Source organism: Phytobacter sp. RSE-02 (genome assembly GCF_040578655.1).
GTDB classification, from domain to species: Bacteria; Pseudomonadota; Gammaproteobacteria; order Enterobacterales; family Enterobacteriaceae; genus Phytobacter; species Phytobacter diazotrophicus.
In genome coordinates this window covers 55,815-113,485 of the sequence record NZ_JBEULY010000002.1, presented here as the reverse complement: position 1 = coordinate 113,485, position 57,671 = coordinate 55,815, and the positions used below count along the sequence as shown (strand labels likewise).

The window sequence follows — 57,671 nt, the reverse complement described above, 5'->3', positions numbered from 1 at the left end:
TACCCTACTGTGTTGGATAACAAAATAACCTCCTCAGGCAGGTCTATTTTCAGTACATCAGTGACATAGTTGCGACGCGCCTGCATACGCGCCCAGACCTGCGGGTAATCCTGCGCCAGTTCATCGCGCAGCGCCTCATCGGCCAGGCCAACGGTATCTTCAATGCTACAGCCGCCATAACCCGGCACCGAGGGAATAATATCGATTTGCAGCAGCATGCCGCTTTCCAGGCGGGCCGCTGAACCGGGGTAAATCGGCGAACTTAACCACTCTTCATCGGCAACCAGGTGGCCAGGATTGAGATGCCAGTGCCAGCGATCTTTAGGTAACGCCGACTCCACCAGGCGGTAGACTTCTGCGCCCGTCACGCCTGGGCGGATAAACTCAAGCCACTGGACCACGGTGTGATAATAGGGAATGGCTACCCGGGTCAGGTAATCTGCAACCGGCTCCGCCAGCTCATTTTCACTGGCGACAACCCAGGCTGCACGGCTGGTTAACCCGCCTTTATAACCGACGGTCAGAGAAAATTTATCGCCGCGAGCGATAATCTTGTCCGTTGGGTAGAGACAGGCATTGGTAAAACGGTCGCCGGTGGCGGCAATCATCACCACATTGTTGGGCTGTCCCCAACCTGCCAGAAGGTGCCCTATCTCTTTTTCACGCCGCCCTGGCTCAACGGCATTGAGCGCCGTCAGCACCTGCGTGGAGGCGAGGTTTGCGCCGTACTCATAAAACGCAATTTCGCAGGCGCTGTTCAGCCGCCGTACGCCCCGCTCCGGGGAGATAAACAGCCCGGTGGCATTGCGCACATTGTCCCGCCCGCCTGCCGCGCTGAACACCGCATCGAGAATAAATGCCGGAACATCAAACAGCGCTGAATCACCGGTGAATAATTTCCAGCCCACGACACCCACCCTGGCCGCAGCCGTGATGCCGCACGAGGCGAGCAACCCGGCCAACGGCGCATCCCCGTCCATCGGCTGGTTGGGTAATGAGAACAGCGGCGTGTGCAGGCATTTGCCGCCGTTACGCGCAAAGGGCACCAGTTTGAGGTTTTCATTGCCCATGATGTAGCTCAGCTCGCCATCGGCATTAACGACCAGCAATGCTTCCTCGAAACGGGGAATAAACCCGGCAAGGTACTCAAAATTGGCGCCGTGCTCTTTGTCGGCATAGATAACCAGATGGGTAAAACCACTGGCCTGCATCGCCAGCAGGACATTACGCAAGCGCTGTTTCATGGTGTCGTCAGAAAGGACGGGGTAAGCAATATCCGGGTAGGTTTGCGGCGCAGGTATCGTCTGTACGTGATAGCGCGGAACCGTTGTCATGGCGTCATTCCTTATGCGGCGGGAAAAGATCCTGATTGCTCTACGCCGTTGTGTTGACCAGAGCATTCTGACCATCAATACGTTGCGACAACATATCATGGAACAGACGGGTCGCCATGGATAACGTCCGTTGACGGGGTAAACAGAGATCGACCTTCACTTTTCCCATCAGGGGATCGGCCAGCGGTACCGCCACAAACATTGCCTGCGCGTCCGGCTCCTGATGATGTAGCTGGGGCAAAATAAGTAGCGTCCTGCCCTGCAGCGCCAGGGTCTTTTGCACCTCCATCGAACTGGTAATAAAGCGCATATCGAAGTGGACGGCTTCGCGCCGGGCCGCAGATTCCAGTAACTGGCGCACCGCATAGTTGGCGGGAGGAATGGCAATCGGATGAGCGGCAATCTCTTTGAGGGTCAGACGCGGCTTCGTCGCCAGCGGATGGTGGGCGGCCATCAGAACCTTGTGTTCCAGATGACAGCAGTGCGTCACCTGAATCTCCGCGCTGACCGGGGTATAAAAGGCCAGCGCCACATCCGCATGTCCGCGAATAAGCTGTTCGGCAATGTACGGGGCGCTGCCAGTGTCAATCTCGAACGACACCTCCGGGTTGTGCTGACCAAATGCCTCAATGACGGGCGCGATAAACAGCGCAACCAGGCTCTCGGCGGCGCAGATTTTTACCGTACCGGACACCACGCTGCGCCTTGAGGTGATGCGCGCCTTCACCGACTCCAGCTCACGCAATGTGGCATCCACCGCCTGCGCCAGAAGCTCCCCTTCACGGGTCAGTTTAATCCCCCTCGGGCCTCGTTCAATCAATGCCGCCCCATAATAGTGTTCCAGAATATCGATTTGTCGCGTCACTGCCCCTGGCGCAACAAACAATTTATCAGCAGCCTCACGAAAAGAAGCAGACTTTGCGACCTGACTAAAATATTTCAGCGCCCGTAATTGCATTGTCTCTCCCGTTGGATGAATCCATTGAAGCGACCTTATTACGCTGGCGAAATATTGGCAAACATCGGCATAATTAGCGCCACATTGCACTTTTAGTAAGCACGGAGCGCCATTTTTGTGCATTCACTGAGCTATTCAAATCGTCATTACGCCACAATGGCCTGAATATGCGGCATGACCGCTTATTTTTCGCTGCCCCATTCGCTAATCGGGTTTACGAACCAGGCACATTTTAAGTGCACTCGACGAAGTGAATATTTACCGCAGGAAAATCTCATCTCAAGCGAAAAATAAATTCTGTAATAAAAACAGGCAATTAAATTTAACCATATTATTTTCTTATTCGCTTAGCCTGCCGTGAGTGCATACATTTTTTAAACACTGCCTTCGCCTAATTGTGATAGTGAGCGGATCTGCGCCCTGTTATATGTCTGCTATGTCTTTTCACGTTTCACTTCGCCTGAACACATTGAGGAAGGCCATACGATGACAAACGAAATAAGTCATAGCGCGATAAAACCCAAAGCATCACGCAAAGAAGTGGTGGCTGTTGTGCTTGGCGCTGCGGTTGAATTTTTCGATTTCAGTGCTTATGCCACCTTTGCCGTGATGATCGGCAATATTTTCTTCCCCTCTGACAACCCCTTCACCAGTCTTTTATTGTCGGTCTCTGTGTTTGGTATCGGCTTTATTGTCCGCCCGCTCGGCGCCATATTTATTGGCAGCTATGCCGACCGTGTAGGACGTAAACCGGCGATGCTGCTCACCATGGTTTTTATGACCATCGGCACCGGCGGGCTGGTCTTTCTGCCCGGTTATGAAACGATTGGCATGGCGGCCCCTATCCTGCTGGTGATTGTCCGCATGCTGCAAGGGCTGGCCTGGGGTGGCGAAGCTGGCCCCGCGACGACCTTTATTATGGAGGCGGCGCCAGAAGGCAAACGGGCCTTCTACACCAGTTGGCAAATTGTCGCCCAGGGGCTGGCAGGCATCAGCGCCGGAGTGATTGGTTATACGCTGACGGTCATCCTGACGCCGGAGCAACTGTCTGCCTGGGGCTGGCGCGTGCCTTTTGCTTTTGGGCTGATCATCCTGCCCATTGCCATCTACCTGCGTCGTAACCTTAACGAGACCTTCACTACTGAGAACAGCGCCGCCAGCAAGTCCACCGGCAGTCTGCTCGGTGAGGTGATGCGTAACTACCGTGGCCTGATTCTGGTGGGTATTTTTATTCTTTCAGGCAGTACCATTACGCAATATTTCCTCAATTACATGACCACCTATGCCCTGAAAGAGCTGGCTTTTGCGCCAGGCACGGCCATGGCGTCGACCATTCTTATCGGCGTGTGCGTGGTGGTGTTTTCCCTGGTGGGTGGCTGGATGGCGGACCGCTTCGGGCGCAAGATGACCATTATTGCGCCGCGCCTGATTCTGCTGCTCTTGCTGCTACCGGGCCTTGAGATGATCAATGCCTGGCGCAGTGAAGGTGTTTTCTTTGCCATCATTACCCTCTTTGCCGCGCTGCAATGTATCAGCGGCGCCGGCGTGCTGGTGGTGCTGTGCGAAAACTTCCCGCGCTATATCCGCTCAACTGGTTTTTCCATCGCCTTTGCCTTTGGCATCACCCTGTTTGGCGGGACGGCGCAAATTGTCTTCTCGTGGCTGATTAAATGGACCGGCGACCCGGTTTCCCCAGGCTACTACCTCATCGCCGCCAATATCCTCTGCCTGGTGGCGACACTGCTGCTCAAAGAACGTGCCCCTCATAAGGCTACCCGCCGCCTGAAAGCGCCGCAGGGTAAGATCCAGTTTGCGAAGGAGAAATCACAATGAACACCGTACTGAGCTGGGATGAGTGGGCCGCCTGCGACGCCACGGCGCTGGCAGAACTGGTCGAGCGCGGCGACGTCAGCGCCCGTGAACTGGCGCTACAGGCACAGGCCGCGACGCTGCGGGTTAACCCGCAAATCAGTGCTGTCGTGGAACTGTTTGATGATGCCATCCACCAACCGGAGACCGACGGCACCTGTCTGGAGAGCGCGTTTAAAGGGGTTCCCTTCCTGATGAAAGACTTAGGACCAGGGATAAAGGGGCGTTTGCAGGAGCAAGGTTCCGCGTTTATGCGTGGCAATCGTCCTGATGAAGACGCCTTTTTGACCACGCAAATTCGCCATGCCGGGCTTAATATTATTGGCCGCAGCGCCACGCCGGAGTTTGGCGTCTGCGGATCGGCGGAAAACCCGGCGATTTACGTAACGCGCAGCCCGTGGAATCCGCAATACACCACCTTTGGCTCCTCTGCCGGGGCATGCGCGTCGGTGGCCGCCGGGATTATTCCCCTCGCCCATGCTACCGATGGCGGTGGATCCATTCGCATACCGGCGGGGGCCAATGGGCTTGTTGGCCTGAAAAGTAGTCGGGGCGTCTTTTCAATTGGCCCGGCACTGTCGGATATCACCGGGTATGTCTCAACGCAAGGCTGTGTGAGCCGCAGCGTGCGCGACACGGCCCGCTTTGTCGATAGCTGTCGGGGCGGCGCACCGGGCGAGTTTATGCCTTACTGGCAGCCCCCGCAGCCCTATAGCGAGATGATCACCCGCGATCCCGCGCCGCTGCGTATTGCCGTGTCCCACGAATGGGGTAATTACCGCGCAACGCCGCATTTTGTCGAAGAACTGGAGAAAACGACGCGCCTGCTTGAGGAGCTGGGGCATCAGGTGGAATGGGTGACGCCAGATATCCCCTTCGAAGAGGCCTTTGCCGCACAGACCGCCTGCTATATCAGCAACTTTGCGCAGTTTATTCAGCGATTGCTCGAAAAAAATAATCTCAGCGCCCCGCCGGAGGATCGGGTCGAGCCGATGAATATCCGCATCTGGCAAAAAGGGATAACGATGTCCTACAGCGAGCGCTGGAAAATGCAGGATGCGTTTAACCAGATCTCCCGCAAGCTGGGGGCATTTTTCCAGACATGGGATCTGATCCTGACACCGACGTTCTCGAAACCGACGCCGCTGCTCGGTGAGAAAAAGTACCTGACGCTCAGCGATAACCCGGACGTGATGGACTGGTTCTATTCCCTGTGGGATATCTTTTCCTATACCCCGCTTGCCAGTTTAACCGGCACGCCCGGTATTTCGTTGCCGCTGGCCTGGCAACAATCCGGCTTGCCGCTCGGCATGCATTTCCAGACGCGCCAGGGTAACGACGGGCTGCTGCTGCAACTGGCGGCCCAGCTTGAGCGCGCCTCCGGCGGGCGATTTATCAGCAACACCACGCCGCAGGTGCATGTTACCCGCTAATCTATTACAGGCAAAGAAAAGGCCGGAGCGCATCACTGCCACTCCGGCCTGCATCAATTTAAAAATAAGAAAGTTTAATTATTCAAGTATTAAATTATGTTTTGGTGAGTTATCACTTATCAAAATTAATTAATATTATCGACTCTGAGATCATTTATTTGATTGCTAACTCCTAACAATAACTTCCCTAATAAATACTGTGCGTATTTCTCCGCATCAAACCGAGTAATTGCTGCCTCACTGATATTCTCAAAGTATGGCACCCCCGATTCTTTTGCATACAAATACTCAAGTTTACTCTTGGCAAATGCTGCCGCTTCAACTGCGACAAGTTCATAACGTTCTTTAATTAAGAACGTTTCAATTGATTTATTAGTACGATCGCATAAATTATCAATATTAGTGTTTACAATTAGCCCATCAGGGTCAGTGTACACGTCGTTTTCCAGATTTACTATCCCGCGCACATGGGAAAGACTAAAACTAATGTTTTCATCATCCCACAGGGGATTCAAATGTGGGGTTGTTAAAAAATCCTTCTTTCCTTTCAGATTTGAATTGCATGTGTAGCAACTTGGTATAAGATTATTTAGTGAAAGAGCCAAATGAGGGTAATCATCCTTGCTATAATAATGATCTAATGTTGGTCTAAACCCTCTATTCCCGGTTTGCAAAGTAAATGCATATGATTGGTTACAATAAGGGCATGTCCGGGTTAGTGAGCTTTTACAAAGCTCATAAGCATTCCAATTACCTTTTTTTTGGACAAATTTATTATAGTCAAATATAGATTTTATTTTTTTAATAAATTTCTGGCGACTCACTTCATCCGCGAATGAACTCAAGTAGTTATTGTAAATTGATATAGATAATAAAATATCATCTTTCCCTGAGATAATTAGACAATGCGTAACATCTTCCAGGAATTGTGAAACTTTATTTCCAACAATAGACGCTCTATCAATCACTGCAATCTTAGAGTTAACTAGATCGAACAAAAACTTAGCATGTTTACTTTCTGCCTTGCGCCAATTGTTTATTATTGAAATTATCATTATTTTCTCCCAGAGAATTCACTCTGTAATAAAAGCCTCTCCAACTCCGTGCGGATAATATTGTTATCTATTCTAGATATCAAATTACGATCTTGTTCAGAAACTTTATTATTTGAAATTCTATCGATTACTTCGTTTATTTTTTGAGAAGCAAATTCACCAATTGAATTTGCATTAAATGAAGTGGAAAGCAATGAAAATAAAGGTGCAGCAAATCCTGATAATGTTTGCTGGTTTGTGCGGTCCAATCGGCATATAAAATTGCTTGGCACATCAGTAGCCAGCAGAGGCGAGTGGCTTGCCAAAACAGCTTGTAATTCGTCTATTCCCAATGAGACCTTTAACCTCCCCAGCAATTTATTCAGTGTTGAAATATATTTTTGTTGCCATCTCAAATGTAAAAAAGCATCGCCTTCATCAATTAATAATAGGATTGATTTTTTCTTTTTTCCATGAAGAGATGTTATTGCCTCAGAAATTTTCACTAATTGATATAATAAAGCCAACTCTCCGGAACTCATTCCAGAAAATTCAACATTAATTATATCTTTAAGTTCTGTTTTTTCTACTGCAGCATTGTCATTGTAAGGATCTATTTCAATCAAAAAACTTGCATAAAAGCCATTATTGAAGTCACCAAAGTAAGTTATTTCACCCTCAACTCCTGATTCCTCAAGGAAAGTTAATAATGCCTTTGCTTTATCAAGAATAACTACAGAATCAGATGAAGGTTTAAATGTCCTTTTGGGAGACAAAGAAAAAAACTCGGATAATAATGCAACAACAACGCTTTTAGACGGTTTCTTTTTTATCACACAATACTCTATGAGTGTTAATACTGAAAAAACAACAGTATCGCCATAATTAGAACGAAGAAATTTCGCTAAATGTCCAGCTGATGTACTAATAATATCATCAATACGTTTCTGCATATCAATAATAATGACGCTATTGTTTCCCCCAACAATTTTACCCCGATCGTCTTTTATTCTTTGAACGTCTTTTCTCAATTGCGGTACTTGAAACAATAATTCAGCCCCAGGTAACCCCTGTGGACATTCGATATTTTTCGCAGCAATAAGATCCAATATTACATTCAAAGCTCGGGTGTAATTTGTTCTCCTTGACACTTCTCCATGTGGAGTAATTCCGAATTCATCTAAGATTGATTTATGATCAATGATACTCTGCATGTCATTACGTATGCTTAGCTTGGGAGAGGCATTAATAAAATTCGCCGTTCTAGCGTTAATTTTTGCTCTATGGGGCAATGGAGTAAAATAGACGACCCCCCAGCTTGAAAGATCATAATCCATTAATTCCACTCCATCAACATCATAAGCCCTACAACCATCGTTATAATATCGATCTTTGAATGAAGTAAATTTTTTAATTATCTCACAAAGTATCCGAGTTTTTCCCGATCCATTTTCGCCAATCAGAAGAGATAAGGAATCTATATTATAAATATTAGATAAACCTGATATAGAATCATATAATAAAATTTCATTCTCAGAAATCCGTATTTTACTCAACATTTTCCATCATCCTATGAATAGCAAGTTATTAAATAAAACCTCCTATATTTAGCCATTAATATAAAAAATCACAAGATTTTAGGACTCTTTTTTTCGATTCTCGAAATACAAAACTTAAGTGTAATCGCTTTTTATCTTTATCAACCCGGCAAACCATAGGCTGCCGGGCCGCTTCTCTTACTCGCCGGCCAGACGCTTGTACTGGGCGTAGCGGTCTTTGGCATCCTGCTCGGTCTGCGTAAACAGCGTATCGGCGATCTCCGGCGAGGTACGTCCCAGCGAGGCATAACGCACTTCCCCCATCAGGAAGTCACGGAAACTCTCTTCCGGCTCTTCCGAATCGAGAATAAACGGGTTTTTCCCTTTCGCCAGCAGTTGCGGATTATAGCGCCAGAGGTGCCAGTATCCGGCCTCTACCGCGCGCTTCGCCTCGCTGATACTGCGCCCCATCCCCGCTTTCAGCCCATGGTTAATACAGGCCGCGTAGGCAATCACCAGCGACGGTCCCGGCCAGGCTTCGGCTTCGGCAATGGCGCGTAGCGTCTGGGCTTTATCGGCCCCCATCGCCACCTGGGCGACATACACATTGCCATAGCTGACGGCCATCATTCCCAGATCTTTTTTGCGCGTCCGTTTGCCTTCGGCGGCGAACTTGGCAATGGCAGCCACCGGCGTGGATTTCGATGACTGGCCGCCGGTATTGGAATAGACCTCGGTATCAAACACCAGAATATTCACATCCTCACCGGAGGCCAGCACATGGTCGAGGCCGCCAAAGCCAATGTCATAGGCCCAGCCGTCCCCACCGAAGATCCACTGCGAGCGCTTGGTGAAGTAGTCCTGATTTTGATACAGGCGATTAAGCAGGTCATCGTCGCCCTTTTCAGCCGCCAGCAGCGCGCTCAGTTTTTCCGCCCGCGCGCGGGTACCTTCACCGAGATCTTTGTTCTCCAGCCAGTCGCGCAGCGCCTGCTGCAAATCAGGATGCAGCGGTTTTTCCAGCACGCTGGCCGCATCACTGGCCAGTTGTTCACGGATGGCGCGGCCTCCCAACATCATCCCCAGACCAAACTCGGCGTTATCTTCAAACAGTGAATTTGCCCAGGCCGGCCCCTGGCCTTTGTGGTTTGTGGTCCATGGGATGGACGGTGCGCTGGCCCCCCAGATAGACGAACAGCCCGTGGCGTTGGCAATCATCATCCGGTCGCCGAAAAGCTGAGTAATCAGGCGCGCGTACGGGGTTTCGCCGCACCCTGCGCAGGCGCCGGAGAACTCCAGTAACGGGGTTTCGAACTGACAGCCTTTGACCGTGGCTTTGCTGAATGGGTTCTCTTTGGGCGTCAAGGCCAGCGCGTGATCCCACACCGGGATCATCGGGCGCTGGCTGTCGAGGGGTTGCATCGCCAGGGCTTTGCCTTTCGACGGGCAAATATCCACGCAGTTGCCGCAGCCAGAGCAGTCGAGCGGCGAGATAGCCAGATGATATTCATAGTGTTTGGCCCCCTGCGCGGGCTTGCTCAGTAACGCAGCAGGGGCCACTTCGCGCTCTTCACTGCTCAACAGCGCCGGGCGAATGGCCGCGTGCGGGCAGATAAAGGCGCACTGGTTACACTGGGTACAGCCTTCAGGCTGCCAGACCGGCACCTGCATGGCGATACCGCGCTTCTCCCAGGCGGCGGTGCCGGGCGGGAATGTCCCGTCTTCCATACCCAGAAAAGCGCTGACGGGCAGTCTGTCGCCGTTCTGGCGGTTCATCGGCTCAAGGATATTGCGAATAAAGTCCGGCATCAGTTTGCCGTCCTCTTTCTCCTCCTCTTCTGTATACGCCCAGTGGTCGGGAACGATAATCTCCTGCAGCGCATCCATCCCCAGATCGATAGCGGCATTGTTCATATCCACCACGTTCTGCCCTTTGCTGCCATAGGATTTTGCCACCGCTTTCTTAAGGTGCGCCGAGGCGGTTTTGGCATCAATAATGTCGGTCAGTTTAAAAAAGGCCGCCTGCATCAGCATATTAAAACGCCCGCCGAGGCCGAGTTTACGTGCGATATCGACCGCGTTCAGGGTATAAAACCGCACCCCCTGGCGGGCAATAATGCGCTTCATTTTATTGGGCAGATGGCGCTCCACCTCTTCGCCAAACCAGGTGCAGTTGAGCAGGAAAATCCCGCCCGGATTGATGCCATCAAGAAGATCATATTTATCGACATAAGATTGCTGTGAACAGGCAATAAAATCCGCGTTATGAATCAGATACGGCGAAGTGATCGGGCGCTTACCAAAGCGCAGATGCGACAGGGTTATCCCACCGGATTTTTTCGAATCGTAGGCAAAATAGGCCTGCGCGAACATCGGCGTGTTATCACCGATAATTTTGATGGCGTTCTTATTGGCGCTGACCGTACCATCGGAACCCAGCCCCCAGAATTTACAGGCGGTGATACCTTCACGGGAGACGTGAATGTCATAAACCGGTACCGGCAGCGAGGTGTGGGTAACATCGTCAAAAATCCCCACCGTAAAACCATCCATCGGCAGCGGTTTTTTCAGGTTTTCGAACACAGAAACAATGTGGCCTGGCAGAACATCTTTACCGCCCAGCGCATAGCGGCCACCAACAATCAGCGGTGGGTTTTCGTGATGATAAAAGGCATTTTTGACATCCAGACACAGTGGTTCCGCCTGGGCGCCCGGCTCTTTGGTGCGGTCGAGCACGGCAATGCGCTTCACGCTGGCGGGGATCTTCGCCATAAAATGGGCCAGCGAGAAAGGCCGGAACAGATGCACGGAAACCAGGCCGACTTTTTCACCGCTGTCGATCATCGCATCCACCACCTCCTGGATGGTGTCGCACACTGACCCCATCGCAATAATGATTTGCTCAGCATCCGGCGAACCGTAGTAATCGAACAGGTGGTATTCGCGCCCGGTGATACGGTAAATCTCCGCCATATACCCTTCGACAATCTCCGGCAGCGCCTGATAAAAGCGGTTGGAGGCCTCGCGTTCCTGAAAGTAGATATCCGGGTTCTGCGCCGTGCCGCGAATGACCGGGTGATCCGGGTTTAAGGCATTACGGCGAAACTGATTGAGCGCCTCCTGATCCAATAACGGCGCCAGCTCTTCATGTTCCAGCACCTCAATTTTCTGGATTTCATGCGAGGTACGAAAGCCGTCAAAGAAGTTGATAAAGGGCACGCGGCCTTTAATCGCGGCGAGGTGCGCCACCGCCGACAGATCCATCACCTGCTGGACATTGTTTTCCGCCAGCATCGCGCAGCCGGTCTGGCGCACGGCCATGACATCCTGATGATCGCCGAAGATATTCAGCGAGTTGGTCGCCAGCGCTCTGGCGCTGACATGAAACACCCCCGGCAACAGCTCGCCCGCAATCTTGTACAGATTGGGGATCATCAACAGCAATCCCTGTGACGCGGTATAGGTTGTGGTCAGCGCTCCCGCCTGCAATGCGCCGTGTACGGCCCCTGCCGCACCGGCTTCTGACTGCATCTCCATCAGACGCACCGGTTGACCAAACAGGTTTTTCTTACCCTGTGCCGTCCATTCGTCGACGTTTTCCGCCATCGGTGTTGAGGGGGTGATGGGATAAATCGCCGCAACATCAGTAAAGGCATAGGAGATCCAGGCCGCCGCAGCGTTGCCATCCATCGTTTTCATCTTTCCGGACATTTCTCGTTCCTCGAATGTGAGAGGCAAAGTCGCCGCCCGCTGACGGCAAACCGTAGTACCCCTGCATTGCACAGCCTGTGCCATATCGGGAAAACGCAATATCTGCGTTCAAATTCAAGGTATTAACTAAAAGCACTGACTTGTGAGTCTTCCGACATTGCGCGGAATAAGACAGGCAGTCCGACATCCTGTTGAACAGCTAACAAAGTGTCAGCGCCGCTACGGCAGCGGCGGGTGCGGCGGCGAATTGTCCTGTTTCCAACAATTGGTCTGCATATTGTTCAGTGTTTGTTTTGCCACCCATAGAGGCGATAAATATAAAAATCAATAAATACAATCAATTATAGGTTCTGGCACGGCTGGTATGTTCCCTGCACTGGTTAATGGGCAAACACACAAACAGGAGAACACACCATGACCATGCGTCAATGCGCCATTTATGGCAAAGGTGGGATCGGCAAATCCACCACCACGCAAAACCTCGTCGCCGCTCTCGCGGAAATGGGTAAAAAAGTGATGATCGTCGGCTGCGACCCGAAAGCGGACTCCACCCGTCTGATCCTGCATGCGAAAGCGCAGAACACCATTATGGAGATGGCCGCCGAAGTGGGTTCAGTGGAAGACCTTGAACTGGAAGATGTGCTGCAAATCGGTTACGGCGGCGTGCGTTGTGCAGAATCCGGCGGCCCGGAGCCAGGCGTGGGTTGTGCAGGCCGCGGCGTTATTACCGCCATTAACTTCCTTGAAGAAGAAGGCGCCTATGTCAGCGACCTCGACTTTGTCTTCTATGACGTCCTCGGTGACGTGGTCTGCGGCGGGTTCGCCATGCCGATTCGTGAAAACAAAGCGCAAGAGATCTATATCGTCTGCTCCGGGGAAATGATGGCAATGTATGCCGCTAACAACATCTCCAAAGGCATCGTGAAATACGCTAAATCCGGCAAGGTGCGCCTGGGCGGGCTGATTTGTAACTCTCGTCAGACCGACCGCGAAGATGAACTGATCATCGCGCTGGCAGAAAAACTGGGCACCCAGATGATTCACTTTGTGCCACGCGACAACATCGTCCAGCGCGCGGAAATTCGCCGTATGACGGTTATCGAATATGACCCGAAATGCAACCAGGCCGACGAATACCGCGCGCTGGCGAACAAGATCGTCAACAACACCCTGATGGTCGTCCCGACCCCTTGCACTATGGATGAACTGGAAGAGCTGCTGATGGAATTCGGCATTATGGATGTGGAAGACGCCAGCATCATCGGTAAAACCGCCGCCGAAGAAAACGCGGCCTGAGCCGCCTTGTAACAGGAACACAGTTATGAGCAATGCAACAGGCGAACGTAATCTGGAAATTATCCAGGAAGTGCTGGAGATCTTTCCCGAAAAAACGCGCAAAGAACGCAGAAAGCACATGATGGTGACCGACCCGGAGATGGAAAGCGTCGGGAAATGCATCATCTCTAACCGCAAATCGCAGCCGGGTGTGATGACTGTCCGCGGCTGCTCCTACGCCGGATCGAAAGGCGTGGTTTTTGGGCCGATTAAAGATATGGCCCACATCTCCCACGGCCCGATCGGCTGTGGGCAGTACTCCCGTGCCGGGCGGCGCAACTACTACACCGGGGTCAGCGGCGTTGATTCCTTCGGGACGCTGAACTTTACCTCTGATTTTCAGGAGCGCGATATCGTCTTCGGCGGCGATAAAAAGCTCACCAAACTGATTGAGGAGATGGAGGAACTGTTCCCGCTGACCAAAGGCATCTCCATTCAGTCGGAATGCCCGGTTGGCTTAATCGGTGACGATATCGAAGCGGTGGCGAATGCCAGTAAAAAAGCGCTCAACAAGCCGGTTATCCCGGTGCGTTGCGAAGGCTTTCGCGGCGTGTCGCAGTCGCTCGGTCACCATATCGCCAACGACGTGATCCGCGACTGGGTGCTGGATAACCACGAAGGGAAGCCCTTCGAATCCACCCCCTATGACGTGGCCATCATCGGCGATTACAACATCGGGGGGGATGCCTGGGCGTCGCGCATTCTGCTTGAAGAGATGGGGTTACGCGTGGTGGCGCAGTGGTCCGGTGACGGCACGCTGGTAGAGATGGAAAACACCCCGTTCGTCAAGCTGAACCTGGTGCACTGCTACCGCTCTATGAACTACATCTCTCGCCATATGGAAGAGAAACACGGTATCCCGTGGATGGAGTACAACTTCTTCGGCCCGACCAAAATCGCCGAATCGCTGCGTAAGATCGCCGATCAATTTGACGACACCATCCGCGCCAATGCGGAAGCGGTGATCGCCAAATATCAGGCACAGAACGACGCGATTATCGCTAAATACCGCCCGCGTCTCGAAGGCCGCAAGGTGCTGCTCTATATGGGTGGCCTGCGTCCTCGCCACGTGATTGGCGCGTATGAGGATTTGGGCATGGAGATTGTCGCCGCCGGGTATGAATTTGCCCATAACGACGATTACGACCGCACCCTGCCGGACCTCAAAGAGGGCACGCTGTTGTTCGATGATGCCAGCAGTTATGAACTGGAAGCCTTTGTGAAGGCGATTAAGCCGGACCTCATTGGCTCAGGCATCAAGGAAAAATACATTTTCCAGAAAATGGGGGTACCGTTTCGCCAGATGCACTCCTGGGATTACTCCGGCCCGTATCACGGCTATGACGGCTTTGCCATCTTTGCCCGCGATATGGACATGACGCTCAACAATCCCGCCTGGGGCGAGTTGACCGCACCCTGGCTGAAATCAGCCTGAATACTATCCTGACATCCCGTTTGTTCACCGATTTGTGGCGCGGGAGGAGAACATCATGAGCCAAACTGCTGAGAAAATTGTCACCTGTCATCCGCTGTTTGAACAGGACGAATACCAGACGCTGTTTCGCAATAAGCGCGGTCTGGAAGAGGCGCACGACCCGCAACGCGTGCAAGAGGTTTTTGAATGGACCACCACGGCGGAGTACGAAGCGCTGAACTTTAAGCGTGAAGCGTTAACTGTCGATCCGGCAAAGGCCTGCCAGCCTTTAGGATCGGTACTCTGCTCGCTGGGTTTTGCCAATACGCTGCCTTATGTGCACGGTTCCCAGGGCTGTGTGGCCTATTTCCGCACCTATTTTAACCGTCATTTTAAAGAGCCGATCGCTTGCGTTTCCGACTCTATGACAGAGGATGCGGCGGTCTTCGGCGGCAACAACAACCTTAACACCGGGTTGCAAAATGCCAGCGCCCTGTACAAACCGGAAATTGTCGCCGTCTCCACTACCTGTATGGCGGAGGTCATCGGCGATGACCTGCAGGCCTTTATCGCCAACGCCAAAAAGGACGGGTTTATCGATGCCGCCATTCCGGTGCCCTACGCCCATACGCCAAGTTTTATCGGTAGCCACATCACCGGCTGGGACAACATGTTTGAAGGTTTCGCCCGGGTATTTACCGCCGATCACGTGGCGCAACCGGGCAAACTGGCGAAGCTAAACCTGGTGACCGGTTTTGAAACCTATCTTGGCAATTACCGCGTGCTCAAACGCATGATGGCCCAGATGGAGGTGCCCTGTAGCCTGCTGTCTGACCCGTCTGAGGTGTTAGATACGCCAGCCGACGGCCACTATCGCATGTATGCGGGCGGCACAACGCAACAAGAGATGCGCGACGCCCCCGATGCTATCGACACCCTGCTGCTGCAACCCTGGCATCTGGTGAAGAGCAAAAAAGTGGTGCAGGAGTCCTGGGGCCAGCCCGCCACAGAAGTGTCCATCCCGATGGGACTGACCGGGACCGACGAACTGCTGATGGCAGTCAGTCAGTTAACCGGCAAACCGGTGGCCGATGAGCTGACGCTGGAGCGTGGGCGCCTGGTGGATATGATTCTCGACTCACACACCTGGCTGCACGGTAAGAAATTCGGTCTCTACGGCGATCCGGATTTTGTGATGGGGCTGACGCGTTTCCTGCTTGAACTGGGCTGCGAGCCGACGGTTATCCTCTGTCATAACGGCAGCAAGCGCTGGCAGAAAGCGATGAAGAAAATGCTTGAGGCATCGCCCTACGGTCAGGAGAGCGAAGTGTTCATCAACTGCGATCTGTGGCATTTCCGCTCGCTGATGTTTACCCGCAAACCGGACTTTATGATCGGCAACTCGTACGCCAAATTCATCCAGCGTGACACCCTGGCGAAAGGCGAACAGTTTGAAGTTCCGCTGATCCGTCTTGGCTTCCCGTTGTTCGACCGCCACCACCTGCATCGCCAGACCACCTGGGGTTATGAAGGGGCGATGAATATCGTCACCACCCTGGTCAACGCCGTGCTGGAAAAAGTCGACCGCGACACCATCAAACTGGGCAAAACGGACTACAGCTTCGACCTTGTCCGCTAACCATAATGCGCCCCGCCTTGTGCGGGGCTGCAAGGGGGAAACGATGCCAATAGTGATATTTCGTGAGCGCGGGCCGGATCTGTGGTGTTACATCGCCAAACAGGACCTTGAGGCAAAAGTCATCGCGATTGAACATGACACCCCGGATAACTGGGGTGGCGCTATTTCTCTGGAGGGGGGACGCCAGTATATCGTCAGCCTGCAACCTGGACGCCCCACCTTCCCCATCAGCCTGCGCGCCACGCGCGGCGCACTTTTGTGAAGGAGGTCAGATGAACGATAACGATGTCCTTTTCTGGCGCATGCTGGCGCTATTTCAGTGTCTGCCGGAACTGCAACCCGCGCAGATCCTGGCCTGGCTGACAGGAGAGCGCGACGACGCCTTAACCCCGGCGTACCTCGATAAGCTCAATATCCGCGAACTGGAAGCGACCTTCCCGTCTGAAACGGCGATGATGTCGCCCGCACGCTGGAGCCGCGTTAACGCGTGCCTTCACGGTACGCTGCCCGCGCACCTGCAGGTAAAAAGCACCGCTCGTCAGGGGCAATTACGGGTAGCCTTTTGTTCACAGGATGGATTGCTGATCAATGGCCATTTTGGTCAGGGACGGCTGTTTTTTATCTACGCCTTCGATGAACAGGGGGGATGGCTGCACGCATTACGCCGTCTTCCCTCGGCCCCGCAAACCCAGGAGCCGAATGAAGTTCGCGCGCAGCTCCTGAGTGATTGCCACCTGCTGTTTTGTGAAGCCATTGGCGGCCCTGCGGCGGCCCGGCTGATTCGTCACAATATCCACCCGATGAAAGTGTCGCCAGGGATGTCCATTGCTGCCCAGTGTGATGCCATTACCGCACTGCTGAGCGGCCGTCTGCCACCGTGGCTGGCAAAACGTCTTGAGAAAGCCAACCCGCTGGAAGAGCGGGTATTTTAATCGCCGATCCCCTGCGTCTGACCTGCGGATGCAGGGGGCCTTTCCCCGTTGTCCTCAATACGCCAATTGTCTGCTTTGTCGTAAACCTGACAGAGCATTCCCTTTAAAAATCAATAACTCATTCCTGGCTTGCGAATTGCAACATTGGGCACAGCCCACCAAGTCAATGAGGTCACTATGAAGGGAAATGACATTCTCGCGCTGCTGGATGAACCCGCCTGCGAACACAATCACAAACAGAAATCCGGCTGTAGCGCCCCTAAACCCGGTGCCACGGCGGGCGGTTGCGCGTTCGACGGCGCGCAAATCACCCTGCTGCCGCTGTCGGATGTGGCGCATCTGGTCCACGGACCGATTGGCTGCACGGGAAGCTCCTGGGATAACCGGGGCAGTATGAGCTCCGGCCCCAGTCTCAACCGGCTCGGCTTTACCACCGACCTGAATGAACAGGATGTGATCATGGGGCGCGGCGAACGGCGACTTTTCCACGCGGTGCGCCATATCGTCAACCGTTATCACCCTGCCGCCGTGTTTATCTATAACACCTGCGTTCCGGCGATGGAGGGGGATGATATTGACGCCGTCTGTCAGGCGGCGGAAACCGCCACCGGCGTGCCAGTGATTGCCGTTGATGCCGCCGGGTTCTATGGCAGCAAAAACCTTGGCAACCGTCTCGCGGGTGAAGTGATGGTTAACAAGGTCATTGGACGGCGCGCGCCTGCCCCCTGGCCGGACGATACCCCCTTCGCGCCGGAACACCGCCACGATATCGGCCTGATTGGCGAATTTAATATCGCCGGAGAGTTCTGGCACGTTCAGCCGCTGCTCGATGAGCTGGGTATTCGCGTGCTGGGCAGCCTTTCCGGGGATGGCCGTTTTAGCGAAATCCAGACCCTGCACCACGCACAGGTCAATATGCTGGTCTGCTCAAGAGCGCTGATCAATGTTGCCCGCACCCTGGAACAGCGCTATGGCACCCCCTGGTTTGAGGGCAGTTTTTACGGCGTGCGTGCCACCTCCGATGCCCTGCGTCAACTGGCATCCCTGCTTGGCGACAGCGATCTGATTGCCCGCACCGAAGCCGTTATTGCCCGCGAAGAAGCCACGGCAAATCAGGCGCTGGCCCCGTGGCGCGAACGGCTACAGGGGCGCAAAGTGCTGCTCTATACCGGCGGGGTGAAATCCTGGTCGGTGGTCTCCGCATTGCAGGATTTAGGGATGACCGTCGTGGCGACCGGCACCCGCAAATCCACCGAAGAAGATAAGCAGCGTATTCGCGAATTAATGGGCGATGACGCGCTAATGCTGGAAGAAGGCAATGCCCGCACCCTGCTGGATGTGGTGTACCGCTACCAGGCCGATTTGATGATCGCCGGGGGGCGTAACATGTATACCGCGTACAAAGCGCGGCTGCCGTTTCTGGATATCAACCAGGAGCGCGAACACGCCTTTGCGGGTTATCGCGGCATCGTCACCCTCGCCCAACAGCTTTGCCAGACCATTGAAAGCCCCGTCTGGCCGCAAACACACGCCCGCGCGCCGTGGCAATAAGGAGTGAAAGATGGCAGATATCATCCGTAATCAGAAACCGCTGGCGGTAAGCCCGGTAAAAAGCGGCCAGCCGTTAGGCGCCATTCTGGCGAGCCTCGGCTTTGAGCACAGTATTCCGCTGGTGCATGGTGCGCAGGGATGCAGCGCGTTCGCCAAAGTGTTTTTTATCCAACATTTTCATGACCCTATTCCGCTGCAATCCACGGCGATGGACCCCACCTCAACGGTCATGGGGGCGGACGGCAATATCCTTACCGCGCTCAATACGCTGTGCCAGCGCAACACCCCGAAAGCCATCGTCCTGTTGAGTACCGGCCTGTCTGAAGCGCAGGGCAGCGATATCAGCCGCGTGGTACGTCAGTTCCGTGAGGATTTTCCCCGCCACAAAAATATCGCCCTCCTGACGGTCAACACGCCGGATTTTTACGGCACGCTGGAGAACGGCTTTAGTGCGGTGGTGGAAAGCGTCATCGAACAGTGGGTGCCGGAAAAGCCTCAGCACGGCCTGCGTAACCGGCGGGTCAACTTGTTGTTAAGTCACCTGCTGACGCCCGGTGATGTTGAGTTGCTGCGCAGCTACGTGGAGGCTTTTGGCCTGCAACCGGTGATCGTGCCGGATCTTTCGCAGTCGCTGGATGGTCACCTGGCAAGCGGCGATTTTTCGCCGGTCACCCAGGGGGGGACGCCCCTGCGTGTTATCGAACAGATGGGACAGAGCCTGTGCACGTTTGCTATTGGCGTGTCGCTGTCCCGTGCGGCATCGCTGCTGGCACAGCGTAGCCGTGGCGAGGTGATCGTGCTTCCCCATCTGATGACCATGGAACATTGCGACCGTTTTATTCATCAACTGAAGATCATTTCCGGGCGCGAGGTTCCCGCCTGGATTGAGCGCCAGCGCGGACAATTGCAGGATGCGATGATCGATTGTCATATGTGGTTGCAGGATGCCCGGCTCGCGCTGGCCGCCGAGGGCGATCTACTGGCGGGCTGGTGTGATTTCGCCCGTAGCCAGGGCATGCTCCCCGGCCCCGTTGTGGCGCCGGTCAGCCAGCCTGGCCTGCAACAGCTTCCCGTGGAGAAAGTGGTCATTGGCGATCTGGAAGACATGCAGGATTTACTCTGCGATATGCCTGCTGACCTGCTGGTCGCTAACTCCCATGCCGCAGACCTGGCCGAACAATTCTCCATCCCGCTTATCCGCGCCGGGTTCCCTATCTTCGACAGGCTTGGCGAATTTCGCCGCGTGCGTCAGGGATACCCCGGCATTCGCGACACACTGTTCGAGCTGGCGAACCTGATGCGCGAACGTCATCACCACCTGCCCGTCTACCGCTCCCCCCTGCGCCAGCAATTTGCCCAGGACGCTGACGGAGGTCGCTATGCAACATGTTAATCGCCAGTTCAGCACTATCTGTTCCGGTGAATGGTCGATGAAAGTCGCCTTCGCCAGTTCCGATTACCATCACGTGGATCAGCACTTTGGTGCTACGCCACGCCTGGTGGTGTATGGCGTCAAAGAAGATGACGTCACCTTGCTGCGGGTCGTGGACTTTACCGTACTGGCTGGCCATCAAACCGAGAAGATAACCAGCCGCATCAGCGCGCTGGAAGATTGCGTCACCCTTTACTGTGTGGCGATTGGCGAAACGGTATTTCGGCAACTGCTGCAAATAGGCGTGCGCGCCGTTCGCGTGCCCGAAGACACGCCGATTGTCGGCCTGCTACAGGAAATCCAGCACTACTGGTATGACAAAGAACAGCGCAAAAGCACGCGGCTTCGCGATCCCAATCGCTTTTCGCAACTGCTGCTGGAAAGTCAGTGGCAGGACGACGATGAACGCTAAAGATTGTGTCGTTTCTGCGACAAACCTCACATAAACCACGACATTGCGCGTGGGCTTATGTGAGGAAACATTAATAACTCACTGAAAAACATCATTTTTACGCTCTGGTACTGCTTTTGCTTAATCTTTATACCCGCTGTTGATTAACGCGGTGAATTGCGCCCTGCGCTGTCCGTCATAATCCTGGGAGCTGAGAGCATGTGGAACTATTCCGAGAAAGTGAAAGATCATTTTTTTAATCCCCGTAATGCCCGGGTGGTGGCAGAGGCCAATGCGATTGGCGATGTGGGTTCGATAAGCTGTGGCGACGCCCTGCGCCTGATGCTGCGGGTCGATCCGCAAAGCGAAACCATCCTGGAGGCCGGTTTTCAGACCTTTGGCTGCGGTAGCGCCATCGCCTCTTCGTCGGCATTAACGGAACTGATCATTGGCCGCACGCTGCAAGAAGCGGAACAGGTCACCAACCAGCAAATCGCCGATTATCTCGACGGGCTGCCGCCGCAAAAAATGCACTGCTCAGTGATGGGCCAGGAAGCGCTGCGTGCGGCGATCGCCAACTACCGGGGCGAAACCCTCGATGACGATCATGAAGAAGGCAAACTTATCTGCAAATGCTTTGGCGTAGACGAAGGCCAGATTCGCCGCGCGGTATTGACCAACGGCCTGACCACCCTTGAAGAGGTGATCAACTACACCAAAGCGGGCGGCGGCTGCACATCCTGCCACGAAAGTATCGAACTGGCGCTGGCAGATATTCTGGCCGAGCAGCAGGCGGCTCCGGCTGTCGCGGTGGAGGCGACAAAAGATCCGCACTGGCAAGAGGTGATCGACGCCATTACCGAACTGCGCCCGCACATCCAGGCCGACGGCGGGGATATGTCGCTGGTTAATGTCGCGAATCACAAAGTGACCGTCAGCCTTTCCGGTAGCTGTAGCGGCTGCATGATGACCGATATGACGCTGGCCTGGCTGCAGCAGAAATTAATGGAACGTACCGGCTGTTTTATGGAAGTCGTGGCAGCGTAAGCCACACCTCACTATCCGTTATGGGGGAATAAAGATGAAACAGGTTTATCTGGATAATAACGCCACCACCCGTATCGACCCGATGGTGCTGGAGGCGATGATGCCGTTTTTGACCGAACACTACGGCAACCCTTCCTCGATTCATGACTTTGGTCTGCCCTCGCGCGGGGCGCTGGAGCGTGCGCATCAACAGGTCGCCGCCCTGCTTGGCGCCGATCACGCCAGTGAAATCATTTTTACCTCCTGCGCCACGGAAGCGACCTCGACGGCGCTGCATGCCTGCATTGAACTGCTGCCGGAACGCCGTGAAATCATTACCACCACGGTGGAACACCCGGCGACCCTGGCGGTCTGCGAACACCTGGAGCGCCAGGGTTATCTGATCCACCGTATTGCGGTCAATGCCGAGGGTGCGCTCGATATGGCGCAGTACCGCCAGGCGCTCAGCCACCGGGTGGCGGTGGTCAGCGTGATGTGGGCCAACAACGAAACCGGGGTGATTTTCCCGGTGGCAGAGATGGCGGAGCTGGCCCATGAATACGGCGCGCTGTTCCACTGTGACGCGGTTCAGGCGGTAGGGAAAATTCCGCTGGCGGTCGGTAAAACCGCTATCGACATGCTCTCCTGTTCCGCGCATAAACTGCACGGCCCGAAAGGCGTCGGCTGCCTCTATTTGCGCCGCGGCACGCGTTTTCGTCCGCTGCTGCGTGGCGGCCATCAGGAGCGAGGACGGCGCGCCGGTACGGAAAATATTGCCGGGATTGTCGGCATGGGCAGCGCGTGTGAACTGGCACAGGTTCATCTGCCCGGTATGGGCGAAATTGCCCGTCTCCGCGACTATTTGCAGGACGAGCTGGTCACTAGCGTGCCGTCGGTGATGGTCATGGGCGGCAAACAGCCACGGGTGCCGGGGACCGCGAATCTGGCGTTCGAGTTTATTGAAGGCGAAGCCATTTTGTTACTGCTCAACCAGGCGGGGATCGCCGCATCCAGCGGCAGTGCCTGCACGTCAGGCTCTCTTGAACCGTCGCATGTGATGCGCGCAATGAACATTCCCTATACCGCCGCTCATGGCAGCATTCGCTTCTCCCTGTCGCGCTACACGCGGGAAAAAGAGATTGATTACGTCATCGCCACGTTGCCGCCGATTATCGCCCGGCTGCGGATGCTCTCCCCTTACTGGCAGGACGGTAAACCGCTCCCGGCGACGTCCTCATTTGCGCCGGTTTACGGCTAAACGGAGGCGGCTATGGCCAGTGTGCTGATTAATGACACAACGCTGCGCGACGGCGAACAAAGTCCTGGGGTGGCGTTTCGCGCCAGTGAGAAAGTCGCTATCGCCGAGGCGCTGTTTGCCGCAGGCGTTACGGCGCTTGAGGTGGGAACACCGGCAATGGGTGACGAAGAGCGCACCCGTATTCAGCTTGTTCGTCGCCATTTACCGGATGCGACACTGATGTCCTGGTGTCGCATGAACGCCGGGGATATCCGCCAGAGTGCCGAGCTGGGCATGGACTGGGTAGATATTTCGATTCCGGCGTCCGACAAACTGCGTCAGTACAAATTGCGTGAACCGCTGGCGGTGCTGCTTGACCGGCTGGAGAGTTTTATCGGTATGGCGCGCACGCTGGGGCTGGCGGTCTGCGTCGGCTGTGAAGATGCGTCGCGCGCGGATGACGACACGCTTCGCCAGATAGCACGTGTCGCACAGCGGGCAGGCGCGCTGCGTTTACGTTTTGCCGATACGCTAGGGCTGCTGGACCCGTTCGCGACGGACGCGTCTATCCGTTCGCTACGGCGCTACTGGAACGGTGACATCGAGATGCATGCCCATAACGACCTGGGGCTGGCCACCGCCAATACGCTGGCGGCCATCCGCGCCGGGGCAACCAGCGTGAATACCACCGTGCTGGGGCTGGGTGAACGCGCGGGGAATGCCGCACTGGAGACGGTCGCTCTCGGTGTGCATCGTTGCCTGGCGCTTGAGAGCGGCGTCGATTTTAGCCAGTTGCCCGCCCTCTGCCAGACGGTTGCCGAGGCCGCCCAGCGCCCTATCGACGCGCAACAACCGCTGGTTGGCGAACAGGTCTTTACCCATGAATCCGGGGTGCATGTCGCCGCCTTGTTGCAGGACAGAGAGAGTTATCAGGCGATTGATCCGGCACTGATGGGCCGGGAATATCGTCTGGTACTGGGAAAACACTCTGGCCGCCAGGCGGTGGACGGCGTCTTTGCGCGTATGGGGTATCCCCTTAACGCGCTGCAAATCGATGTACTGCTTCCGGCCATTCGCCGCTTTGCGGAGAGCTGGAAGCGTACCCCGAAAGATTATGAACTGATCGCCATTTACGATGAGTTATGCGGTGAGCCGATACGCCAGGTGGGAGGATGAATATGCAGTGGTTTTATCAGATTCCCGGTGTCGATGAGCTGGAGAGCGCTGAATCCTTCTTTGATTTTTTTTCCGTCCCGTATGAGCCCGCCGTGTTGCGAAGCCGCTGCCTGCTCGTGCTGAAAGCCTTTCACCATAAACTGCGCGACAACGTCCCGCTGCATAATCTGCTGGAAGAGGACACACGCGCGCCGTGGCTGCTGGCCCGGCGGCTGCTGGCAGAGAGCTACCAGCAACAGATTAGCGGAGGTGGGCAATGACTCCGACCTTTAACTTTGGCGATGAGGTGCGTGTGACGCGGGCCATTCGTAATGACGGCACCATGCCCGGCTATACACGCGGCCAGTTGCTGGTTCGGCGTGGCAGTACCGGGTTTGTTCGGGAATGGGGCGTGTTTTTGCAGGATCAGATTATCTACCAGATCCACTTCCTCGACGGTGACATCGTGGTTGGCTGCCGTGCGCAGGAACTGATCCCGGCAAGCCAGCCCTGGGATGCCGGGATGCTGCAATTCGGCGATCCTGTGACCGCCTTACAGCCCCTTTCGGTCAATGGCGCGGTGGTGGTCAGCGCTGGCGCAATGGGTCAAATCGAAGCTACCGATCAGGGGCATGACGGCAACAGTTACACTGTCACCTTTTCCGGGCGCTGGTTTCAGGTTCCCGCCAGCGTCCTGCGCTTAGCGGAGGAGATTGCATGAGTACAGCCTGGGAGCAATTCGGTCGGCGGCGTCTGGCGAAGAGCCGCTGGAAGTGCGAGCCGCAGGAAATTCCCGCCGGTGAAAAAGCGGCCTTTGAACAGGCGTGGCGTCGACAGCGTTTTCTGGAACAGACTGTCGTTCAGCAGGCCCGTGATTTACCGGTCACCGACGACCTGTTACAGCGCATTGGATCGTCGCTCGCAGAGTTACTCGCTGAGAGTGCGCTTAGCGGTGAAGAGCGCCTGGCGGTGGTGCGTCATCATGCGCTGATGGAACTGCAATTTGCGCGGATCATCGAGCAGGCACCTAAACCTGATGATCTGACGGTGCTCGCCTGGTATCAGCGTAATCAGGAAAAATTCAGACGCCCGGAGCAGCGGTTAACCCACCATCTGCTGCTCACCGTTGATGACGATAGCGAGAGTGTGCGCCGCCAGGCGATGCAGTTTTACCGGGACATTCAGGCCGCACGTGAGGTATTCCCCCGCCTGGCAAAACGCTTTTCCCACTGTCCGAGTGCCTTAGAAGGTGGGCGGTTAGGCTGGATCAGTCGCGGTTTGCTGTATCCCGCGCTTGAATCCGCCCTGTTTGCCTTGCCGGAAAATGGTATCGCCGCGCCGGTGGAAACGGAGCTGGGCTGGCATCTTGTCTGGTGTGAACGTATTCGCGCGCCTCAGGCGTTGCCACAAACAGAGGCGCTGGAAAAAGCACGGGCGTTTTTATGGCGCCAGCATCAGCAGCAGCGGCAACAGACCTGGTTAAAGCAGTTGATGGCCGGGATGACGGATTGAGTGCGCTGGTTTCTGAGTTTGCGCGTTTTTAAAGAACCCTGACCCGGCTGGCGCTGCGCTTAGCCGGGCTACCTGGCACCGAACCCGTAGATACTGTGAACGTCTTCAACCTTTTTAGCCACGGCTAACTCGTTTTCCCGCATGACAACCACAGCGACATCTTTGTGCCCCCCTGGCACGTTCACGAGTTCTGTCGCGACAGAAAAGCAAGGAACATAAGGTGAACGGAACCCACCTCCCGAGCCGCATTTTCCCCCTCACCCTGGCCCTCTCCCACAGGGAGAGGGGACCGTTCGTGCTCGCATTTTTGTGGGGGTTCCTCACCCCGGGGGAGAGGGAGAAAACCGCTTACAGGATCTGCGGCTTAATCTGCTCCAGCCACGACGCTACCCGCTCCTCTGTTAAATCAAACTGATTATCCTGATCCAACACCAGCCCGACAAACTTCCCGGCCTCAAGTGCGGCGGAAAAGGAGAAGTCATACCCGTCGCCTGGCCACTCACCGACAACCTGCGCGCCACTGCCCACCACCGCGTCATAGAGGGGGCGCAACGCGCTGGCAAAGTTATCCGGATATCCCTGCTGATCGCCAAGCCCAAATAAGGCAACAATTTTACCGCTCAGATTGGCATCAGCCAGTTGATCGATAAACTCCCCCCAGGATTCATTTTCACACCCGGCGGCAAGCCCTGGCAACTGCCCGTCCCCCAGCGTTGGCGTACCGAGAACCAGCACCGGGTACGACAAAAACGTCTCCAGCGACGTGCGGTTAATATTGACCGGCGCATCCGCCACATCCCCCAGTTTTTGCTGGATCAGTTTGGCGATTTTGCGGGTTTTTCCCGTGTCACTGCCAAAAAAAATACCAATGTTAGCCATGTCGCGCTCCTGTTGAGAAAGAATAAGGCCGCCTGCAAACGGCGGATATCCCTTCTCCTGTTGCGAAGGCTGTGCCAGGTTTTTTTAAGGCCTTCTGTGCACTGAAATGGGTGAAAAAATGACTCTTTTTTGTGCAAACGCCGTCCTCTCTCCGCTATCCAGACCTGCTTTGAAGGCCTCTGAGGGCCAAATCAGGGCCAAAACACGAATCAGGATCAATGTTTCGGCGTGTTACCTGTTCGAAAGGTGCACTCTTTGCATGGTTAATCACACCCAATCAGGGCTGCGGATGTCGGGCGTTTCACAACACAAAATGTTGTAAATGCGACACAGCCGGGCCTGAAACCAGGAGCGTGTGATGACCTTTAATATGATGCTGGAGACCAGCGCACCGCAGCACATTGCGGGCAACCTCTCACTTCAACATCCCGGACTGTTTTCCACGATGGTTGAACAGGCTCCGATCGCGATTTCGCTGACCGACCCGGACGCGAGGATTCTGTACGCTAATCCGGCCTTTTGTCGCCAGACCGGTTATAGCCTGGAAGAGTTGCTCAACCAGAACCATCGCATACTCGCAAGCCAACAGACGCCGCGCAGCATTTATCAGGAACTGTGGCAAACGCTGCTGCAACAGATGCCCTGGCGCGGTCAGCTCATCAATCGCCGTCGGGATGGCAGCCTTTATCTGGCTGAGGTCGATATCACCCCAGTCGTCAACAAACAGGGCGAACTGGAACACTACCTCGCCATGCAACGTGATATCAGCGCCAGCTATGCGCTCGAACAGCGATTGCGCAATCACACCACCATGAGCGAGGCGGTGCTGAACAACATTCCTGCCGCCGTGGTGGTGGTCAACGAGCAGGACCAGGTGGTCATGGACAACCTCGCCTACAAAACCTTCTGTGCCGACTGCGGTGGCAAGGAGCTGCTCACCGAACTGGATTTCTCCCGGCGCAAAAGCGATCTCTATGCCGGGCAAATACTGCCTGTGGTGCTGCGCGGCGCCGTGCGCTGGCTCTCCGTCACCTGCTGGACCTTGCCGGGGGTGAGCGAAGAAGCCAGCCGCTACTTTATTGATACCGCGCTGCCCCGCACCCTGGTGGTGATCACCGACTGCACCCAGCAACAGCAACAGGCCGAACAGGGCCGTCTCGATCGTCTCAAACAGGAGATGACCACCGGGAAGCTGCTGGCCGCGATCCGCGAATCGCTGGATGCCGCGCTGGTTCAGCTAAACTGCCCCATCAATATGCTGGCGGCGGCGCGACGTCTCAACGGTGAAGATAACCATAACGTGGCGCTGGATGCCGCGTGGCGCGAGGGGGAAGAGGCGCTGGCCCGCCTGCAACGCTGCCGCCCTTCTCTCGATCTGGAAGAGAGCGCGCTGTGGCCTCTGCAACCGCTGTTTGACGACCTGCGCGCCCTTTATCATACCCGCTATAACAATGGTGAAAATCTGCACGTTGAAATGGCCTCTCCGCATCTGGCGGGATTTGGTCAGCGCACGCAGATCCTTGCCTGTCTCAGTTTGTGGCTCGACCGTACGCTGGCCCTCGCCGCCGCGCTACCGGACAGAACGCTGCATACCCAGCTTTACGCCCGTGAAGAGGATGGCTGGCTGTGCATTTGGCTGACAGATAATGTGCCGCTCATCCATGTGCGATACGCCCACTCCCCCGATGCCCTGAATGCCCCCGGCAAAGGGATGGAGCTGCGGTTGATTCAAACCCTGGTTGCCCATCATCGCGGCGCAATAGAACTGACTACCCGTCCTGAAGGCGGTACCTGCCTGACCCTGCGATTCCCGTTATTTCATTCACTGACCGGAGGCCCACGATGACCCAGCGACCCGAGTCGGGCGCCACCGTCTGGCGTTTTGATCTCTCACAGCAATTTACCGCCATGCAGCGCATCAGCGTGGTGTTGAGTCGCGCAACCGAGATAAGCCAGACGCTGCAGGAGGTACTGTGTGTTCTGCATAATGACGCGTTTATGCAACACGGCATGCTGTGTCTGTATGACAACCAGCAGGAAATTCTGAGTATTGAAGCCTTGCAGGAGGCAGACCAACATCTGATCCCCGGCAGTTCGCAAATTCGCTATCGCCCTGGCGAAGGGCTGGTAGGCGCCGTGCTATCCCAGGGGCAATCTCTTGTGCTGCCGCGTGTCGCCGACGATCAACGCTTTCTCGACAGGCTTGGCATCTATGATTACAACCTGCCGTTTATCGCCGTCCCCTTAATGGGGCCGGGCGCTCAGACGATTGGCGTGCTCGCCGCGCAGCCGATGGCGCGTCTGGAGGAGCGGCTTCCTTCCTGTACGCGCTTTCTGGAAACCGTCGCCAATCTGGTCGCACAGACGGTACGGCTGATGACCCCGCCTGCCGCCCCCACACCGCGAGCCGCGATTGCCCAGACCGAACGCCAGCGCAACTGTGGCACTCCTCGCCCCTTCGGCTTTGAGAATATGGTGGGTAAAAGCCCGGCCATGCAGCAGACAATGGACATTATCCGTCAGGTTTCGCGCTGGGATACCACGGTACTGGTGCGCGGCGAAAGCGGCACCGGTAAAGAACTTATCGCCAATGCTATTCATCACAACTCCCCTCGCGCCGCCGCGCCATTTGTGAAATTTAACTGCGCGGCGCTGCCAGATACGCTACTGGAGAGCGAATTGTTCGGCCATGAAAAAGGGGCGTTCACTGGCGCGGTTCGCCAGCGTAAAGGACGTTTTGAACTGGCCGATGGCGGCACACTGTTTCTTGATGAAATTGGCGAAAGCAGCGCCTCGTTCCAGGCCAAACTGCTGCGTATTTTGCAGGAGGGTGAAATGGAGCGCGTTGGCGGCGACGAAACCCTGCGTGTCAATGTGCGTATCATCGCCGCCACCAACCGGAATCTGGAAGAAGAGGTGCGGATGGGCAATTTCCGCGAGGATCTCTATTATCGCCTCAACGTAATGCCCATCTCCCTGCCCCCGCTGCGTGAACGTCAGGAGGACATTGCCGAGCTGGCGCACTTTCTGGTGCGCAAAATCGCCCATAACCAGGGGCGTACGCTGCGCATCAGTGATGGCGCCATCCGTCTGCTGATGGGCTACAACTGGCCCGGTAACGTGCGTGAGCTGGAAAATTGCCTGGAACGTTCGGCTGTGATGTCAGAAAACGGCCTGATCGACCGCGATGTGGTGCTCTTTAACCACCGTGAAAACACGCCAAAACTCGCCATCGCCGCCGCGCCAAAAGAGGATAGCTGGCTTGATCAAACGCTGGATGAACGTCAACGGCTGATTGCCGCGCTGGAAAAAGCCGGGTGGGTGCAGGCCAAAGCGGCGCGTCTGCTGGGTATGACGCCCCGTCAGGTCGCCTATCGGATACAAATTATGGATATCAGCATGCCCAGGATGTGACGGCTCACTTTGTGACATTCAGCACATTGTCAGCCAAACGCCACATTTACGACAAACAATGACGAACAACGCTTTTATAACGTCATATTTTTCAAGTAATTACATTTTATGTGAGCGGTACGGGTTTTGCAGCAGGAAGACATGACTACGCAAATTAAGGAGCGATCATGACTTCCTGCTCTTCCGCTACTGGCATGGGTTGCCAGGCGCCTGGTGAACCCTTAACTGATTTTATCGCCAACAAAGTGGCATCACACCCCTGCTACTCCCGTAGCGGTCATCACCGTTTCGCCCGCATGCACCTGCCGGTCGCCCCTGCCTGCAATTTGCAGTGTAACTACTGCAACCGAAAATTCGATTGCAGTAATGAATCCCGCCCCGGCGTCTCCTCGTCGTTGCTTACCCCCGAACAGGCAGTGGCGAAAGTACGCCAGGTCGCGACGGCAATACCTCAACTGTCGGTGGTGGGGATCGCCGGTCCCGGTGACCCGCTGGCGAACATTGGTCGCTCCTTCAAAACACTGGAACTGATCCGCGAACAGCTACCGGATTTGAAGCTGTGTCTGTCGACGAACGGCCTGATGCTGCCCGATGCCGTTGACCGGTTGCTGGAGGTCGGCGTTGACCACGTCACCGTGACCATTAACACCCTCGATCCTGATATCGCCGCGCAAATCTATGCCTGGCTGTGGCTGGACGGTGAGCGCTACAGCGGTCGCGAAGCCGGAAAGATCCTCGTGGCCCGCCAGCTTGAAGGGGTGCGCAGACTGACGGAAAAAGGTGTGCTCGTGAAGATCAACTCGGTGCTGATACCCGGTATCAACGATCATTCTCTGGTGGATGTCAGCCGGACATTGCAGCAATACGGCGCCTTTATTCATAACATTATGCCGCTGATTGCCCGACCAGAGCATGGCACCGTTTTTGGCCTCAACGGTCAACCGGAGCCGGATGCGGCGATGCTTGCCGCCACTCGCGAGCAGTGTGGGGAGGTGATGCCGCAAATGACCCACTGCCAGCAGTGCCGCGCGGATGCGATAGGTATGCTGGGCGAAGATCGCAGCCAGCAATTTCTGTTTACCCCGACAGAAACGGCGCCTCAACCCTGGCTGCCGACATTACAAAAACGCGCCAGGCTACACGCCAGTATCGCCACGCAGGGCGAGTCAGACGAAGCGGATGCCTGCCTGGTCGCGGTCGCCTCCACGCGGGGAGACGTAATTGACTGTCATTTTGGTCATGCGGATCGTTTTCGTATCTACAGTCTTTCCGCTGCGGGCGTTGTTCTGGTGAATGAGCGTTTTACCCCCAAATACTGCCAGGGAAGCGACGAATGTGAACCCCAGGACAGTGAAGCACGTATGGCGGCGATCATGGCGCTGCTGGCGGATGTAAAAGCCGTTTTTTGCTCACGTATTGGCTACGGTCCCTGGCAGCAACTGGAGGCACAGGGTATTGAGCCTTGCGTTGATGACGCGTGGCAACCGGTCCTCCCGACGCTTGCGCGCTGGTGGGAAAAGGCGCGTCAACAGTGGCAACAAGCCGATTGTCACAAGGGGGTGGCATGACCCCCATCGCGCGGCACTACTGGCTTGATCGCCTGGTACAGCTCTATGTGCAGGGTGAAGGTTGTTACCCTTTGCAGATGGGGCTTTCGGACGACCACTGGCTGGCGCTCAGCGCGCACAATACCGCGCCGTCGGATGTGGTTTTGCGGCGTACGTTGATGTCGGAGCTGATCGCCAGCCGTAAAGAGGAACGAACGCAACTGGCCGACTGGCTGGCATGCCATATGTTGCCGGGAGCAGATCCGATGCATCAGATCATTGCCAGTGTGTCGCTGGCATTCAACCATCTGTGGCAGGATCTCGGGCTGAGTTCGCGTGAGGAATTGCGCGAACTGATGACCGACTGCTTTCCGCAACTGGTGGAGATGAACAGCGAAAATATGCGTTGGAAGAAGTTTTTCTATCGGCAGCGCTGTTTACAGACAGAAGGAGAGCTCATTTGTCGCTCGCCCAGTTGCGACGCCTGTTGCGAACGTCAGCTCTGTTTCGATACGTATTAACCCTTCTGGCCCTGCCCCCATGCAGGGCCTCAATTCTTTACCTTTCACAAATTGTTAAATCACGTACTTATGCCTATATTTTTAATAATCATAAGGGAGTTTTTGCTAAGCAAGCGTGTTCATTTACCTGCGGCGTTAATGTACCTTGTATTATCGAGAATGATGTGAGGCGTACGGATTTGTGAGGTAATGAATGTTTTCTTTTGTGGCCAGACAGGCAATTTTTGATAACAAATTAAACACTGTCGGTTATGAACTGCTTTTCAGGGATAGCATGGTAAACCGTTTCCCTGATGTTTCATCGGAACAGGCAACCACGCAACTGATTGAAGAACAGTTTTTTGGCGCGCCAGTGGGCCGCAAAGATGAGAACAATTCCGTTTACGTTAATTTCCCGCATCAATTATTGGTGGATGGCCTCGCCGAAACCCTGCCCAAAGACCGTGTCATCATTGAAATTCTCGAAACCGCCAGCCCCGACCATCGCTTGCTTGAAACCATAAAACGGATGCAAACCCAGGGTTTTCGTATTGCCCTGGATGATTTTTCGCTGAGTAGCGAATGGGATGCGTTTATTCCCTATATTAATATTATTAAATTCGATATTCAGAAAAATACGCGTGAAGAAATTGCTGCTTATATAGGCAATAAGCGAGAGATGCTCCGTCATGCGGTTTTTCTTGCCGAAAAGGTGGAAAGTTATGACGAGTTTGAAGCCTATAAAAAAATGGGTTTCCACCTCTTTCAGGGCTATTTTTTCAGCAAACCCGTAGTACACAAAAGAAACAAATTGTTACATAACCGCGCATTTGCCTTAAAGCTCATGCACGAAGTAAACGTCGAATCGCCAGATTTGAATCGCATCGAAGATCTACTTAAACGCGATGTGTCGTTGTCTTTCAAAATTATGCGTTACGCACAAAATATCCTTTATAACAAAAGGGGTATTTCAGGTTTACGTAATCAATCATTGAAAGATATTGTCCTTTATCTCGGGATTAATGAACTGCGTCGCTTTGTACTGGTCGCCTGTTTAACTTCATTCGAAACCGTCAAGACTACCGAAATCTATTATTTAAGTCTGATTCGCGCCAAATTCTGCGAACTGGCTGCGGCCCGAACCCCCTCTCACCCGTTATCCAATGAAGCTTTTATGGTTGGGCTATTTTCGTTACTGGATGTGATCCTCGAAATGCCGCTGGAAGATCTCATGGCGCAAATTGCGGTTTCACAAGAGGTGATCATGGCCCTGCAGCACCAAAACGGCGTGCTTTATCAGTATGTTTGCCTTGCTATGCTCTATGAGCAACGCTTGTGGGAAGAAGCCAGCGATATGGCGCAGGATATAGGGCTACCAGAAGCAGCAGTGACCGAGATGATGAATAAAGCGACAAAATGGGCCGATGAGTTGCCAGTGAGTTTTGCAAAATAAATAACTGAGACCCTTCCTTGAGTAGTTATTTTCACTGCTAAATTATTTATGGGTGAAACATTATTTCAGTTTTTAAATAAACATATTCTTTTCATTTTATTTACACTTTTAACATCCATACTGTTTCGACCAGAGCCTGTTTTTTAACCATCACAGATTTCACCGCAATAAAATAAAAATATGTGATTGAGATCAATTAAAAATAATCAATATTTTCGCGTTTATTACCGATATAGGTAATACCTTTTCATTAAAAAATGATCACTATGAAAAAATTTTCTCAGGCATCTGTATTAGCAAAATTGCTCACTGGCTTTTCCATTCTTATAGCGATGATGTTAGTACTTGGTATTGTCTCCATTTATCAGTTACACATCAGTAAATCCCATATTGATAAATTCCGCGATAATCGCATGCCGGGCGTCCGATATACCCTGGAAATGCGTGGCGTATTATCAGAAATGCGCTTACAGCAAATTCAGTATATCGGTTCCGTCACGCCTGCCGAGCGGGAACAACATCGTGGCGAACTGCTGCAAAACCAGGCGACATTTTTAAATGCTCAGCGCCAGTTTGCTAAAATTTCTGCCGACGCACCGGAAGATACCCGCGCACTGTTTAATACCGTTGTCGATAACTTCCGTAATTTCGTCGACGTTAACGCCAAAGTTATCGAGGCCGTTAGCGCAGGCAGACTTGAGGAAGCGTCCAAAATCAGCGGCGCGGTGTCGTCAAAATACCGTACCCAGTTGATGAAAGATCTTGCCACCCTGGTGGACAAAGAAGTGGCCAGCGGTGAAGAAGCGGGTGCGATTGCGCAGTCCGGCTATGACAAAGCGCTCTACACTTTCTGTGGGTTGTTGCTATTGGCACTGATTGCCACCGGGTTCATCGCCCTGGTTATCTCCCGTAGCCTCTCTCGCCAGTTGGGCGGCGAGCCTGCTTACGCCGTGGAGATCATGAATGAAATTGCCTCGGGTAATCTGAAAGCCGACGTCAAACTGAAAGACAACGACACCCAGAGTCTGCTGGCAACCATCAAGTTTATGAATAGCAAGCTGGCCGATATTATCGATGGCATCATTCATGGCAGCGAAGCTATCTCCCTTGCCGCCAGTGAAATTTCTCAGGGTAACAACGACCTGTCTCAACGTACTGAGGAACAGGCCGCCTCACTGGTGCAGACTTCGTCTAACATGCAGCAGATTACAGAAAACGTAAAAAGCAACGCCGACAACGCCCGCCGGGCCAGCGAACTGGCGCGCGAAACGTCACAGACCGCCGTAAAAGGCGGAAAAGAAGTGGACGATATGCTCAAGCGGATGCATGAAATATCCGACAGCTCGCAGAAAATCGTCGATATCATTTCTGTGATTGAAGGAATTGCTTTCCAGACCAACATCCTGGCGCTTAACGCCGCCGTTGAAGCCGCCCGTGCCGGTGAACAGGGTAAAGGTTTTGCCGTGGTCGCCGGTGAAGTGCGTACTCTGGCGCAAAAAAGTGCCAACGCCGCGAAAGAAATTAAGCAACTTATCGAAGGGACCGTCCATAAAATTACCGACGGCTCTCGTTATGCAGACACCGCCAGCCGGGCGATGGAGCAGATCGTCACCTCTGTTAATAAAGTGACCGATATTGTCGCGGAAATTTCCGCTGCCTCGACCGAGCAGCATCAGGGGATTCGTGAAATCAGCGTCGCCATCGACCAGATGGATCAGGTTACCCAGCAGAACGCCACGCTGGTGGAACAGGCCGCTGTCGCTGCTCACTCCATGTCTGAGCAAAGCGAACAACTGCGTAACTCTGTGCGTTTCTTCCAGTTAAAAATGCAAGATCCACGCTAAGAAAACGTGACGCCGGGAAACCGGCGTCTCTCTATCACCGTCACCCTTCTTCATTCCTTCGCAACTCTCTTCTGACATCCCTGATACTACAACCCAGAAAAAACCTTAGCATCATCCTGGAATACGACTGGAATTTAGGTTTAGTACAAAGACCTGGTTACCATGCACACAACATCTTTAAAACGTTTCCAGATTTGAAAATCTACTGACAGGCGTTGCCGAAGGATCGGAATCAAACATCAGGGAGGATAATGATGGCAATAGGATATTTTTTAGTCAGAGGCGACAAAAATTTAGCGAGACAGAATTGAATTTAATCGCCACAAACTATATTCACTGCTCGGCACACTGGAATGCCATTCTCACTGATTCGAGCGGCGTTATTCGTGGTGGCGCTTCCCCTGCCGAGCTGATTGGTTTTGTTAACCGGCCAGATGAAAATTGGATTCGAACGGTTTATAACATGGATGGGAAAAAGGCATGATGTCAAAAATCCCCGCAGCCCTGATTTTGTTGATGGCTTTAAACGGCTGCCAGGCACGTGCACCGCAGACGCCGGAAGAAACCGGCGAAATGCCTTACGGCAAGTGGCAGTTCGCCTTTTTTACCCCTGAAGCCTTACCCGCTTTAGTCTCACGTGCGTTGATTATCGACAGTGAAGATGTCGTTTATACCTTCGGCACGCTTGATAGAGTCCCCGGCTATCCCGGGACCATAGGAACCTGGAATAACCGGGTCCGGATGCATGCACATTTCAACAAAGCGCGTCATCCACCGGCCATGATGTTGTTCTGTTGGGACTCGGTTATCGACAAAAAAACGTACGAGACACGGATTGTGTTTCACCGCTCTATCTACAACACCATGATGACACCAACCGGGAAAGATCGTCTAGGCAACACGGCCTGGTACAAAACCCTGCTGATTGGTCTGGCACCGGAAGGGAAAGTCCGGATATGGCTGCAGAACAGCGCATCGGGCGATAACCTTCCCGTTCAGCCACAAAGGCTCACCACCCTGTCCGAGGAAGGTCTTGATGCCTGTAAACAGGTGCCGACACTGATTGATTTTAATTACAGTATTCCTGATGGATATGACCAGTACGTAAAAGATTTCATCAAGGATAAAACCTACCCCCACGGTCGCTGGTGATCCTGGCTGAAATAAAGGACTGTTCCATGGATGGAGAAATCTATGACACGCAAAACCCCCGCAGCCCTGATACTGCTGATGACTTTAAACGGCTGTCAGGCACATTCGCCGCAGACGCCGGAAGAAACCGGCGAAATGCCTTACGGCAAATGGCAGTTCGACTTTTTTACCCCCCATGCCCTACCCGCTGATGTCACACGTGCGTTGATTATTGACAGCGAAGATGTCGTTTATACGTTCAGTACGCTCGACTACACCGAGTCCGATCCTGCTGTTGTCGGTACCTGGAATAACCGAACGGGCAGCAGGAGTATTCGCTTCAACAAAGCGCGCCATCCTCCAGCCATGATGTTGTTCTGCTGGGACTCGGTGATTGATAAAAAAACGTACGAGACGCGGATTGTGTTTCACCGCTCCATCCATAACACCATGATGACGCCAACCGGGAAAGATCGGTTAGGCAACACAGCCTGGTACAAGACCCTGCTGATTGGTCTGGCACCGGAAGGGAAAGTCCGGATATGGCTGCGAAGTAGTGCAGCAGGCGATAATCTTCCCGTTGAGCCACGAAGGCTCACCACCCTGTCCGGGGATAAACTGGATGCCTGCAAAGGAATAACTAACCATTCTCAGGGTTATGGTTACACCAAAACAACCCGCGAGTTTATCAAGGATAAAACCTACCCCTACGGTCGCTGGTGATCCTGGCTGAAATAACGAACTGTTCCATGGACGGAGAAATCTATGACACGTAAAACCCCCGCAGCCCTGATACTGCTGATGGCCTTAAGCGGCTGTCAGGCCCGTGCGCCGCAGACCCCTGAAGACACCGGCGAAATGCCATACGGTAAGTGGCAATTCGCCTTTTTTACCCCTCACGCTTTACCCGCTGATGTCACGCGTGCGTTGATTATTGACAGCGAAGATATCCTTTATACATTTAGCACACTGGACAGCCAGCCCGGGGATCCTGACACTATAGGGACATGGAATAACCGGGTCCGGATGCGTGCACATTTCAACAAAGCGCGCCATCCTCCAGCCATGATGTTGTTCTGCTGGGACTCGGTGATCGACAAAAAAACGTACGAGACGCGGATTGTGTTTGATAAATCCATTTACGACACCATGATGACGCCAACCGGGAAAGATCGCTTAGGCAACACGGCCTGGTACAAAACCCTGTTGATTGGTCTGGCACCGGAAGGGAAAGTCCGGATATGGCTGCAGAACAGCGCAGCGGGAGATAACCTTCCCGTTGAGCCACGAAGGCTCACCACCCTGTCCGGGGATAAACTGGATGCCTGCAATGGAATAACTAACCATTCTCAGGGTTATGGTTACACCAAAACAACCCGCGAGTTTATCAAGGATAAAACCTACCCCTACGGTCGCTGGTGATCCTGGCTGAAATAACGGACTGTTCCATGGACGGAGAAATCTATGACACGTAAAATCCCCGCAGCCCTGATACTGCTGATGACTTTAAACGGCTGCCAGGCACGTGCACCGCAGACCCCGGAAGAAACCGGCGAAATGCCTTACGGCAAATGGCAGTTCGACTTTTTTACCCCCCATGCCCTACCCGCTTTTGCCACACGTGCGTTAATTATTGACAGCGAAGATGTCGTTTACACGTTCAGTACACTCGACTACACCGAGTCCGATCCTGCTGTTGTCGGTACCTGGAATAACCGAACGGGCAGCAGGAGTATTCGCTTCAACAAAGCGCGCCATCCACCGGCCATGATGTTGTTCTGCTGGGACTCGGTGATCGACAAAAAAACGTACGAGACACGGATTGTGTTTCACCGCTCCATCTACGACACCATGATGACACCAAGCGGGAAAGATCGGTTAGGCAACACGGCCTGGTACAAAACCCTGCTGATTGGGCTGGCACCGGAAGGGAAAGTCCGGATATGGCTGCGAAGTAGTGCAGCGGGCGATAACCTTCCTGTTCAGCCACGAAGACTCACCACCCTGTCCGGGGAAGGTCTTGATGCATGTAAAGAGGTGCCGACACTGATTGATTTTAATTACAGTATTCCTGATGGATATGACCAGTACGTAAAAGATTTCATCAAAGATAAAACCTACCCCTACGGTCGCTGGTGATCCTGGCAAAAAGGATCCCTGGCTGATCCTTTTTGTTTTCAGTTCATAAATCGGTCTTGCGAAAAACCATTTTTTACTGGGCTACCTGACCACCGCCTTCGGCTCCATAAACGCCGCTATCCCCCAGCGCCCCATTTCGCGACCGATCCCTGAGTGTTTAAAACCGCCAAACGGTGCCCCGGCTTCGTGTGCCAGGGTATTGATTTGCACCCGACCGGAGATGATACGCCCGGCGATACGCTGTGCGCGCTGCACATCTGCGCCCAAAACCAACGCGCTAAGACCGTAATCCGTGTCGTTAGCGATTGCTACGGCGTCGTCATCGTCTCGATAGGGAATAATCGACAATACCGGGCCAAAAATCTCCTCACGGGCGATGCGCATACTGTTGTCCACATCGGTAAAAAGTGTCGGTTTCACAAACCACCCCTTCCCGCTGTTTTCCGGACGCCCTTCTCCGCCAGTCAGCAGACGTGCGCCCTCTTGCAAGCCAAGGTGTATATATCCCTGTACCCGCTGCCACTGTTTTTCGCTGACCATCGGGCCAATGTCCGTTTGCGGGTCGAGCGGGTCACCGGATTTCACCGCCGCAACCGCTTTGCGCAGCGCCTCTTCACACTCGGCTTTGCGCGATTGTGGCACCAGAATTCGCGTACCGGCGATACACGCCTGACCGCTGTTCATAAAACCGGCCTGGATGGCAAGCGGTACCGCTGTCGCCAGATCGGCATCGTCCAGAATCAAGGTTGGAGATTTACCGCCAAGCTCCAGTGTCACACGTTTAAAACTTTCGGCGGCATTACGCAAAATCGCCTTACCGGTCTGCGTCGAGCCGGTAAACGAAATTTTGGCAACGTCCGGATGACGGCTTATGGCCTCACCCACCACCGCGCCAAAGCCGGTAACGATATTGCAAACACCCGGTGGTAGCGCGGCCGTATGCAGCGCTTTCATCACCACATGGGTTTGTAACCCGCTCATCTCGCTTGGTTTGATCACCGCCGTACAACCAGCCGCCAGCGCCGCGGCGAGTTTGCCGCAGATAAACCCGGCGTTACTGTTCCACGGTGTAATAAGCCCGGCCACCCCGAGCGGTGTCATCTTCACCTGGGCTTTGCCAACCGCAGTGGAAAATTCAAATTGCCGTAAATCATGCATGACCTGATCAATCACCGCCACCGGATAACTGGCCATCCACGCGGAACGTGACGCAGGGGCACCGTACTCCTCGATAATGGCATGCAGCAGTTCATCCTGACAGGCGGCCATGGCATCACGCATTCGCTGTAAAACTGCCAGCCGCTCTTCAACACTTGTGTGCGACCAGTGAACAAAGGCCGCTTTTGCCGCTGCAATTGCCCGCGCGGCGTCATCGGCATTTGCCATACGTATCCGCCCTGTTACCTCGGCGGTAGAAGGGTTATATAGATCGAAATAGTCCTCGCCCTGGGACCGGGTAAATTCGCCATTGATCCAGAGATGTTCAAGCTGTCGCATAGTGTCCTCCACGGTTAATGCAGCCAGTCTGGCACAGCTTTATCGCGCCGATAATCCGGGTTATCCTGCAAGAGTTGTTTCGATTATCAGGATAATCTATGCATCGTTCAGGTTTGATTGAACTGGAAGTGGTGATGGCGGTGCTGCGTCGGGGAAGCTTTCGTGCCGCAGCCCAGGAGCTGGGGATGTCGGCAACGGCGGTCAGCAATGCCATCGCCGGGCTGGAAACGCGTCTTGACGCCAGACTTTTTAACCGCACGACTCGCAGTGTCGCGCTCACCGAAGCCGGACAGCGTTTTGTCGCCCGCATCGGTCCGGCATTGCAAGAGATCCAGCAGGCCGCGGACGAAATTCACAGCCAGCCAGATGAGCCTTCCGGTACCTTACGCATTAATGTACCGCAGGCTATCGGGCAGCTATTTTTCGATGAACTGGTGATTGCTTTTCTGGCACGCTATCCGCAAATGCGCATGGAAACCGCCAGTGATGCCCGCATGATCGATATTGTCGCCGAGGGGTACGACGCCGGGGTTCGTCTGGCGGAAGCGGTTCCACAGGATATGATTGCCGTGCCGCTGACGCCGGATATTCATATGCGGGTGGTCGCCACGCCACAGTGGTTTGCTGAACACGGCACGCCGCTCACCCCAGAAGCCCTCACCCGGCAGCAAGGTATCTGCATGCGAATGTCGCACGGGGGTATTTATCGCTGGGAGTTTGCGCGTCACGGCGAACAATTTGCCATTGCCGTGCCGCCGAGACTTGCCACCACCGACCTGTTTACATCCATTGCCGCGGTACGCGCCGGGCTCGGCATCGGTTTTTTACCGGAATTGTATATTGCAGATGATTTACGTTCAGGCCGGCTGGTCAGTGTGCTCAATGAGTGGACACAGCCCTTTAAAGGGCTGTGTTTGTATTACCCCGGTCATCGTCATATCCCTGCCGGTTTGCAGGCGTTTATCGCCTTTATCCGCGAGTACAGGCAGCACTCACTGTAACCCGGCGCGATCCAGACTATAAATAGTTGCTAAAGGTCAGTCCACTTTCAGAGTGGTATAACAGCCTGAAAAACGCTACGGGTTAATCATGGGTTACACCAATATTCATAGCAGCGAAGAGGCGGTGGCGTTATTACAACGAGTGGCGAAGAAGCGCGGGAATGGCTTAAGGCCTGAAAGGGGAACACGTCCCCTTTCAGGCAACTACTCAGGGCAAAGTACTGACGAATGAGATATCCCATGCCGTGGCAATAAGCGAAATACTAACGACCAGACCCATAACAACAGGCACCGCTCTTTCCAGCTTTTCCATTGCTTGTCCCTCTCTTTCGTTCTTGTTGCGCCAGGCTGCGGCAACAACGGATTTCCCTGGCCGAACGTATCGGCACTGGTGTGGCAAAGTAAAGTATAGAAAAGATCTTCCGTCCTGACAGACCTTTTCACATTTTTCCGCCGATTCTGATGTGTGTGCTTTAATCCTCTTCAATAGTATGTTGTAACTAAATGCAGGAAAAATAAAACCCGGCGCAAGCCGGGTTCGTTACACGCTTAACAGAATGCCATTAGCACAGCGGTTTCACAGCCTGACGCATGCCCTGCAGCAGAATAGCGTCGAGATCCAGAGAAACCTGTTCTACCAGTCCACTGACTTGAGTCAGATCCTGCTCCCAGTGTTCGCTGACCGACAATACCGCTTTTACCAGATCGCTGGTGCTGATCTGATGATCACCATGTTGGCCCCACAGTTGCTGGTAACGGGTGATCCAGTGGGCGTCATCCTGCACCGGATAGGCTTCGCCATTGCGGTCTGCACGGTAGAAGGCGATCAACGCGGCCAGCGCAAAAGTCAGGCGCGCAGGCAGTTTACCGGTAGCTTTCTGCCCTGCCAGCAGTTGCGGCAGAATACGGGTGCGGAATTTGGTCATGCCGTTCAGGGCGATAGAGAGCAACTGATGTTTGATATACGGGTTACGGAAACGCCCGGTCACCGCGCTGGCAAAGGATTCCAGCTCATCACGCGGCAGGTCGAGCACCGGGATGATCTCTTCATAAATCGCTTTCTCAACAAAGGCACAGATTTCGGTGTCGTTCATGGCCTCGCCCACGGTATCGAGGCCCGACTGGAAGGCAACCGGAACCAGTGCGGTATGCGCGCCATTCAGAATAGCGACTTTGCGTTCTTTATAGGGTTTGATGTCGTCAACAATCAGCACGTTCAGCGGATATTTGTCCAGACGCAACTCGGCGGCCAGTGACTGCGGCCCCTGGATCACAAACAGATAGAAGTGTTCTGCGGTGTCGAGGAAGTTGTCGTGGTAACCCAGTTCCGCTTCAATTTTTGCCACTTCATCGCGCGGATAGCCGGTTACGATACGGTCAACCAGCGTTGAGCAGAAAGTGTTAGCAGAATCGAGCCATGCCACGAACGCATCACCCAGCGCCCACTCCTGCGCATAGCGCAACACCAGTTCACGCAGCGCGTCACCGTTGTAGTCAATCAGTTCACACGGGATGATGATCCAACCTTTATCTGCCGCGCCGTTAAAGTAGCTAAAGCGTTCAAATAGCAGACGGGTCAGTTTCGCCGGGTAGCTCACCGCAGGTGCGTCATCGAATTTGTCGCCTGCGTGATAGCTGATACCGGCTTCGGTAGTGTTGGAGAAGACGAAACGCATCTCCGGGTTGTGCGCAAGTTTCAGGAACTCATCGTACTGCGCGTAAACACTGATTTCACGATTCACGGAACGGATCAGACGTGAGTCGCTAACCGCTTCGCCCTGCTCATTCAGGCCACGAATGATAGTGGTATACAAGCCGTCCTGGGTACTCAGAGAGGGCGGGAAGTCGCTGTCGATTGGACGAACAATTACCACCCCGGCATTGAGGTCAGTGTGTTCATTCAATAAATCGATCTGCCAGTCGACGAAGGCACGCAGAAAGTTGCCTTCGCCAAACTGAATCACACGCTCAGGGTAAGAAGCGCCGGGGAAATCGCGACGGTTAACTGTGTTCACAATGGGTTCCTTTTTTGATTAGTCATACAACCTAGGAAGATTGGTCTAATAACTTATCAAACTTTTCGACCATGAACCCCTGTTTTGATCAAAGCGAGACAACATTTCCAACGGCAATCATAAAAATACAACACCCGTCACAAAAACTTATAAAAGACGCTCGTCGCCGTCATCGCCCCATCCGGCATTAGGGCATAGCGCGGGATCTCACCGACTTTTTGCCAGCCGCACCGGGTATAAAAAGATTCCGCCCCGCTCCCGGTACTGGTGTCCAGCACCAGTACCGTTTTTCCCTGCTCACGGGCAACGCTTTCAAGGTGTGCCATTAATTTAGCGGCAATACCCTGACGGCGAGCGCGTTCATGCACCAGGAGTTTGGCGACATCGGCACGATGCGGCTGGTTTTCGGGCTGGTTGACAATAAGCTGAACGGTGCCGTTTATAAGGCCTTCACTATTTTCATCTACCAGTACGACGCGTTCATTACGCCCTGCGCTGTCAGCCACACCCTGCCAGAAGGCGCGAGATTTTTCCCGCCCGAAAGGCAACATAAAGCTGACGGACGCCCCGCCCTGCACGCAGTTTTCTAATACGTCACAGAGTTCATCAATACGGGTACGGATTTCGCGGGCATCAAGGAGGCGAACAGAAGAGGGAGTGGTCATTTTTATTCCTTAAAAGTAACCACTATGCGATTTACATATTTTTAACACAACATCCCATGTCATCGGTTTTTGTTATAGCCTAACGTTCGCGATGGTTTTTCGTCTTCATGGCGTACATTTTGGCATCCGCATCTTCCAGCCAGGCTTTTATATCGCCATTACCGTTATGATCGAACTCACTTACCCCCCAGGAAAAGGCAAGCTTCCAGGGTTTGCCCGACGACATATTCCAGGCCTGGGTCTGCTCAACCAGGTACCCAACGGCAATCCACGCCCCTTGTTCATGGGTGTCGGAAAAAAGTACCGCGAACTCATCCCCACCATAACGCACTAACAAATCCGCTTCACGGAAGCTTGCGCGCATCACTTTTGCCATTGAACGCAGGGCTTCATCACCCTCGTTATGGCCCCAGGTGTCGTTGATCTGCTTGAAACCGTCAAGATCCAACCACGCCAGCGCTAGCGGCTCAGCGCGACGCCGGGCGCTATTAATTGCAAATTTAACCAGATTATCAAAAGCCCGGCGGTTAAACAGGCCGGTGAGTTCATCGGTGGTCGCGGCACTCATCACCGCAAACTCATTTTCCACGATCAGCGCAAAATCTTTCAGAATATCCACCTCGGCGGATGAGAAATCGCGCGGGGTGCGGTCGAGCAGGCAAAATGAGCCGACCAGCGCCCCATCGGGCAGACGCAGCGGATAGCCTGCATAAAAGCGCAGATGGGATTCACCGGTTACCAGTGGGTTATCACAAAAACGCTCGTCGCTACCGGCATCGTTGACGATAAGCGGCGTTGTGCTGAGGATGGTATGTCCACAAAAGGAGAGATGGCGCGGCAGGCTTTCGTGGGCGACGCCGTCACTGGTTTTAAAATGCAGGGTCTTTTCACTCACCAGGGTTACCAGTGCGATAGGAACATTAAACAACCGCTTTGCCAGCCTTGTCAGGCGGTCGAAACGCTCGGAAGTTCCTGTATCAAGCAACCCGGATTCGCGCAACGATGCCAGGCGTTTTTCCTCATCAAAGGGAATTGCAGGAGTTTTCATAAAGTGCCTATCTCGCTAGTCAGTATCGGCAGGTGTCCGCGATTATAAGGCGTGATCGTTCGATCAATTCGCGGTGTACAGAATAAAGCGTAGCGTATTCAGCACGTTTGTCAGTGTGAGTAGATTTGATTTTTACCGCGACGTTTTGCTTTATAGAGGGCGTCATCCGCTGCTTTCAGCCAGTCGGTGACGTTTTGCATCCCCTGAGTCGCACTGGCAATGCCAATACTCAGGGTACAGTGGAAGGCATATTCCTGAGTTACACTCATCACAGCGGCGGAATCCATAATTCGCCCGGCAACGGCAAGCGCCTCTTCCTGTGTGGTGTCAGGAAGCAAAATCACGAATTCATCCCCTCCCAGGCGCGCCGGGGTATCGGTTTTTCGCGTCGCGGCATGCAGAATCTTCGACACCGTGACCAGTAACGCATCGCCCACTTTGTGGCCAAACCGGTCATTCACTTCTTTAAAGTTATCGATATCGATGAACATCAGCATTGAATTGCGCGGCAGTTCACGCAGTTTATCCAGCTCATACTGGATACGTTTTTCCAGCAGGCGGCGGTTGGCAATATCCAGTAGCGGGTCCATCATCGCAATACGTTCCAGCTCGCGACTTTTATTTCGCAGCTTAACGGCGATGTTGTCGGTCAGTACACTGAGCGCCAGCATATAAATGGCAATCAGGGGCAGCGTCGTGAACATGGTGCGCTGAGACACCTCAACATAAAAATCCATCCCCTGCGCCACCCATGCCGCTGCAAAGGCAGCCAGCATCACCATCCCCGCTTTGCGCATCAGCTCAACGCCACCTGCCGAGAGGCGATCGGCGAGCAGGATCGTGGCAATGACCACCGATGGCAGGGGGTTAACCGACATCATGGCTATCCAGAAACCACCCGCACCGGCGTCTAAGATCAGGTTTTGATGTTCCAGCGTCAGGGGGGTGTCGGAGCGGCGGGCACGAATAAATGCCAGCGTCGGCCAGATAAAGGCATTAGCGCTCAGTAAGAGTATCAGCCACAGGGGGCGATGGAGTTCCAGCAATACGGAGAGAATGGGAAAAAAACAGAGAAATGTCCCAAGAATACGCATCAGGTACATGCGCCTGACGAACCTGCCGCCAGTGATCCGCTCGCTTTTTTTCAAATTGTCAGATCTATTCATGGCGCGAATTATTTCCGATACATATACTCGGTTATAGTATTGACGATGAAAATTTGTAGCAAGTAATTTAATAACTTATCGCTATCCTTTGCTTTATAACACTACAGATGCGGTCTGTTGAAACGGCCGATTGAGCAACTATTCGGCCTCAGAAACTGACCGAAGGCTTTAACGTTTCTTCCATTGACGACTGACGCATACTGGTGCAATTTCGCCCCGCTTTTTTGGAACGATAAAGGTATTCATCCGCCTCAGCGAGTAATTTATTAAAAGCCTCCGTCAACGAGCCGGAAAGGACCTGTCCGTTGCTGACGCCAATACTGACCGTCAGACGCAGTGTCTGATCATGCCAGTGAAAAAGTTGCCCCTCAACCGACTTACGCAGCCGTTCAGCCAACAGAAAACCCTCCTGCGGACCGGGCGTAGCGGCTATTACCGCGAACTCTTCACCGCCCATCCGGGCAATAACCCCCTGCTCCCCCAGTTCCTGACGAACCTTCTGCGCAAATGAGGTGAGCATCCGGTCGCCACACTCGTGCCCGTAGTTATCGTTAACGGTTTTGAAGTAATCAATGTCCAGTAGCATGACCGTCAGATGTTTGTTGGCAAAGCCATTACTGTCATGGTTGAGCACTTCATACATGCCCGAGCGGGAGTAAACACGAGTCAGAAAATCGTAGTCCGCGCGCAAAGATACATGGCGCATCAGACGGTTGATGGTTTCCACACTGACAGAGACGATGACCGGGCAGATTGCCATCGTGGCAATGCCCAGTCGGGCAGAAAACATGCGCGACATCTGCAACGGCGAGGCGACAAAAATATTGATCAACCCGTTGGCCACCAGGATGATCTCCAGCCCGCCGGTTATCAATGTCAGCAGGCAGGTCAACGGCAAGGAGAAAGTGACGGCGCACCAGATAAGCGCCGGCAGCGGGAATGCCAGACTGCCCGCTCCCCCTACCCACACCGAGGCCAGTACGGAGATAATCAACGCCAGTACTGGCAGCAACGTTTTGCTATTTAAAGCCAGCCGCGTATCCGGCCAGACAGCGGTCAGGATGCAGGGCAGGATCAGTACGCCCGTCGAGAACTGCTCGCTGAACCAGTCACCAAAGAGCATCAGGAAATCCTGGTTGATGACCACCCCCATCGAGCCAAAGGCACCGAAAAGCGAGCAGAGCATTGCCGACACCAGACAGTAGCCAAAAAGATTAAGGGCGTTTATGGGTTGCGGCGCATGACGCATAAGCCGCTGCTCGCGTTGCACCAGTTGCGCCATGGTTATGATAAAAACCATGTTAGAAAAGTTAATCACCACTGATGACCAGCCCCACGAGGTGGTGATGCCGTCATAGAGGAGCATCGCCACAAAGCTCATCAGATAGTAAGGCCAGCGCTGTAAAAAAGCGTAACGGGCAAAAATCCCTGCCATCACTGCATTTAACGGCCAGAAGAGCGAAAGCGCCTCGACCAGACGCAGCATCGCCCCAACAAAATAAAAGAGCGTAGTGATCAGAAAAATCACCGTCGCATTGATGAACGGCTGATCATTTCGCAGCAGGCGAAATGTGGGCGAAAAAAGAGCGCGCATTACATATCAATCCCAGGTAAGGATGTAGCAGGTCATTTCGACGCAGTAAAGACGGCGTATAGCTTAACATGTAATGTCGATATAACAGGCCTTTAACATGTGTTTGCCGTTTAATTCATTAGTGTTATGAATTCATTTGCAGGACCAGCCAGTGATAAATCACCCCAACAATATAACGCTGCTGCACATCCGTGAGTTCAACACCGGCTGGAATACTGTGCCATTTTGCCAGACACCCCCGACAGCAGGTGGCCGTGGCATGCTGGGCAATAAAGACCGGATGACCGCGCATCGGCGTCTGCTTGCCGTCATTCTGCGGTAGCGCGGGGGCCAGACGCCGGGCAACAAAATCGGCCGCATGTGCCGCGATAACCTCTGCGCCTTTATCCACGCAGTACTGGCGCTCTTTCGCCCCTAATCGAAAGCGGGATCGAAAAGTGGAGCGGGCAAGCCGCGCAAACAAAGCGTCGTAGTCAGACATCAATACACCGAACGCCCCAGTTGTTGGGTCAGCGCCTCCAGTAGGGCAATCCCCGCCAGTGAATTACCCGCCTCGTCCAGTTCCGGGCTCCAGACCGCAATGGCCATCTCTTGCGGCACAATCGCGACAATGCCGCCGCCCACGCCCGATTTTGCCGGTAATCCGACACGCCAGGCGAACTCACCGGCATTTTGATACATGCCGCTGGTTGCCATCAGCGCGTTGACCTGGCGTGTTTGTTGCGGCGTTAATACCGGTTGCGCAAGGTGCGGCGCCGTGCCTTTATCGGCCAAAAAGAGAAAAGTCCGCGCCAGCTCGACACAGCTCATTTTCAGCGCGCAGTAGTGAAAGTAGTTTTGCAGTACCGTGGCAACATCATTATTGAAGTTACCAAAGGATTTCATCAGCCAGGCAATCGCCGCGTTACGCGCGGAATGTTCAAACTCGGAGCGGGCCACCACGCTGTCGAACGCGATATCAGGCGTGGCGGACAGTTTGCGCACGATTTCCAGCATCCGCTGGCGCGGGGCGCTCAGGCGGCTTTGCAACATATCGCAGACCACCAGCGCGCCCGCATTGATAAACGGATTACGCGGTTTGCCCTGCTCTATTTCAAGTTGCAATAGAGAATTAAACGGCTGACCGGACGGGTCTTTACCGACACGCGTCCAGATTTCATCCTCCTCGTAATGGTTCATCGCCACCACAAGGCTGAGGACTTTTGAAAGTGACTGAATGGAAAAACGCTCGTCGGCATCACCCGCCTGGAAATGTTCACCGTCGACGGTACAAATGGCGATGCCCAATTTGTCCCCGCTGACGGTCGCCAGCGCGGGAATATAGTCTGCCACTTTTCCCAGACCTTTCAGCGGGCGTACCTGCTCAAGCAATGCCTCAAGTACGCTGTTATCCATGACTGTCGCCACACCCGATCCTTACTCGCAGCCGTAAAATGGGCTGCGAGTATAGCAAAAATCAGGCCGGGAGACGAAAGCGGGAAACGGCCTGCATCAGCGCGTGAGAATCATTATGCAGTTGCACGGACGCTTCGGTGGCATCCGTGACCAGCTCCCCGGTGCGGCGCGCCACCTTATTGAGCGAATGCAAACGACGGGTCATATGATGAATGCTCTCCCCCTGGCTTAGGGTCGCCGTGGAGATATCGTTCAGTAATCCGCTAAGATGCCCGACCAGGCCGGTGACCTGTTGCAGGTTATCTTCCAGCTTACTGACCGCGTGAGTCCCGTCGTTAATGCCCTGCAAAGAGTGGTTGATCAGTTGCTGGATGGTTTGCGTCGAATGGCTGCTCTTACGCGCCAGCAGCCCCACCTCTTTGGCCACCACCGCAAAGCCGCGCCCGTGGTTACCCGCGTGCGCCGCCTCGATGGCGGCATTGAGCGCCAGAATATTGGTCTGGAACGCCACCCCTTCAATCAATTCGACGATACCGCGCATTTCAGACGCCCGGCCCACAATCGCCTGCATCGACTGGTTTACCGTCTCCATCATGCTGTCGCCCCCCGCCGCGACTTTACGCGCTTCATCAGCACGTTCACTGGCAAGCTGGGCATAGCCGCTATTGCCTTCAACATGGGATTCAAGGGTCGCGATATGTGCCGTCACGTCCTCAAGCTCTTGTGCCTGGCGGCTCGATTGCTGATACAGCTTCTGGTTGCCCTGCGCCAGGCTATCAATATTGTTCACCATCGAACGGGTGGCGTGACTCACCTGGCTGACCAGTTGCTGTAACCCGTGTTGCATGGTATCGACGCTCAGGACAATCTGATCAATTTCACGGTTGAAGCGTTTGACCTCCGGCAATGGCGTGGAAAGGTCACCGGCGGCCAGAGTATTGATATGGGCAATAAGCCGACGCAGCGGTGAAATTACCCAGCGCGACATGCCAAACCAGACTGCAATGGCGATAACCACCAACAGCACGGGCACCAGCACAAACACCTGTTGCAGGCGCGCTAACCCGCCCATTAAGGTCAGGCGACCTTCATCGGCCCGCTTTTCACTGGCCTGCTGGAAGCGCGCGTAGTTGTCGTTAAAATCGGCCTGAAACGCCTGGGCCGGAACGGCAAAGAACGCATCGATCGAATTGGTTTTCACCAGACCGTCGGCCTGCTCTTTTATCGCCCCGTAGAAAAGCTGGTAACTGTTGATCAGCCCGTCATCTTTCGGTGGATTCATCGCAAGCCAGGCCTGCCAGGATTTCTGCGACGTCGCAAGCGCAGCCTGCGCCTCATCCATCAGGCTATGCCAGCTACCGTCAGAACCGGTCTCTTTATCCTGCATAAAATAGACGCCTGCGCGGTTAAGCAGATCGCTTGCCGCCAGTAACGCCACGCGGGCTTCATCGACTTTTACTTGTTGCAGGTGGGTTTGTTGATTGAGTTGTTCGTTATGCTGCGCATCGCGCAACGACAGGGTGAGAACGAAGGAGGAGGCAATCTGGAGTGCGGAAAAAAGTCCTATTATCCAGAAGATACCTGCCAGTAAGCCAAACTGCCGTGGTGTCAATTGCCGAAAAATTCGGCGGAAAATTTGCTTTAAGTTCATGATATTCTTCTATAACCTCACGATGCCCGCGAGTTTACGAAAGAAGTATGACGAAACCATGACATCCGCAGACGGCGCGCCCCCGCAAGGGCGCGCATACGATCACAGGCGATCTTTCCATACGGTTTGCACGTTACAAAACTCGTGCAGGCCAAAATGCGACAACTCACGCCCAAATCCGCTTTTCTTCACACCACCGAACGCCACGCGGGCATCGCTGGCGCTGTAGCCGTTAATAAAGACGCCACCGCACTCCAGGCGGGCGGCAAAATCCTCTGCCAGCGCCATATCAGCGGTAAACACCGTCGCAGACAGACCGAAATCACTGTCATTGGCCAGTTCCAGCGCATGTTCAGCATCGCGCGCTACGGTGATGGCTGCCACCGGGCCGAACATCTCCTGACGGAAAGCGGTCATCTCTGGCGTCACATGGGTCAGCACGGTTGCCGGGTAGTAGTTCCCTGACCCGGAGGGTTTTTCACCGCCGAGGACCAAGGTTGCCCCCTCGCTGACCGTTGCCAGTACCTGAGCGTGCAGTTCATCACGCAGGTCGTAACGCGCCATCGGGCCAAGGTAGGTTGTCTCATCCAGCGGTTCGCCCTGGGGTAAGGCCGCCGCCGCCGCGATAAATTTCTCCGTGAAGGCATCGGCAATGCTGGCTTCAACAATAAAACGTTTAGCCGCCGCGCAAACCTGCCCGGTGTTCTGATAACGTCCGGCCACTGCTGCTTTCACGGCCAGATCGAGATCCGCATCGCCGAGGACAATAAACGGGTCGGAACCGCCCAGTTCGAGCACACATTTTTTCAGCGCGGCGCCGGCCTGAGCGCCAATCGCCGCCCCGGCACGCACGCTGCCGGTAACAGTTATTGCCGCAATGCGCGGATCGTTAATCGCCTGGCTCACGCCGTCGTTGGTGGCATTCACCCAGCCAAAGACGCCCTGCGGCACCCCGGCTTCGGCAAAGATTTTGCCTGTCAGCGCCGCACAACCCAGCACATTCGGCGCATGCTTAAGCAGATAGCTGTTGCCCGCCAGCAGAATCGGCACCGCACCGCGCAGCACCTGCCACAGCGGAAAGTTCCACGGCATCACCGCCAGAATCGGCCCCATCGGACGGTATTCAATGGTCGCCCGGTTGTTTTCAACCTGGGTGGCTTCTGAACCCAGCATCGCCGGGCCGTGTTCGGCGTACCAGTCGCACAGGTTGGCGGATTTAGCGACTTCGCCGCGCGCCTGGGTTATCGGTTTGCCCATCTCTTGTGAAATCAACTGCGCCATCGCTTCGCCGTGACGGCGCAATACCTCACCGACCGCACGCAAAACCTGCGCACGCTCATTGACACCTTTTTGCCGCCACTGGCAATAGCCTCTGGCGACAAGTTCCAGGGCAGCGTCGACGTCTTCACGGCTGGCCCAGGGGGTAGCCGACAGGGTTTCTCCGGTCGCCGGATTCACGGAAATGGCATGGGTGGCAGATGAAATTGACATAATTCTCTCGCTTTCGCTGTTCAGGTATTGCGCTATCGTCGCTGAATTTGTTATTCCTGAAAACTGAATAATATTAACTTCACTATTCACGAATGGAGAACGCTATGGATTTAACGCAGCTTGAGATGTTTAACGCCGTGGCGCAGACCGGCAGCATTACCCAGGCCGCGCAAAAAGTGCACCGTGTGCCGTCGAATCTGACCACCCGCATTCGCCAGCTTGAGGCCGACCTGGGGGTGGATCTCTTTATTCGTGAAAACCAGCGGCTGCGTCTTTCCCCCGCCGGGCACAGCTTTTTGCGCTACAGCCAGCAGATCCTCGCGCTGGTTGATGAAGCGCGGATGGTTGTGGCCGGGGACGAGCCACAGGGATTGTTTTCGCTCGGTTCGCTGGAGAGCACCGCAGCAGTGCGTATCCCGGCCACACTGGCGAAATATAATCAGCGCTATCCGCGCATTCAGTTCGATCTGGCAACCGGGCCTTCCGGCACGATGATTGACGGTATTCTTGATGGCACGCTGAGCGCCGCCTTTGTCGATGGACCGGTGATGCATCCCGGTCTGGAAGGCATTCCGGTCTACCGTGAAGAGATGATGATTGTCGCCCCGCACGGCCACGAGCCGATCACCCGGGCCGCCCAGGTGAATGGTTCCAGTATTTATGCGTTTCGCGCCAACTGTTCCTATCGCCGCCATTTTGAGAGTTGGTTCCACGCCGATCAGGCTACCCCCGGGAAAATCCACGAAATGGAGTCCTATCACGGCATGCTGGCCTGCGTGATTGCCGGTGCCGGACTGGCACTTATTCCGCGCAGCATGCTGGAAAGTATGCCCGGTCACCACCAGGTCGGCGCCTGGCCGCTGGCGGAAAACTGGCGCTGGCTGAACACCTGGCTGGTGTGGCGGCGCGGTGCGAAAACCCGCCACCTGGATGCCTTTATTGAAGTGCTGAAAGCCGATCCGCAGTCAGCCGTTTTTCCATAAAAATACTCAGCGGGTCTTCTGCATAAGGGGCAAAAGCCTCCCGTTGCTGGTATCCACAGCGTGTATAAAGACGGACTGCCGCCTGTTGTTTAATGCCCGTCTCCAGGCGCAGCGTATGGCACTCGCGCGCAACGGCCGCCGCCTCCAGGGCATTCAGCAGCTTATCCCCCAGTTGCTGACCGCGGTGGCGCGCATCGATATAGACCCGCTTCATCTCACCGGTACCATCGTGGTTAAGCACAATGGCACCGCAGCCGACCACCTCTCCGGATGCATGTACGATGGCTTGCATGATTACGCTCTCAGGTGGCAGGGTTGCCAGATCCAGCAGGTGATTACTCTCCGCCGGATAGAGTTGGGTTTGATAAGCATCCAGGGCGGCAATCAGAGTACGAATGTCCGGCTGGCTCGCCGAGGCGGGGATAAAGGTATACATGGGCCCTCCTGTTATGGTTCTGTTAAATTACGCGCAAACCCTGCTCACTTCGCCATACAATTAACTTATATATCCCTCTCCGGATTGCATAAATCGCGCCTGCGGCGGTAATTTACGCTCACGCGTAATCGTGATAACGGAAGAGAAATGAATACCAGAGCCCGCAAAGTGATGATCATCGGTACTGGCAATGTTGGCGCATCGGCGGCTTACGCCCTGCTGAATCAGAACATCGCCGAAGAGTTGATCCTTGTTGATTTGAACCGCGATCGCGTTGAAGGCCATGTGCAGGATCTGGCGGATGCCGCCGCGTATATGCCGGGCATGATGCATATCACCCGGCGCGACGCCGCCGACTGTGCCGATGTGGACATTGCGGTCATCACTGTCTCCGGCGGCCCGCTTAAACCGGGGCAGACCCGCCTGGACGAGCTACAAAACACCGCGCGTATCGTTAAAAACATTGTGCCGCAGATGATGGAAAACGGCTTTAATGGCATCTTTTTGATTGCCACCAACCCCTGCGACATCATCACCTGGCAGGTGTGGAAACTCTCTGGCCTGCCGCGTAGCCAGGTCATTGGTACCGGCGTGTGGCTGGATACCACCCGGTTGCGGCGCGCCCTGGCGCAGACGCTGGATATCGGCGCGCAGAGTATCGATGCTTTTATCCTTGGCGAGCATGGCGACACCCAGTTTCCGGTGTGGTCGCACTCGTCGGTCTACGGTTCGCCGATTGCCGATGTCTGGAAGCGCCGTACCGGGCAGACGATCGATTTTGACGGACTGGCGGAGAGCGTGCGCAAGCACGGTTTTGAAATTTACGCTCGTAAAGGCTGCACCGAGTACGGTATTGCCGGAACCATCGCGGAAATCTGCCGCAATATCTTTACCGGAAGCCACCGCGCGCTGGCGATCTCCTGCGTACTTGACGGTGAGTATGGCGTAAGCGACGTTGCCATCGGTGTCCCGGCGGTCCTGACCCAGAGCGGCGTACAGCAGATTATTGAGTTGCAGCTTGAAGAAGACGAAGTGGCGAAATTCAACCACTCCGTATCGGTAATAAAAGCCAATATCGCGCGCCTGCCCTGAGGGCGTGGCCCGGTTATTCCGCGATGGTTAACCGGGCAGGTAATACGGCAAGTTTCTGGCGGATATCGTCACCCAGGTGACTGTCGGTGACAATGTCCGTCAGTGAATCAAGACGGGCGACGTTAAACAGCGACCACGCCCCGTATTTACTGCTGTCGGCCAGCAACACCCGGCGCTGCGCATTATCAATCAATGCCCGTTTCAGCGCCGCCTTCTCTTCGGTTGGCGAGGTGATGCCTTTTTCCAAATCCCAGCCGTTGCAGCTTACGAATGCCAGATCCGGCCAAATCCCCTGCAACAGTTTACGGCCATGATCGCCGATGCAGGACTGGCTGGTGTCATCAATACGCCCACCAATAATTGTCACTTCGATCTGCTTAAACTCGGAGAGGAACAGCGCAATGTGCAAATCGCTGGTGATCACCCGCAGCGGCAGATGCGTCAACTGACGGGCAAGTTCAATCATGGTGGTACCGGCATCAAGGACAATCGCATCACCGGCTTTCACCAGCGACGCGGCCGCACAGGCGATGGCATGTTTTTCCGACAGGTTACGCTGCATTTTCTCATGCGTCGTCGGCTGCGAGGGGATAAACCGGTTAAGGGTAACGCCGCCGTGTGAACGGCTTATCACCCCTTCCTGATCGAGTTTGATCAAATCGCGGCGAATGGTGGCAGGAGACGCATTGGTGATGGTCACCAGTTGGTCTACCGTTACCAGATTATGGCCTTTCAGATAATCCATAATCTGTTCTAACCGGTTATATCCCTTCATATTATTCTCGTGTGATTTGCATAGCTAACTGGATGGAAACCGCCATGCTCTCCGGTTTCGCTTTTCCGGTCCAGGCGATATCAAAGGCGGTGCCATGATCCGCAGAGGTACGGATAAACGGCAAACCAGCAGTGATATTAACCCCATCGTAAAAGCCCAGCAATTTTAACGGAATATGTCCCTGATCGTGGTACATCGCCACCACCATGTCGTACATCCCTTCGTTGCACTGCATAAACACCGTATCTGGCGGGCACGGGCCGTAAACATTGATTCCTTCGGCTTTCATGGCCTCAACCGCCGGACCTACGGTGGTGATCTCTTCATCGCCAAACAGGCCATTTTCTCCGGCATGCGGGTTCACCCCGGCCACCGCGATACGCGGATTTGCAAAGCCAACGCGCTTGAGGAACCTGTCCGCCACACGAATCACCGTCTTGATGCGATCCTGATTCAGGGTATCGAGGAATTTACGCAGCGCGATATGCGTAGTGACGTGAATCACTTTGAGTTTGTCGGTATAGAGCACCATCGCGTAGTCATTAATGTTGGTCAGTTTCGCCAACAGTTCAGTATGTCCCGGATAGTGGTGGCCGCCTAAGTGCAATGCTTCTTTGTTCAGCGGTGCGGTGGCTATGGCCTTCACGTCGCCGGCCATCGCCAGTTCGGTCGCACGACGTACGCAGCGGTAGGCCAGATCGCCTGCCTGGGCTTGTACTTTACCGGGTTCCAGCGCCTGCGGATCCGCCAGCGGTTCATCCAGCACGTTAATCACGCCAGGGGCAAAATGGGCGTCGCTGACCTGGTTAATAATGCGCAGTTCCGCATGCGGCGTGATGTTCAGCGCCAGGATACGGTTAAACGTTTGGGCACAGCCCACAACCACAACCGGCGCCCCGGACAGTTCCCCTTCGACCAGCGATTTAATAATAATCTCCGGACCAATCCCCGCAGGATCGCCCATGGTTACGGCAATAATGTTAGTCACTCGACTTCTCCTCAATAAAATGCAAAACCTTGCGCAACGTGGTTTCGTCGCCGAAACCGCCCGCTTTGGTCATCACTGGTCGTTGCCATTCGCAACCTGAAAAATATCCCCAGGGCACGCAACCTGCGGCGCGCCCACGAATCTGAAACCCTTTTGCCCCGAGCGCCCTGGCGACCGCTATCGCCACATCACCGCCCGAGAGATAGAGACCGTCAGGCGTACTGTGTTGCAGCACATCGCGGGTAAGTGCGCCTAAATAATCACAAATACGCTCGCCGCACTCGGCGCGGCTCACTCCCCAGCGCTCGCACAGCGCCGCCACCTGATGGCGCGCCTGTTCATCCGGACAGGTATGGACCAGGCAATGGCGTCCACCGTTAAGCGCGGCGACAATCGCGGCGCGATAATCGGTGGCTGACGACTGAAAGACGTCATTAATATCAACAAAGATGTGTTCGCAGCGTGGATGCTGCGCGGCTATGCTCACCTGTTTTTGAGCGATTTCACTCATTGAGCCGACAACCGCCAGTACTACCGGCTGTTTTTGCGGCGCCAGACGGCGTGACAGGGCATCACACAACCCGGCGGAACCGACCAGCAGCGGCCTTTCACTCGCCTGCATGGCATGGGTGATGATGTCATCCAGATCGGCATCCGTTTGCGCATCCACCACCAGCAGCGCCGGGACTTGCGCACTGCCACTCAAGAGCGCGACGGGCAACTGCGAGGGTGTGATGTTCTGGCTATGTCCGCTAAAGAGCGCCCCCACGTCCGCACGGGTAATCGGCGTTTTCGGATCGCTGGCAAACTCGGTGTCGGTAAGCAGCACGCCATTGACCAGGCATTTCCCCTCGCGGGTAATGCGCCCTGCCGCCGGAAATGCCGGGGCGATAATCACAGCCTTTGCACCCGTAATCCGCTGCATGGCCATCACTTCCGCCCCCGGATTACCGCGCAGCGTGGAATCTATCTTTTTCACCAGCCACGCGGGTGAAGAGAGACGCAGTACGCTTTCGGTCAGCGCGGCAACCTTCTCGTACGCCGCCGTCGCCGTCATCGCCCGGCTGTCGCTGTTATAAATGAGCGCCTGCGCATCGCTTTGATATGTCGCTTCCAGTGCCACTTCTACCCGCATCCCTGCCTGCGCCAGGCTCACGCCCGCATCATTCGCGCCAGTGAAGTCATCGGCCAGAATCACCACTTGCTGGACCGCGCTTTGTTTGTTCATCCCTACTCCGCGTCGTTACGTTCTGGATATGATTATATTCAATCATAATTGATTATATGTGAGCAAGATCAACTTATTTAATTTGCGAATAAATTATAAATTTATGCCATACAGTGACCGTGATTGAAAAAAGATGATTGAGTTCAATCACCACAAAGACAGACAGGAGAACGTTGTGGTAACAATAAACAGCACCCTGATAAGCGGCGCAGGGGCCATTCCCGCTATCGCGCCTTTG

50 protein-coding genes and 1 pseudogene (2 of these 51 cut by a window edge) are annotated in these 57,671 nt (G+C 54.4%); 31 read left to right on the top strand and 20 right to left on the bottom strand.

Features of this window, described 5'->3' with window-relative positions:
* A protein-coding gene (locus ABU190_RS04240; protein ID WP_354690487.1) for a M24 family metallopeptidase crosses the window boundary here: on the bottom strand, positions 1-1,334 show its 5' portion. It extends 49 nt beyond the left edge of the window; the window shows 1,334 of its 1,383 coding nt (coding positions 1-1,334); the start codon lies at positions 1,332-1,334; the stop codon falls past the left edge of the window.
* A 40-nt stretch (positions 1,335-1,374) separates the two neighbouring features.
* A complete protein-coding gene (locus ABU190_RS04235; protein WP_039078973.1) occupies positions 1,375-2,292 on the bottom strand; it encodes a LysR family transcriptional regulator in 918 nt (305 codons plus the stop codon).
* A 381-nt stretch (positions 2,293-2,673) separates the two neighbouring features.
* Between ABU190_RS04235 and ABU190_RS04230 the strand changes: the two genes are divergently transcribed.
* Entirely contained in the window at positions 2,674-4,125 is a 1,452-nt protein-coding gene (locus ABU190_RS04230; RefSeq protein ID WP_354690805.1) for an MFS transporter, read from the top strand.
* Complete coding sequence (locus ABU190_RS04225) at positions 4,122-5,594, top strand: amidase (protein ID WP_354690486.1); 1,473 nt, start codon at positions 4,122-4,124, stop codon at positions 5,592-5,594. Before ABU190_RS04230 ends, ABU190_RS04225 begins: the two co-directional genes overlap by 4 nt.
* Positions 5,595-5,719: 125 nt before the next feature.
* Here ABU190_RS04225 and ABU190_RS04220 read toward each other — a convergent pair whose 3' ends face one another.
* The 3 genes from ABU190_RS04220 to nifJ form a co-directional block, all read right to left on the bottom strand.
* Positions 5,720-6,649 carry a hypothetical protein gene (locus ABU190_RS04220; RefSeq protein WP_354690485.1) on the bottom strand — a complete coding sequence of 310 codons (930 nt, stop codon included), beginning with the start codon at positions 6,647-6,649 and terminating at the stop codon, positions 5,720-5,722.
* On the bottom strand, positions 6,649-8,187 hold the full coding sequence (locus tag ABU190_RS04215) for an ATP-binding protein (protein WP_354690484.1): 1,539 nt from the start codon (positions 8,185-8,187) through the stop codon (positions 6,649-6,651). Before ABU190_RS04215 ends, ABU190_RS04220 begins: the two co-directional genes overlap by 1 nt.
* Positions 8,188-8,364: 177 nt before the next feature.
* Positions 8,365-11,877 carry a pyruvate:ferredoxin (flavodoxin) oxidoreductase gene (gene nifJ / locus ABU190_RS04210; protein ID WP_354690483.1) on the bottom strand — a complete coding sequence of 1,171 codons (3,513 nt, stop codon included), beginning with the start codon at positions 11,875-11,877 and terminating at the stop codon, positions 8,365-8,367.
* 414 nt (positions 11,878-12,291) lie between these two features.
* Between nifJ and nifH the strand changes: the two genes are divergently transcribed.
* The 14 genes from nifH (at position 12,292) to nifM (ending at position 25,501) form a co-directional block, all read left to right on the top strand.
* Positions 12,292-13,173 carry a nitrogenase iron protein gene (nifH, locus tag ABU190_RS04205; RefSeq protein WP_039078970.1) on the top strand — a complete coding sequence of 294 codons (882 nt, stop codon included), beginning with the start codon at positions 12,292-12,294 and terminating at the stop codon, positions 13,171-13,173.
* Positions 13,174-13,198: 25 nt separating this feature from the next.
* Positions 13,199-14,647 carry a nitrogenase molybdenum-iron protein alpha chain gene (nifD, locus tag ABU190_RS04200; protein ID WP_354690482.1) on the top strand — a complete coding sequence of 483 codons (1,449 nt, stop codon included), beginning with the start codon at positions 13,199-13,201 and terminating at the stop codon, positions 14,645-14,647.
* A 55-nt stretch (positions 14,648-14,702) separates the two neighbouring features.
* Complete coding sequence (gene nifK, locus ABU190_RS04195; protein ID WP_354690481.1) at positions 14,703-16,265, top strand: nitrogenase molybdenum-iron protein subunit beta; 1,563 nt, start codon at positions 14,703-14,705, stop codon at positions 16,263-16,265.
* 43 nt (positions 16,266-16,308) lie between these two features.
* On the top strand, positions 16,309-16,527 hold the full coding sequence (gene nifT / locus ABU190_RS04190) for a putative nitrogen fixation protein NifT (protein ID WP_039078967.1): 219 nt from the start codon (positions 16,309-16,311) through the stop codon (positions 16,525-16,527).
* Positions 16,528-16,537: 10 nt separating this feature from the next.
* The gene (locus tag ABU190_RS04185) at positions 16,538-17,197 is read left to right on the top strand and encodes a NifB/NifX family molybdenum-iron cluster-binding protein (RefSeq protein ID WP_039078966.1); all 660 of its coding nucleotides are present in this window, start codon (positions 16,538-16,540) and stop codon (positions 17,195-17,197) included.
* A gap of 177 nt (positions 17,198-17,374) precedes the next feature.
* Positions 17,375-18,748, top strand: a complete 1,374-nt coding sequence (gene nifE / locus ABU190_RS04180; protein WP_125124636.1) for a nitrogenase iron-molybdenum cofactor biosynthesis protein NifE — start codon at positions 17,375-17,377, stop codon at positions 18,746-18,748.
* A gap of 10 nt (positions 18,749-18,758) precedes the next feature.
* Positions 18,759-20,141, top strand: coding sequence for a nitrogenase iron-molybdenum cofactor biosynthesis protein NifN (nifN, locus tag ABU190_RS04175; RefSeq protein WP_271850509.1), 1,383 nt, complete (start codon positions 18,759-18,761; stop codon positions 20,139-20,141).
* A complete protein-coding gene (locus tag ABU190_RS04170) occupies positions 20,128-20,592 on the top strand; it encodes a NifB/NifX family molybdenum-iron cluster-binding protein (RefSeq protein WP_039078963.1) in 465 nt (154 codons plus the stop codon). The genes nifN and ABU190_RS04170 overlap by 14 nt, the downstream gene beginning before the upstream one ends.
* Before the next feature lie 198 nt (positions 20,593-20,790).
* The gene (gene nifU, locus ABU190_RS04165) at positions 20,791-21,618 is read left to right on the top strand and encodes a Fe-S cluster assembly protein NifU (RefSeq protein ID WP_354690480.1); all 828 of its coding nucleotides are present in this window, start codon (positions 20,791-20,793) and stop codon (positions 21,616-21,618) included.
* Positions 21,619-21,652: 34 nt separating this feature from the next.
* Positions 21,653-22,855, top strand: a complete 1,203-nt coding sequence (gene nifS, locus ABU190_RS04160) for a cysteine desulfurase NifS (RefSeq protein WP_354690479.1) — start codon at positions 21,653-21,655, stop codon at positions 22,853-22,855.
* Positions 22,856-22,867: 12 nt separating this feature from the next.
* Positions 22,868-24,010: a homocitrate synthase gene (gene nifV / locus ABU190_RS04155; protein ID WP_354690478.1), complete on the top strand. Its 1,143-nt coding sequence runs from the start codon at positions 22,868-22,870 to the stop codon at positions 24,008-24,010.
* Positions 24,011-24,012: 2 nt separating this feature from the next.
* Positions 24,013-24,270, top strand: a complete 258-nt coding sequence (locus ABU190_RS04150; RefSeq protein ID WP_039079146.1) for a nitrogenase-stabilizing/protective protein NifW — start codon at positions 24,013-24,015, stop codon at positions 24,268-24,270.
* Positions 24,267-24,710, top strand: a complete 444-nt coding sequence (locus ABU190_RS04145; protein ID WP_354690477.1) for a nitrogen fixation protein NifZ — start codon at positions 24,267-24,269, stop codon at positions 24,708-24,710. The genes ABU190_RS04150 and ABU190_RS04145 overlap by 4 nt, the downstream gene beginning before the upstream one ends.
* Positions 24,707-25,501, top strand: coding sequence for a nitrogen fixation protein NifM (nifM, locus tag ABU190_RS04140; protein WP_354690476.1), 795 nt, complete (start codon positions 24,707-24,709; stop codon positions 25,499-25,501). Before ABU190_RS04145 ends, nifM begins: the two co-directional genes overlap by 4 nt.
* Positions 25,502-25,849: 348 nt before the next feature.
* Here nifM and ABU190_RS04135 read toward each other — a convergent pair whose 3' ends face one another.
* Positions 25,850-26,380, bottom strand: a complete 531-nt coding sequence (locus ABU190_RS04135) for a flavodoxin (protein ID WP_039078957.1) — start codon at positions 26,378-26,380, stop codon at positions 25,850-25,852.
* Positions 26,381-26,738: 358 nt separating this feature from the next.
* Here ABU190_RS04135 and nifL point away from each other — a divergent pair, with 358 nt between their 5' ends.
* The 11 genes and pseudogenes from nifL to ABU190_RS04080 all read left to right on the top strand — a co-directional run bounded on the left by nifL (position 26,739) and on the right by ABU190_RS04080 (position 38,408).
* Positions 26,739-28,226: a nitrogen fixation negative regulator NifL gene (gene nifL / locus ABU190_RS04130; protein WP_354690475.1), complete on the top strand. Its 1,488-nt coding sequence runs from the start codon at positions 26,739-26,741 to the stop codon at positions 28,224-28,226.
* Complete coding sequence (gene nifA, locus ABU190_RS04125) at positions 28,223-29,794, top strand: nif-specific transcriptional activator NifA (protein ID WP_354690474.1); 1,572 nt, start codon at positions 28,223-28,225, stop codon at positions 29,792-29,794. Before nifL ends, nifA begins: the two co-directional genes overlap by 4 nt.
* A gap of 167 nt (positions 29,795-29,961) precedes the next feature.
* Complete coding sequence (gene nifB, locus ABU190_RS04120; RefSeq protein ID WP_354690473.1) at positions 29,962-31,362, top strand: nitrogenase cofactor biosynthesis protein NifB; 1,401 nt, start codon at positions 29,962-29,964, stop codon at positions 31,360-31,362.
* Positions 31,359-31,862: a nitrogen fixation protein NifQ gene (locus ABU190_RS04115; RefSeq protein WP_354690472.1), complete on the top strand. Its 504-nt coding sequence runs from the start codon at positions 31,359-31,361 to the stop codon at positions 31,860-31,862. The genes nifB and ABU190_RS04115 overlap by 4 nt, the downstream gene beginning before the upstream one ends.
* Positions 31,863-32,055: 193 nt before the next feature.
* A complete protein-coding gene (locus ABU190_RS04110; RefSeq protein WP_354690471.1) occupies positions 32,056-33,294 on the top strand; it encodes an EAL domain-containing protein in 1,239 nt (412 codons plus the stop codon).
* A gap of 266 nt (positions 33,295-33,560) precedes the next feature.
* On the top strand, positions 33,561-35,138 hold the full coding sequence (locus ABU190_RS04105) for a methyl-accepting chemotaxis protein (RefSeq protein WP_354690470.1): 1,578 nt from the start codon (positions 33,561-33,563) through the stop codon (positions 35,136-35,138).
* Positions 35,139-35,430: 292 nt separating this feature from the next.
* Positions 35,431-35,622, top strand: a pseudogene (locus ABU190_RS04100) (type VI secretion system tube protein Hcp); the annotation flags it as partial.
* Entirely contained in the window at positions 35,622-36,290 is a 669-nt protein-coding gene (locus tag ABU190_RS04095; RefSeq protein WP_354690804.1) for a DUF2931 family protein, read from the top strand. The pseudogene ABU190_RS04100 and the gene ABU190_RS04095, both read left to right, overlap by 1 nt.
* A 42-nt stretch (positions 36,291-36,332) precedes the next feature.
* The gene (locus ABU190_RS04090; protein ID WP_354690469.1) at positions 36,333-36,992 is read left to right on the top strand and encodes a DUF2931 family protein; all 660 of its coding nucleotides are present in this window, start codon (positions 36,333-36,335) and stop codon (positions 36,990-36,992) included.
* A gap of 42 nt (positions 36,993-37,034) precedes the next feature.
* Positions 37,035-37,691 (top strand): DUF2931 family protein, encoded by a 657-nt coding sequence (locus tag ABU190_RS04085; RefSeq protein ID WP_354690468.1) that lies wholly within the window; start codon positions 37,035-37,037, stop codon positions 37,689-37,691.
* Positions 37,692-37,733: 42 nt separating this feature from the next.
* Positions 37,734-38,408, top strand: coding sequence for a DUF2931 family protein (locus tag ABU190_RS04080; protein WP_354690467.1), 675 nt, complete (start codon positions 37,734-37,736; stop codon positions 38,406-38,408).
* A gap of 81 nt (positions 38,409-38,489) precedes the next feature.
* Here the strand turns inward: ABU190_RS04080 and ABU190_RS04075 are convergent, their stop codons facing one another.
* On the bottom strand, positions 38,490-39,905 hold the full coding sequence (locus tag ABU190_RS04075) for an aldehyde dehydrogenase family protein (protein ID WP_354690466.1): 1,416 nt from the start codon (positions 39,903-39,905) through the stop codon (positions 38,490-38,492).
* Positions 39,906-40,003: 98 nt separating this feature from the next.
* On the opposite strand from ABU190_RS04075, the gene ABU190_RS04070 reads away from it, so the two are divergent.
* On the top strand, positions 40,004-40,906 hold the full coding sequence (locus ABU190_RS04070; protein ID WP_039078947.1) for a LysR family transcriptional regulator: 903 nt from the start codon (positions 40,004-40,006) through the stop codon (positions 40,904-40,906).
* 563 nt (positions 40,907-41,469) lie between these two features.
* On the opposite strand, the gene ABU190_RS04065 is transcribed toward ABU190_RS04070, so the two are convergent.
* The 9 genes from ABU190_RS04065 to sad form a co-directional block, all read right to left on the bottom strand.
* The gene (locus tag ABU190_RS04065) at positions 41,470-42,921 is read right to left on the bottom strand and encodes a tagaturonate reductase (RefSeq protein ID WP_354690465.1); all 1,452 of its coding nucleotides are present in this window, start codon (positions 42,919-42,921) and stop codon (positions 41,470-41,472) included.
* 137 nt (positions 42,922-43,058) lie between these two features.
* Positions 43,059-43,586: a GNAT family N-acetyltransferase gene (locus tag ABU190_RS04060; protein WP_354690464.1), complete on the bottom strand. Its 528-nt coding sequence runs from the start codon at positions 43,584-43,586 to the stop codon at positions 43,059-43,061.
* Positions 43,587-43,665: 79 nt separating this feature from the next.
* On the bottom strand, positions 43,666-44,634 hold the full coding sequence (locus ABU190_RS04055) for a sensor domain-containing diguanylate cyclase (protein WP_354690463.1): 969 nt from the start codon (positions 44,632-44,634) through the stop codon (positions 43,666-43,668).
* 110 nt (positions 44,635-44,744) lie between these two features.
* Positions 44,745-45,737, bottom strand: a complete 993-nt coding sequence (locus ABU190_RS04050) for a diguanylate cyclase (protein WP_354690462.1) — start codon at positions 45,735-45,737, stop codon at positions 44,745-44,747.
* Positions 45,738-45,948: 211 nt separating this feature from the next.
* Positions 45,949-47,394 carry a diguanylate cyclase gene (locus ABU190_RS04045; RefSeq protein WP_354690461.1) on the bottom strand — a complete coding sequence of 482 codons (1,446 nt, stop codon included), beginning with the start codon at positions 47,392-47,394 and terminating at the stop codon, positions 45,949-45,951.
* Positions 47,395-47,518: 124 nt separating this feature from the next.
* Positions 47,519-47,875, bottom strand: a complete 357-nt coding sequence (locus ABU190_RS04040; RefSeq protein WP_354690460.1) for a DUF4186 domain-containing protein — start codon at positions 47,873-47,875, stop codon at positions 47,519-47,521.
* Positions 47,875-48,801, bottom strand: coding sequence for a glutaminase B (gene glsB, locus ABU190_RS04035; protein WP_334633291.1), 927 nt, complete (start codon positions 48,799-48,801; stop codon positions 47,875-47,877). The genes ABU190_RS04040 and glsB overlap by 1 nt, the downstream gene beginning before the upstream one ends.
* Positions 48,802-48,850: 49 nt before the next feature.
* Positions 48,851-50,440, bottom strand: coding sequence for a methyl-accepting chemotaxis protein (locus ABU190_RS04030; protein WP_354690459.1), 1,590 nt, complete (start codon positions 50,438-50,440; stop codon positions 48,851-48,853).
* Positions 50,441-50,542: 102 nt separating this feature from the next.
* Positions 50,543-51,931: a succinate-semialdehyde dehydrogenase gene (gene sad / locus ABU190_RS04025; RefSeq protein WP_354690458.1), complete on the bottom strand. Its 1,389-nt coding sequence runs from the start codon at positions 51,929-51,931 to the stop codon at positions 50,543-50,545.
* A 104-nt stretch (positions 51,932-52,035) separates the two neighbouring features.
* On the opposite strand from sad, the gene ABU190_RS04020 reads away from it, so the two are divergent.
* Complete coding sequence (locus tag ABU190_RS04020; RefSeq protein WP_039078935.1) at positions 52,036-52,914, top strand: LysR family transcriptional regulator; 879 nt, start codon at positions 52,036-52,038, stop codon at positions 52,912-52,914.
* Here the strand turns inward: ABU190_RS04020 and ABU190_RS04015 are convergent.
* Positions 52,868-53,350, bottom strand: coding sequence for a GNAT family N-acetyltransferase (locus ABU190_RS04015; RefSeq protein WP_354690457.1), 483 nt, complete (start codon positions 53,348-53,350; stop codon positions 52,868-52,870). The genes ABU190_RS04020 and ABU190_RS04015 overlap by 47 nt on opposite strands.
* 147 nt (positions 53,351-53,497) lie before the next feature.
* On the opposite strand from ABU190_RS04015, the gene ABU190_RS04010 reads away from it, so the two are divergent.
* Positions 53,498-54,442, top strand: a complete 945-nt coding sequence (locus ABU190_RS04010; RefSeq protein ID WP_193793453.1) for an L-lactate dehydrogenase — start codon at positions 53,498-53,500, stop codon at positions 54,440-54,442.
* Positions 54,443-54,455: 13 nt separating this feature from the next.
* Here the strand turns inward: ABU190_RS04010 and ABU190_RS04005 are convergent, their stop codons facing one another.
* From ABU190_RS04005 to ABU190_RS03995, 3 genes are read right to left on the bottom strand one after another with little or no spacing between them, the layout of a single operon-like run.
* Positions 54,456-55,217 carry a DeoR/GlpR family DNA-binding transcription regulator gene (locus tag ABU190_RS04005; protein ID WP_039078932.1) on the bottom strand — a complete coding sequence of 254 codons (762 nt, stop codon included), beginning with the start codon at positions 55,215-55,217 and terminating at the stop codon, positions 54,456-54,458.
* A 1-nt stretch (position 55,218) separates the two neighbouring features.
* Positions 55,219-56,205, bottom strand: coding sequence for a D-threonate 4-phosphate dehydrogenase (locus ABU190_RS04000; protein WP_079498240.1), 987 nt, complete (start codon positions 56,203-56,205; stop codon positions 55,219-55,221).
* Positions 56,198-57,433: a four-carbon acid sugar kinase family protein gene (locus ABU190_RS03995; RefSeq protein WP_110295264.1), complete on the bottom strand. Its 1,236-nt coding sequence runs from the start codon at positions 57,431-57,433 to the stop codon at positions 56,198-56,200. The genes ABU190_RS04000 and ABU190_RS03995 overlap by 8 nt, the downstream gene beginning before the upstream one ends.
* A 175-nt stretch (positions 57,434-57,608) precedes the next feature.
* Here ABU190_RS03995 and ABU190_RS03990 point away from each other — a divergent pair, with 175 nt between their 5' ends.
* A protein-coding gene (locus ABU190_RS03990) for an iron-containing alcohol dehydrogenase (RefSeq protein WP_354690456.1) crosses the window boundary here: on the top strand, positions 57,609-57,671 show its 5' end (the start). The gene runs 1,077 nt beyond the window's last position; the window shows 63 of its 1,140 coding nt (coding positions 1-63); it begins with the start codon at positions 57,609-57,611; the stop codon falls past the right edge of the window.

What these genes read in the sequence shown, in the direction of transcription:
- nifM (WP_354690476.1), top strand. Translation starts at nt 24,707, where the DNA reads ATGAGTACAGCCTGGGAGCAATTCGGTCGGCGGCGTCTGGCGAAGAGC.
- ABU190_RS04005 (WP_039078932.1), bottom strand. Translation starts at nt 55,217, where the DNA reads ATGAAGGGATATAACCGGTTAGAACAGATTATGGATTATCTGAAAGGC.
- ABU190_RS04010 (WP_193793453.1), top strand. Translation starts at nt 53,498, where the DNA reads ATGAATACCAGAGCCCGCAAAGTGATGATCATCGGTACTGGCAATGTT.
- sad (WP_354690458.1), bottom strand. Translation starts at nt 51,931, where the DNA reads ATGTCAATTTCATCTGCCACCCATGCCATTTCCGTGAATCCGGCGACC.
- ABU190_RS04235 (WP_039078973.1), bottom strand. Translation starts at nt 2,292, where the DNA reads ATGCAATTACGGGCGCTGAAATATTTTAGTCAGGTCGCAAAGTCTGCT.
- nifE (WP_125124636.1), top strand. Translation starts at nt 17,375, where the DNA reads ATGAAGGGAAATGACATTCTCGCGCTGCTGGATGAACCCGCCTGCGAA.
- ABU190_RS04050 (WP_354690462.1), bottom strand. Translation starts at nt 45,737, where the DNA reads ATGTACCTGATGCGTATTCTTGGGACATTTCTCTGTTTTTTTCCCATT.
- ABU190_RS04060 (WP_354690464.1), bottom strand. Translation starts at nt 43,586, where the DNA reads ATGACCACTCCCTCTTCTGTTCGCCTCCTTGATGCCCGCGAAATCCGT.
- nifU (WP_354690480.1), top strand. Translation starts at nt 20,791, where the DNA reads ATGTGGAACTATTCCGAGAAAGTGAAAGATCATTTTTTTAATCCCCGT.
- ABU190_RS04090 (WP_354690469.1), top strand. Translation starts at nt 36,333, where the DNA reads ATGACACGCAAAACCCCCGCAGCCCTGATACTGCTGATGACTTTAAAC.
- ABU190_RS04115 (WP_354690472.1), top strand. Translation starts at nt 31,359, where the DNA reads ATGACCCCCATCGCGCGGCACTACTGGCTTGATCGCCTGGTACAGCTC.
- ABU190_RS04225 (WP_354690486.1), top strand. Translation starts at nt 4,122, where the DNA reads ATGAACACCGTACTGAGCTGGGATGAGTGGGCCGCCTGCGACGCCACG.
- ABU190_RS04215 (WP_354690484.1), bottom strand. Translation starts at nt 8,187, where the DNA reads ATGTTGAGTAAAATACGGATTTCTGAGAATGAAATTTTATTATATGAT.
- nifD (WP_354690482.1), top strand. Translation starts at nt 13,199, where the DNA reads ATGAGCAATGCAACAGGCGAACGTAATCTGGAAATTATCCAGGAAGTG.
- ABU190_RS04085 (WP_354690468.1), top strand. Translation starts at nt 37,035, where the DNA reads ATGACACGTAAAACCCCCGCAGCCCTGATACTGCTGATGGCCTTAAGC.
- ABU190_RS04015 (WP_354690457.1), bottom strand. Translation starts at nt 53,350, where the DNA reads ATGTATACCTTTATCCCCGCCTCGGCGAGCCAGCCGGACATTCGTACT.
- ABU190_RS04070 (WP_039078947.1), top strand. Translation starts at nt 40,004, where the DNA reads ATGCATCGTTCAGGTTTGATTGAACTGGAAGTGGTGATGGCGGTGCTG.
- ABU190_RS04185 (WP_039078966.1), top strand. Translation starts at nt 16,538, where the DNA reads ATGAACGATAACGATGTCCTTTTCTGGCGCATGCTGGCGCTATTTCAG.
- nifL (WP_354690475.1), top strand. Translation starts at nt 26,739, where the DNA reads ATGACCTTTAATATGATGCTGGAGACCAGCGCACCGCAGCACATTGCG.
- nifB (WP_354690473.1), top strand. Translation starts at nt 29,962, where the DNA reads ATGACTTCCTGCTCTTCCGCTACTGGCATGGGTTGCCAGGCGCCTGGT.
- ABU190_RS04145 (WP_354690477.1), top strand. Translation starts at nt 24,267, where the DNA reads ATGACTCCGACCTTTAACTTTGGCGATGAGGTGCGTGTGACGCGGGCC.
- nifA (WP_354690474.1), top strand. Translation starts at nt 28,223, where the DNA reads ATGACCCAGCGACCCGAGTCGGGCGCCACCGTCTGGCGTTTTGATCTC.
- ABU190_RS04020 (WP_039078935.1), top strand. Translation starts at nt 52,036, where the DNA reads ATGGATTTAACGCAGCTTGAGATGTTTAACGCCGTGGCGCAGACCGGC.
- ABU190_RS04170 (WP_039078963.1), top strand. Translation starts at nt 20,128, where the DNA reads ATGCAACATGTTAATCGCCAGTTCAGCACTATCTGTTCCGGTGAATGG.
- ABU190_RS04150 (WP_039079146.1), top strand. Translation starts at nt 24,013, where the DNA reads ATGCAGTGGTTTTATCAGATTCCCGGTGTCGATGAGCTGGAGAGCGCT.
- nifT (WP_039078967.1), top strand. Translation starts at nt 16,309, where the DNA reads ATGCCAATAGTGATATTTCGTGAGCGCGGGCCGGATCTGTGGTGTTAC.
- ABU190_RS04075 (WP_354690466.1), bottom strand. Translation starts at nt 39,905, where the DNA reads ATGCGACAGCTTGAACATCTCTGGATCAATGGCGAATTTACCCGGTCC.
- ABU190_RS04040 (WP_354690460.1), bottom strand. Translation starts at nt 47,875, where the DNA reads ATGTCTGACTACGACGCTTTGTTTGCGCGGCTTGCCCGCTCCACTTTT.
- ABU190_RS04080 (WP_354690467.1), top strand. Translation starts at nt 37,734, where the DNA reads ATGACACGTAAAATCCCCGCAGCCCTGATACTGCTGATGACTTTAAAC.
- ABU190_RS04095 (WP_354690804.1), top strand. Translation starts at nt 35,622, where the DNA reads ATGTCAAAAATCCCCGCAGCCCTGATTTTGTTGATGGCTTTAAACGGC.
- ABU190_RS04045 (WP_354690461.1), bottom strand. Translation starts at nt 47,394, where the DNA reads ATGCGCGCTCTTTTTTCGCCCACATTTCGCCTGCTGCGAAATGATCAG.
- nifN (WP_271850509.1), top strand. Translation starts at nt 18,759, where the DNA reads ATGGCAGATATCATCCGTAATCAGAAACCGCTGGCGGTAAGCCCGGTA.
- nifK (WP_354690481.1), top strand. Translation starts at nt 14,703, where the DNA reads ATGAGCCAAACTGCTGAGAAAATTGTCACCTGTCATCCGCTGTTTGAA.
- nifH (WP_039078970.1), top strand. Translation starts at nt 12,292, where the DNA reads ATGACCATGCGTCAATGCGCCATTTATGGCAAAGGTGGGATCGGCAAA.
- ABU190_RS04030 (WP_354690459.1), bottom strand. Translation starts at nt 50,440, where the DNA reads ATGAACTTAAAGCAAATTTTCCGCCGAATTTTTCGGCAATTGACACCA.
- ABU190_RS04110 (WP_354690471.1), top strand. Translation starts at nt 32,056, where the DNA reads ATGTTTTCTTTTGTGGCCAGACAGGCAATTTTTGATAACAAATTAAAC.
- ABU190_RS04055 (WP_354690463.1), bottom strand. Translation starts at nt 44,634, where the DNA reads ATGAAAACTCCTGCAATTCCCTTTGATGAGGAAAAACGCCTGGCATCG.
- ABU190_RS04220 (WP_354690485.1), bottom strand. Translation starts at nt 6,649, where the DNA reads ATGATAATTTCAATAATAAACAATTGGCGCAAGGCAGAAAGTAAACAT.
- nifV (WP_354690478.1), top strand. Translation starts at nt 22,868, where the DNA reads ATGGCCAGTGTGCTGATTAATGACACAACGCTGCGCGACGGCGAACAA.
- nifS (WP_354690479.1), top strand. Translation starts at nt 21,653, where the DNA reads ATGAAACAGGTTTATCTGGATAATAACGCCACCACCCGTATCGACCCG.
- ABU190_RS04105 (WP_354690470.1), top strand. Translation starts at nt 33,561, where the DNA reads ATGAAAAAATTTTCTCAGGCATCTGTATTAGCAAAATTGCTCACTGGC.
- ABU190_RS03995 (WP_110295264.1), bottom strand. Translation starts at nt 57,433, where the DNA reads ATGAACAAACAAAGCGCGGTCCAGCAAGTGGTGATTCTGGCCGATGAC.
- nifJ (WP_354690483.1), bottom strand. Translation starts at nt 11,877, where the DNA reads ATGTCCGGAAAGATGAAAACGATGGATGGCAACGCTGCGGCGGCCTGG.
- ABU190_RS04135 (WP_039078957.1), bottom strand. Translation starts at nt 26,380, where the DNA reads ATGGCTAACATTGGTATTTTTTTTGGCAGTGACACGGGAAAAACCCGC.